Source organism: Roseovarius sp. PS-C2 (assembly GCF_018862045.1).
Lineage (GTDB): Bacteria > Pseudomonadota > Alphaproteobacteria > Rhodobacterales > Rhodobacteraceae > Roseovarius.
The window spans coordinates 226,730-281,574 of record NZ_JAHKSQ010000005.1; the positions used below are offsets into that span (position 1 = coordinate 226,730).

The following is a 54,845-nucleotide window of genomic DNA, read 5'->3' on the forward strand; positions in this document are numbered from 1 at the left end:
GGCGGTGAACGTGCCCAACTGCTGAGGGGCGCGTGCGCGTGTCGCATTCAGGCTGGACGCAGGGGGCGGGATGCCCCTAGGGTCAGGACCCATTAATCCTGCACCACCGGTTTCCCTGATTTTCCGCTGACAAGGCACAGCTCCGCAGGAATAGTGGTTCTATTTCAAGGAGATGTAACGCAGATCAGAGGAAAATCAGGGAAATCCTTCGGACGCGCGGAGCGCTGCAAAGCAGCGGCTTTGACCGCTTGGAATTGACTCCGCCAGTCCCGGCGCGTTCAAATCCTCTGCTTTATTGCCCTTCGCGCGCCGGTGGTGCAGGATTAATGGGTCCTGACCCTAAGCCTTGGGGGTCTTCAACGCCGGAGCCCCCCGATGAGCCAATCGAACGACCGTGTCCTTGCGGGCATTCTGTGCATGATCGCCTTTTCGGCCATCGCGCCGGTCATGGACGCCTTTGCCAAGGCGACGCCCGATTACATCCCGGTCATGGAAATCCTGGCCTTCCGATTCGGGCTTCAGGGGTTGTTCCTGTTGCCGCTGGCGCTGGGCCTGGGCATGGCGCAGCGGCCCGGTTGGCGCGAATGCGGCCTGCACCTGGCGCGTGCGGCGCTGATCGTGGTGGCGACGGGGCTGTTTTTCACCGCAATCCGCTACATGCCCATCGCCAATGCCATCGCCATCTTTTTCGTCGAGCCCTTTGTCCTGACCCTGCTGGGCGGGTTCCTGTTGGGCGAAGAGGTGGGCTGGCGGCGGATCGTGGCCTGCATGGTGGGGTTTGGCGGGGCCGTTCTGGTGATCCAGCCCAGTTTTCAGGATCTGGGGCCGGTGGCCCTGTTCCCGCTGGGCACGGCGCTGTGTTTCGCGCTCTACATGGTGATGACCCGCAAGATGGCACGCGTCACGCATCCGATCACCTTGCAGGGGTACACGGCGCTGGCCGCCTTGGCGATCATCGCGCCGCTTCTGGTGCTGTTCGACGGCACCGGCAATGCGCTGCTCGATCCGGCGATGCCGCATGGCTTTGCCGTCTGGACGCTGCTGGCGGTCGGCGTGATTTCCACCGTGTCGCACCTGTTCATCAGCTTTGCCGTGCGGCTGGCCCCGGCGGCCACCGTCGCGCCGCTGCAATATCTCGAGATCGTGGCGGCCACCGCCGTGGGGTATTGGGCCTTTGGCGATTTCCCCAACGCCCTGACATGGGTGGGGATCGCGATCATCGTCGGCTCGGGGCTCTATGTGTTTGCGCGCGAACGCCTGCAAAGCATCCGCCGCCGCCCCCTGCCGCCGGTTTAGCCGGTCATGCGTCGGGCCAGCCCGCCCGCGCCGCCAGCAACGCCGCCGCCGCCACCTCGAGCGCGGCTTCGGGCAGGATCACCAGCATCTTGGGTGCGGTCATCGACAGGCTGACCGGCCCGGTGACGTGGTTCGAGGTGCCCACGCGCCCGTCGGGCGCGAAGTTCAGCCCGGAAATCGGGTATTTCAGCCCGTCCGACAGCCCCTCGACCGCGCCCATCGGAAACAGCGACATCTCGCAGCCTTCGGGCAGGTCCAGCCGCAGCTCGGGCGGGGCAAGAAACACCAGCTCCTCGCGGCCCAGCAGGATGCAGCGCCGGTGCGGGTAGCGCACCAGCGAATTGTAGGCGGCCAGCTGGTGATCCAGCCGCGCGCCGGAAAACCCGATGCCGATCACCAGCGGCGCGGCGATGTTGCGCAGGCATTTGTCGAAATCGGTGCTGTCCTGTTCGGGGATGGGGTGCAGGGTGTCTTCCGGCAACTGCCCGCGCGCCCAGTCGCTGAGCGAATCGAAATCGCCGATCACGGCCTTGGGAATCAGGTCGTTAACCAGCGCTGCGTCCGCGCCACCGTCGGCAGCCACCACATTCGGGGCCAAAGCGCGGGCGCGATTCAGGGTCTGTGTGGTGATTTCTGCCCCGCCAATCAGGGTAATGGGCTCATTTTCGTGAACAATCATCTGACAACCCCGCGATTATCCCCTATTTTCGAAACAGATCACATTCTCACCATGAAATGATACGGTAAAGTTCCTAGAATCGGGCCGCTTTCGACGTGTCGCCGAGGGTAAACACGACTGTCGCAGGCAAAGTAAAGCGAGCATTCTTATGGTAAACGCAAGTAAAATTCTTACAGTTTCCTATGGCACCTTCTCGTGCACTCTCGAAGGATTTGACGATTCCTTCGACACGATGAAGGCGATTGCCGAGTATTTTCGCGATCTTGCCGCCGATGACCGGTATTTCGGGGCCGAACCCCCGACGCCGGACGCCGAGATGCTGGCCCGGATCGCCGAACGCGAGATCGCGCGCCGTGTCGAGGCCCACGAAGCCGAGGGCAATATCGTACTGCGCGCCGCCAATGCCGCCAATGCCGCTGCGCTGACCGGGGCCGAAGCCCCCGCACCGCAGCCTGCCGAAACACCGCAAGCCGAGGCGCAGACGCCCGAGCCCGAGGTCGAAGAACCCAAGGCAGAAGAACCGGCGGAAGAGCCTGTTGCCGAGGCCGGGGAGCCGGCTGAGCCGGTGCAGGAGCCTGTTGCCGAGGTCGAAGAGCCGGTCGAGGTCATGGAAGAGTCCGTTGCCGAGGTCGAGGAACAGATCGAAGCCGAAGAACCGGCAGAAACCGCCGAGGCGCCCATCGAAGCGGTCGAGACTCCCGCCGCCGAGGCCGAAGAGCCCGTTGAACCGGTTGAAGACCTGGCCGAAGCCCCGGAAGAACCCGCTGCCGAGGCCGAAGAACCCGTCGAAGCCGTGGAAGTGGCCCCTGCCGAGGCCGACGACGGATCCGACAGCGTCGCCGCCAAGCTGCGCCGTATCCGTTCTGTCGTGGCGCATACCGATCAGGGCTATACCGCCGCGGACTATACCGAAGACGAACACGCGCAGGATTTCGTCGATACCACCGCCGCCGAAATGGAAATGGCGCTGGAACAGGACGATATCGCGCAGGAACAGGCCCTGTCCGAAGACTCCGACGAGGACGATCTGGAGGCGCTGCTGTCGCGTTTCGACAGTGACGACAGCGAAGACGATACAGACGACGAAGAGCCCGTCGCCGAGGCCACCGCGCCGCAGGCGGATGAGGACGACACCGAAACGGCGGACGGCTCCGATCTGTTCGAGGATACGCTGGCGCAGCTTCTGTCCGATTCCATGCCCGAAACGGCCGATGCGCCCGAGGACATCGCCGAAGAGTCCGAGCCCGAAGAGGCCGAAGAGGCCACGGCCACGCCGCTGCGCCTTGCGCCCGAAGACGCCGTCGAAGACCGGGACGAAACCGCCGAGGACACCGCCGGAGCGGAGGCCGGACAACCGCTCCTGCGCGCCCGCGTCGTCAAGATGAAGCGCACCGAATTCGAGGCCGCGATCGCCGAGGGCTATATCGAAGAAGAGGAAGACGACGAAGGCGACGACAGCCTGAACGTCTTTGACGATGCCTCCTATGACGATAGCGGCGATATGGGCCTCTCGCCCGAGGACGAGGCCGAGTTGCAACGCGAACTGGCCGAGGTCGAGGCCGAGATGGGCTTCGAGGACGACGAAGACTACGACGACCTGGACGAGGATTTCAGCGCCGAAGCGGAAACCGAAGAGGCCGCGACCCCCGAACAACCCGAGCCCGAAGCCGAGGAAGAGCCCGCCCCGCGCGGCCTGCGCAAGCTGCAACGCGCCGAACGCGAAGGCGGCGACGTCAACCGCATGTTCGACAAGACCGATACGCATCTTGAAGAACCCGAATCGAACCGCCGCCGCAGCGTGATCCAGCACCTGCGCGCCGCCGTCGCCGCCACCCGCGCCGAGAAAAAGGCCGGTGCCGAAATGGACCGCGACGTGGACGATACGCCCTATCGCTCGGACCTCGCCGAAGTGGTGCGCCCGCGCCGCCCGCGCACCTCGGGCGCTGGCCGTTCGGCACGCCCGACCGAATTGCGCCCCGCGCCGCTCAAACTGGTGGCCGAACAACGCGTCGATGATCTGGCCCCGCGCGAAGCGGTCCACCCGCGCCGTGTTTCGACGACCGATCTGGTGGACGACGAAACGCCGGATGACTCGCTGGATGGCGGCTTTGCCGAGTTCGCCGATCAGATGGGCGCCAGTGGCCTGCCTGAACTGCTGGAAGCCGCCGCCGCCTACCTGTCGGATGTCGAAGGCCGCCCGCAGTTTTCGCGCCCGATGCTGATGGGCAAGCTGAAAGAGGTCAAACAGGACACGTTCTCGCGCGAGGACGGCCTGCGCAGCTTCGGCCAGCTTCTGCGCGACGGCAAACTGCAAAAGCTCAAGGGCGGGCGGTTTACCATCACCGACGAAACCGATTACCGCGGCGAGGCCCGCAACGTCGGTTAAGCCCTGAAATCATTCAGAAAAACGCCCGGTCGGCCCGATGCCGCACCGGGCGTTTTCATGGTGTGTGAGGGCCCGTCACAACGCGGCGGGCAGCCAGAGTGTCTTGATCTCGGTCGCCGCCTCCAGAAATGCGCGGCCCTCGCCCTGCGGCCCCGGCCAGTCGCGCGCCGCGCCGTGGTTGACCCATGTGCGTTTCAGGCTGGCGGCGCTGTCGCGTTCGATGGCCCCGGACAGGTCGGACGAGGAAAAGCTCCACACCGCGTCGATATCCATATGTCCGGCCAGCGTGGGGGCCAGATCCTCGTGGCATCCGCTCAGCAGGTTCACCACCCCCGCAGGCACGTCCGAGGTTTCCAGCACCTGCACGAATTCCAGCGCCGCCAGCGGGAAGGGCTCGGAGGCGATCAGGACCGCCCGGTTGCCCATCGCCATGATCGGCCCCAACACCGAGACCAGCCCCAGCAACGGTGCCTCGTCCGGGCACAGCGCGCCGATCACGCCCACCGGCTGGCGCAGGGTCAGCGTCAGGCCCGGCGCGGGGGTGTCCACGCTGCGCCCGTCCATCTTGTCGGCCCAGGCGGCGCAGGTGAACAGCCGGTCAATCGCCGCTTCCACCTCTTTCGCACCGCCGCGCGTGCCGGTCATGTGATTGATAAGGCTTGCAAACCCATCCGTTCGCGCCGACAGGTTCTCGGCCATGTAATACAGGATCTGCGCCCTCTGGTGGCCAGTGCTGCGGCCCCATGCACCGGCCCCGCGCGCGGCTTCCACCGCGTTGCGGATATCCTTGCGCGCGGCCATCGGGGCCTGCCCCAGCAGTTTGCCAGTCTTGCCGTATACGTTACGGCTGTACCCGCCATCGGGCCGCACCTGTTTGCCCCCGATATAGAGCTTCGCCGTCCGGTCGATATCACCCGCCACCGGATCGCCATTGCCTGCAAAGGGCGCGATCCGCGTCAGCGGTCTGGATTTGCCCGCAGGCCGGGTATAGGCTGCCAGCCCCTCCCACCCGCCTTCGCGGCCAAAGCCGCTTTCGCGTAGCCCGCCAAAGGGCGCGGCCGCGTCCAGCATGTTCGTCCCGTTGACCCAGACGACCCCCGCCGCCAGTTGCGGCGCAACCACCAGCGCGCGGCTGATATCCTCGCTCCAGACCGAGGCCGCCAGCCCATAGCGCGTGTCATTGGCCAGCGCGACCGCCTCGGCAGGCGTGCGGAAGGTGGTGGACACCAGAACCGGGCCGAAAATCTCGTCCTGCATCAGCGGATCGGCCGGGGACAGCCCGGCGATCAGCGTCGGTGGACAAAACGCGCCAGTTTCGGGCAGGGGCGTGTCGGGGGTGAAGCGCGCACCGCCTGCCCCCTCCACCAGCGCCGCCACCCTGTCGCGCGCCGCCAGGTCGATCATCGCGCCGATATCGGTGTTCTTGTCCAGCGGGTCGCCCACCCGCAGCCGCACCATCCGCGCGCGCAGCTTTTTCAGGAACGTATCGGCAATGCTTTCCTGCAACAACAGGCGCGACCCCGCACAGCAGACCTGCCCCTGATTGACCCAGATCGCATCGACCACGCCCTCGACCGCCGAGTCCGGATCGGCATCGTCGAACACGATGAACGGCGATTTGCCCCCCAGTTCCAGCGTCAGCGCCTTGCCGCTGCCCGCCGTCAGTTCGCGGATGCGCCGCCCGACGGCGGCGGACCCGGTAAAGGCGATCTTGTCGATGCCCGCATGAGTCACGATCATCTCGCCCACCGTCCCGTCGCCGGTCACGATATTGACCACCCCCTTGGGCAATCCGGCCTGTCGGCAGATATCGGTGAACAACAGCGCGGTCAGCGAGGTCTGCTCCGCCGGTTTCAGGACCACCGTATTGCCCGCCGCCAGTGCCGGAGCCAGTTTCCACGCCAGCATCAACAGCGGGAAATTCCACGGGACGATCTGCCCGCACACGCCATGCGGCTCGGTGCCGGGGCATTCGCTGTCGATCAGCTGCGCCAGCCCCGCATGATGGTAGAAATGCCGCTGCGCCAGCGGGATGTCGATATCGCGTGCCTCGCGGATCGGCTTGCCGTTGTCCAGCACCTCCAGCACGGCGAACAGCCGGGCGTGTTTCTGGATCATCCGCGCCAGCGCATAGAGGTGCCGCGCCCGCCCCTTGCCGCCCAGCCTGTGCCACTTGCCCTGTGCCTTGCGCGCGGCGTCCACGGCGGCATCCACATCGCCCGCATCGGCCTGCGTCAGCGTGGCCAGAACCTCGCCCGTGGCGGGGTTGTGCGACATGAATCCGTTGCCCGGCGCGGTGAACGCACCGTCAATGAAATGCCCGAACCGGTCGCCCTGATCGACCAGCCAGGCCAGCGCCTCGGCGGCGCTTTCGCGGGCAGGGCCATAGCCCGTCATCTGATCGCTATGCTGCTCGGTCATGTCGTCTTCCCGGTCCAAATTCTCAAAATCCGGCGGTCCCGTCCGGGCGCATCATCCGATCCCGTGGCGCCACGCGGCGGAATACCGGCCCGTCACGTGATGCTCCAGCTGCCGCTCGATATCGCCCAGCAACGAGGACGCCCCGAAGCGGAACAGATCGGGCGAGACCCACCGCGCGCCCAGTTCCTCCTGCACCATGATCAGCCATGTCAGGGCGTCCTTCGCGCGTGAAATCCCGCCCGCCGGTTTCATGCCCACGCGCAGGCCGGTGCGCGAGTGGTAGTCCCGGATCATCCGCAGCATCACCAGCCCCACGGGCAGCGTGGCGTTCACGGGTTCCTTGCCGGTCGAAGTCTTGATGAAATCCGCCCCCGCCATCATCGCCACCAGAGAGGCGCGCGCGACATTGCGCAGATCGCCCAGTTCCCCGGTGGCCAGGATCGCCTTCATATGCGCCGGGCCACAGGCCGCGCGAAAGGCGCACAACTCGTCATAAAGTACCTCCCATTTCCCTTCCAGCACATGCCGGCGCGAGATCACGATGTCGATCTCCTGCGCCCCGGCGGCGACGCTTTCCTCGATCTCCGCCAGCCGCAGCCGGAACGGCGACAACCCCGCCGGAAACCCGGTGGACACCGCCGCCACCGGAATCCCCGACCCTTCCAGCGCCTCCAGCGCGGGGGCGATCATCTCGTGATAGACACAGACCGCGCCCACCCGCAGCCCCGGCTGGCCCAGTGCCTTCAGCAAGTCGGCGCGCACAGGCTGGCGGGCCTTGGCGCATAGCCGCCGCACCCGCGCCGCCGTGTCGTCGCCCGACAGGGTGGTCAGGTCGATGCATTCCACCGCCTTGCACAGCCACGCCGCCTGTTGCGCGCCCTTCAGGCTGCGCCGGGCGGGCAGGGTGGCGGTGCGGCGCAGAACGGCAGCGGTGTTGACGCGCACCGCCCGCAGCCAGCCAAGGTCCAGCGGCAGCCCCTCGTTGCGCGGCTCCATCGCTTGCGGCAGGTGGCTGACGTGATCCTGTCCAAGGGTTTGCATCGGGCATGTCCGCGCTGGGGGGTGAAAACCGGAAAATCAGAGTCGCACGCCACCCGCGCCTTGGCAAGCGGGCGGTGCGATCTCATCTGCAATTGAGAATAGTTCGCATTTGCATTGACTCGACCACCACCCTGCCGCATAGTGCCCGCCATGATGACGACATCTGCCACACATATCTCCCGCCGCCGCCTTCTGGCCCTGAGCGCCGGATCGCTGTCTTTCGCCGCGCAGCCCCTGCGGGCGCAGGGCGCGCCCCTCAACGTGGTCGCCACCACCGGCATGATCGCCGACGCCGCCCGTGTCATCGGCGGTCATCGCGTCACCGTGCAATCCCTCATGGGCCCCGGCGTCGATCCCCATTCCTACCGCCAGACGCGCAGCGACATCGTGGCGCTGACCCGCGCCGATCTGGTCCTCTGGCATGGCCTCTATCTCGAGGCGCAGATGCAGGACCTCCTGCACAAGCTGGCCGAACGTGGCCCCGTCACCGCCGTGGGTGAATCCGTGCCGCGCGCCGATCTGATCGCGCATGAAGATTACGAGACCAAGTTCGACCCCCATGTGTGGATGGTGCCCGACCTGTGGGCGCATGTGCTGCACGCCGTGCGCGACGCGCTCACCGCCGCCGCGCCCCATGATGCCGCTCTGTTCGCCGCCAATGCCGAAACCTATCTGCACCGGATCGACCGCCTCGCCGTTTATGCGCGCGATGTTCTGGCCACCGTCCCGCCCGCGTCGCGGGTGCTGCTGACGGCGCATGACGCCTTCAACTATTTCGGGCGGGCCTACGGGTTCGAGGTGGTTGGCATTCAGGGCATTTCCACCGAATCCGAGGCCGGGCTGAACCGTATCCGCACGCTGGTCGATATGCTGGTCACCCGCGATATCCGCGCCGTGTTCGTCGAAACCTCGGTCTCGGATCGCAACATGCGCGCCCTTGTCGAAGGGGCTGCCGCGCGGGGCCATGAGGTGCGTATCGGGGGCGAGTTGTTTTCTGACGCGATGGGTGAGCCGGGCACCTACGAAGGCACCTATCCCGGCATGATCGACCATAACGTCACCACCATCGCCGCCGCCCTTGGCGGGCAGGTGCCCGCGCGCGGCATGGATGGCAGGCTGCGCACGGGGCTGTGACATGATGCTGGACGCGACATTGAGCGGGGATCGCCCGATTATGGATGCCCCGGCCGCTCTGGCCGACAGCCCCTTGGCGATCCGCGGGCTGACCGTGGCCTATGGTGGCAAACCGGCGGTGACCTCGGTGGATACCACATTCCGCGCGGGACGGATGAGCGCGATCATCGGCCCCAACGGCGCAGGCAAATCGACCCTGCTCAAGGCGGCGCTGGGCATCTTGCGGCCCGTGTCCGGCGCGGTCACATGCTGGGGCAAACCGCTGGCGCGGCAACGCGCCCGCATCGCCTATGTCCCGCAACGCGCCAGTGTCGATTGGGATTTCCCGACACGCGCGCTGGACGTGGTGCTTATGGGGCTCTACCGCGAACTCGGCCTGCTGCGCCGCGTCCGCCCCGCCCACCGCGAAACCGCAATGGCCTGCCTGTCGCGCGTCGGGATGCAGGATTTCGCCGACCGCCAGATCGGCCAGCTTTCGGGCGGCCAGCAACAGCGCGTGTTCCTCGCCCGCGCGCTGGCGCAGGGGGCAGACCTCTACCTGCTGGACGAACCCTTTGCCGGGGTGGATGCCGCCACCGAAAAGGCGATCATCGGCGTGCTCAAATCGCTGAAATCCGAAGGCCGCACGGTGATTGCCGTGCATCACGACCTGTCCACCGTGGCCGAGTATTTCGACCGCGTGTTCCTGATGAACACCCGCGCCATCGCCGAAGGCCCGGTCGCCACCGCCTTTACCGCCGACACGCTGCATGCCGCCTATGACGGGCGGCTGGCCAGCACGCTGCCGGGGTTGGCGAACGGCACATCCCATGCTGAGTGACGCGCTCACCCTGCAACTGGGCTACAACGCGGCGCTGGTCGCTGTCGGGGCGGGGCTCTTGGGCATGGCCGCCGGGGCGGTGGGCACCTTCCTGTTCCTCGGCAAGCGCGCGCTGGTCAGCGACGCGGTCAGCCATGCCACCCTGCCGGGAATCGCGCTGGCCTTCATGGTCATGGTGGCGTTCGGCGGCGACGGGCGCGCCCTGCCGGGGCTGTTGCTGGGCGCGGCGCTGTCGGCGGGGCTGGGCCTGCTTTGCGTCAGTTGGCTGAGCGCCCGCACCCGGCTGGGCGAAGACGCCGCCATCGGCGCGGTCCTGTCGGTGTTCTTCGGGGCGGGGGTGGTGCTTCTGACGGTGATCCAGACACTGGGATCGGGCCGTCAGGCCGGGCTGGAAACCTTCCTGCTGGGGGCGACGGCGGGCATGTTGCGCGCCGATGCCCTTGTGATTGCCATCGGCGGCGCGCTGGTGCTGGCGCTGGCGCTGCTGCTGCGCCGCCCGATGCTGATGGTGGCCTTCGATCCCGGCTATGCCACCGCGCAGGGCATGAATGTGGCGCGGATCGAACTGGCCATGATGGGGCTGGCGCTTGCGATCACCGTCGTCGGGCTCAAGATCGTCGGGCTGATCCTGATCGTCGCGCTGCTGATCGTCCCGCCCGTGGCCGCGCGGTTCTGGTCCGACCGATCGGGCGTTGTCATCGCCCTGGCGGGGGGCATCGGCGGAATCTCGGGCTATGGCGGCGCGGCGATTTCCGCCACCGCGCCGGAACTGCCGACAGGGCCGATCATCGTCCTGCTGGCCACCGCCATATTCGCCCTGTCGCTGCTGGCGGCGCCGCGCCGGGGTGTGCTGGCCATCGCCCTGCGCCGCCGGAGGGTGCGGGCATGATGGGGGCCGAATTCGTCGCGCTTTCGCTGCCGCCCATGCTGATCGGGACGCTGGCGGCCATCGCCTGTGCGCTGCCGGGGAATTTCCTGCTGCTGCGCCGTCAGGCCCTGATCGGCGATGCGATCAGCCATGTGGTCCTGCCCGGCATCGTCACCGCCTTCCTGCTGACCGGAGCCGTGGCCACATGGCCGATGATGCTGGGCGCAGGCGGCGCGGCGCTGGTGGCGGTGCTGCTGATCGAGGCCGTCCGCCGCCTCGGCGGGATCGAGCCGGGCGCGGCCATGGGCGTGGTCTTCACTTCGATGTTCGCCGCCGGGGTGCTGCTGCTGGAGCTCAGCGACACCTCCAGCGTCCACCTCGACGTGCAGCACGCGCTCTATGGCAATCTGGAAAGCCTGATCTGGCTGGACGGCACGGGCTGGGCGGCCCTGAGCGACCCGCAGGCGCTGCGCGGCCTGCCGCCGGAACTGCCGCGTATGGCGGCGGTGCTGGCGCTGGTGGCGACGCTGACGGCGATCCTGTGGCGGCCGCTGAAACTGTCCACTTTCGACGAAGGTTTCGCCCGAACCCTCGGCCTGCCGGTGCGGGGGATCAGCCTGATCCTCGTGGTCATGGCCGCCATCGCCGCCGTCGCGGCGTTTGACGCGGTGGGCTCGATCATCGTGATCGCCATGTTCATCTGCCCGCCCGCCGCCGCGCGGCTGATGACGAACCGGCTGGGGCGCCAGATCTGGTGGAGCGTCGGCTTTGCCACGCTGTCGGCGCTTCTGGGTTATGTTCTGGCGGGCTACGGGCCGCTCTGGTTGGGCGGCCAGCACGCGGTCAGCGCGGCGGGGATGATCGCCACCGTGTCGGGGGTGCTGCTGGCGCTGGCGGCGCTGTTCGGCCCCTGCCGGACCCGCAGTTAGAAAAAGGAGCGCCTTCGGCGCGCAGGTCTGGTTATGTGAGGGGCGCTGCCCCTCACGCTCCCCGGGATATTTATGAGCAGGAGAAAGATCAGTCCGCCAGACCGAACGCCGAGGCCAGCGCGGCCAGACCGGCGGGCAGAAGGCCATCGGCGGCAAGAGTGCCAACCGGCACGCCCTGGGCCGCAAGCGCCGTTTCAAGCCCCGAGGCGGTGCCGTCGGGCGAGATCAGGATCACCTCCTGCCCCAGCCAATAGGGCCGTGTCGCGGCCAGTTCGGCCCCGATCAGGTGGCCGGTGATCGCGGCGCGGTTGCCGCTGACCTCGGCGGCGCGCAGATGCGCGGCCAGACGTTCGGGGCGGCTGAGGCTGTCGGCCAGCGCCTGTTCGTCCGGCGGCGTCGCGCCCTCCAGCGCAGCGGCCAGTCGCGGGGTCAGGGTGCTTTGGCAGCTTACCACCTCGTTGGCGCTGAGGTGAATCCAGTGGCGCACATCGCCCTGCGCGGCGCAGATCACACCATCCCAGTTCGGACGATCCGCCAGGGCCCCGGCAATCCAGATACGCACCCAGGCGCCGATCACATCGGGCGGGGAGTCCTGCGTGAGGGCGGGCAGGCGGGCGCCGCCCGTGGGCAGCACGGTGGTTGGGATGCTGTCGGGGGCGCCATCGCCGATATGGATGGTGCGGCTGGCGTCGAAATCCAGATGTGTCAGCGCGGCGGCCTCATCGGCGCCTCGGGCGCTGCGGATCAGGGTTGCGCCCTGCATGGCATGGGCCACCACACCGCCGCCATCGCGGCCAAGGGCGATCCAGCCTGTCATCGGGTTCAGCCCCGGTCCAGCTGCCGGACGAGCCCCGACATATCGTACCCCGCAGCGCGCGCCGTCGAAACGATCTCCTCGCCGGTCAGCCTGCCGTAGCTGGCGATGCTCCACAGCATGGTGCAGCGCGTGCCCGAACGGCAATAGGCCAGCATCGGCTTGGGCATGTCCTCCAGCGCGGCGGCAAAATCCTGCGCGGCCTGCGGTGTGACCATGCCGGACACGATCGGCACGCAGCGCACCTCGATCCCTTCGGCGCGGGCGGCCTCGGCCACGGCGTCGAATTCGGGCTGTCCGTAATCCTCGCCATCCGGGCGGTTGCACATGATCGAACGGAACCCGGCGGCCTTGATTTCGGCGATGTCGGCAAGGGTAATCTGCGGGCTGACCGCGTAATCCTCGGTGATCCTGCGAATGTCCATGGCGCGCCTCCTTGGGGTCTGGGCCGACATATGCGCCGAAACCAGGGGCGATTTCAATGGCCGGAACGGCCGGGCAGGCCGATACGCCCCTTGCATGGGGCGGGGGGCCGTCCGGTTGGGCGGGGATTTGGGCGCGTCCTGCGAATGCCTTCTTATTCAGCCGTTCAGCCTGAAAAACGATCATTTAGCAGGCAAATGAACTGACCAATGAAGAAAATGGGGAAAACTGGCCGAGCGGCTCATGCTATGATGCGTCATTCTGCCGCGCATAAAAAACAATGCGGCAGCCAACAGAACGAGGGAGTTCATTGATGTCTGGAAAATTCGTCGTCGGATATGACGGCAGCGAGGCCGCGCATCGCGCGCTGGATTTCGCGATCGAGCGCGCTGTGGCGCAGGGCGGTGCGGTTCTGATCGCGCATGTGCTGGAATGGTCGCCCTATTCCTTTTTGACGCCCACCGAACTGGAAGAGCGCCACAAGCGCCGCCGCGAAGAGCTGGAGCGCGCCGAAACCGCCCTGATGGCCCCGGTCGTCAAAGAGGCGTCGGGCAAGGGCGCCGAAATCGAAAGCGTCATCCGCTATGGCAGGATCGCCGAGGTCCTGTGCGAGATCGCCAAGGAAAACGGGGCAGGCCAGATCTTTATCGGGCGCAACGGCCATTCGGCCTGGGGCGCGCGTGTGTTCGGATCGGTCGCCAGCGCGCTTGTGCAGACGGCCCCGGTGCCCTGCACCATCGTGCCATAAAACCAATATCAGCAGGGAAACATTCCATGTATCGTACATTTATACGGGCGGCGGCAGCCGCAGCCGGGCTCAGCCTGATCGGCGCGGCCCCGGCATTGGCCCAATCCATCGACGAAAAGGTGAATCAGCTTTTCGCATCCTCCACCGGCTGGTTCGTCAATTTCATCTTCAGCCCCTTTCCCGGCACGTCCTTTCCGTGGATCGTGGCCTGGCTGGTGATCGCGGCGACGGTCTTTACGCTGTATTTCGTCTTTATCCAGTTCCGCGCCTTCGGGCATGCGATTTCGCTGGTCAAGGGCGACTACTCCGATCCCAACGACGCCGGTGAGGTCAGCCACTTCCAGGCGCTCGCCACCGCCCTGTCGGGCACGGTGGGCCTTGGCAATATCGCGGGCGTCGCGGTGGCCATCGGCATCGGCGGTCCGGGGGCCACGTTCTGGATGATCCTTGCGGGTCTGATGGGCATGGCGTCCAAGTTCACCGAATGTACGCTGGGCGTGAAATACCGCAACGAATACGAGGACGGCACCGTTTCGGGCGGTCCGATGTATTACCTGACCAAGGGCTTTGCCGAACGCGGCCTGCCCGGCGGCAAGATCCTTGCGGTGATGTTCTCGATCTTCTGTATCCTCGGCGCGCTGGGCGGCGGCAACATGTTCCAGGCCAATCAGGCGCACCAGCAGATTACCGGGATCGTCGGGGAATATCCCGGCTGGATCACCGGCGTGATCTTTGCGCTGGTGGTGTTCGCGGTGATCGTCGGCGGGTTGAAATCCATCGCCAGCGTGACCGAAAAGGTCGTGCCTTTCATGGGCGTGATGTATGTGCTGGCCGCGCTGGTCATCATCCTGATGAACGCCGACATGATCGGCTGGGCCTTCGGACAGATCTTTGCCGGGGCGTTCACCGGGCTGGGCGTTGCCGGGGGCATGGTCGGGGCGCTGATCCAGGGCTTCAAGCGGGCCGCGTTTTCGAACGAGGCGGGCGTCGGCTCGGCGGCCATCGCCCACTCGGCGGTGCGCACCAAGGAGCCGATCACCGAAGGCTTCGTATCGCTTCTGGAGCCCTTTATCGACACCGTCGTGATCTGCACCATGACCGCGCTGGTCATCATCATCTCGGGGCAGCTTGTGAGCGATCCTGAAACCGGCCTCTACCTCGTGACCGACAGCGGCATGATCCAGACGGCGGACGGTTCTTCGGGCGTCAGCCTGACGTCTGCGGCCTTTGCCTCGGCGTTCGGATGGTTCCCCTTCGTGCTGGCGCTGGCGGTGGTCCTGTTCGCCTTCTCGACGATGATCAGCTGGTCCTATTACGGGCTCAAGGCCTGGACCTACCTGTTCGGCGAAGGCAAGGGCAAGGAAATCACCTTCAAGGTCATCTTCTGCATCTTCGTGGTGATCGGCGCGGCGGCCAATCTCGGCCCGGTGATCGACTTCTCGGATGCGGCGATCTTTGCGATGGCGGTGGTCAACGTGTTCGGGCTCTACTTCCTCATGCCCATCGTCAAGAAAGAGTTGTACAGCTATCTCGCGCGCCTGAAATCGGGCGAGATCCGCAAGTTCCACTAAACCGCGATCCCCGGATCGCTCAAAGGGGGCCGGTGCCATGCGCGCCGGCCCTTTCGCATGCGCGGCGCAAATTCGCGTAATGCTGCACCGCGTATTGATCGACAGGAAACAGGCATTACCCTTTCCGGTACAGAGTTAATGCAGTTGGAGGAGACGATTCCATGGACGACAAGAATGCCTATCAGGAAAAGATGAACGCCAAGCTGGACGAGTGGAAGGCCGATATCGACAAGCTGCAAGCCAAGGCCAGGCAGGCCCAGGCCGACGCGCAGATCGAATACAAGGACCAGATCGACGAGCTGAAAAAGCGCCGCGACAAGATGGAAAAGGAACTGGAGCAGATGCAGGCGGCCAGCGCCGAGGCGTGGAAGGATTTCAAGGACGGTGCAGACAAGGCATGGGATGCCATGGCCGACGCGATGAAAAACGCCTGGAACCGCTTCGGCTGATCCCGAAACGCAACATGCGCGCCCCGTCACAGGGCGCGCATGTCAGATTGCAAACACGGATCAGGCCGCAGCAAACCCCTTGTCCAGCGCACCGACGATCCGGTCGACCTCGGCCTCGGTGATGGTCAGGGGCGGCGACATCAGGATGTTATGCGCCCCCAGACGCACCATCGCGCCGTTCTCATAGGCCGTCTGGTGGATGCGCTTCATCGTTTCGCCATCCATCGGCGTCTTGGCGTCGCGGTCGCTGACGATCTCGATGCCGGTCATCAACCCGTGCCCGCCGCGCACATCGCCGATGATGTCGTATTTTTCGGCCAGCTTGCACACCCCGTCATAAAGCTGCGTGCCCCGTGCCGCCGCGTTGGTCTTGGTGTCCAGCCGCAGGGTTTCCGACAGGCAGGCCACAACCGCCGCCGCCCCCACCGGATGCGCCGAATAGGTGTAGCCATGCCAGATCGCCCCGTCCGCGCCCGCGTTTTCGAACACGTCGGCCACCTTTTCACCGATCATGACCGCGCCCACCGGGAAATACCCGCTGGTGATGCCCTTGGCGCAGGTCATCATGTCGGGCTTGACGCCCCAGTGCCGCGCGCCCGACCAGTCTCCGGTGCGCCCGAACCCGGTGATCACCTCGTCCGAGATCATCAGGATGCCGTATTTGTCGCAAATCTCGCGCATCAGCTTCATGAAGCTGGCATCGGGCACGATCACCCCACCGGCACCCTGGATCGGCTCCATGATGAAGGCCGCGATGGTGCTGGGGTCCTGGAATTCGATCTCGTCCACCGCTGCCGCGGCGATCTTCTGCGCCAGCAACTCGGGGTCGATGGCGTCGAACGGGTTGCGATAGCAATAGGGGCCGGGCAGGTGGAAACAGCCCGGCAACAGCGGCTCGTATCCGATGCGGAAGCGGTTGTTGCCGTTCACGCTGGCGCCGCCGAAATGGGTGCCGTGATAGCCCTTTTTCAGGCTCAGGAACTTGGTGCGGGTCGGCTCGCCGCGCAGGCGGTGATACTGCCGCGACAGGCGCAGCGCGGTTTCCACACTGTCCGATCCGCCGCTGGTAAAGAAACTGCGCACCATGCCGTCCTCGGCAAAGAACTCCTGCACCGCATAAGACGCCTCGATTGCGGGCGGGTTGCTGGTGCCGGCGAAGGACGAATAATAGGGCAGCTCCCACAGCTGGTCTGAAATCGCCTGCTTCACCACATCGTTGGAATAGCCAAGGTTCACGCACCACAGCCCGCCTACCGCGTCGACACTGCGATGCCCGTCGATGTCGATGATCTCGGTGCCCTCGGCCCCCTTGATGATTTTGGGCGCGTTTTCGCGCGCCTCGCCGGGATGGCCCATCGGGTGCCAAAGGTGCTTGGCGTTCATCTCGCGCAGGAAATTGTCGTCTTTCATCGTGCAGCTCCGTTCGATCCATGAGTCGGATATTTGATCAAACTCTTGCACCCGCGCGACGCCCTGTCCAGAGGGCGTAACGCCCGCCCCGTCCGGCGTGACGGAAACTTCAAAAGTTTCCGTCACGATTTCCTTTCAGGAAATCGGCCACCATCGCGATCGGGGCCTTGCGCCAAACCCGTCCTGCGCGCTGATCCGCTCAGAACGGACGCTCGGGCTCTGTCACTTCGTCCAGCTTACCAGAACGTCGAACCCCTTGGGTGTCGGCATCTCTTCCAGAAACTCGGCGAATTCCCCCCAGATCGCCTTGACGTTTTCGGCGTTGGTGTTCGAGATTTCTTCGCTTTCCACAAGCGCGATGACATATCCTGCGCCCTGGTCGTCCATGACATTGATGAAATGGTTCATTCCCGACAGCCCGAGGATGCGATCCTTGAGCTCTTCCATCTTTGCAGTGGCCCCATCCCGGGAACCGGGCTTCATTTTGTAATGCGTAACCCGTGCGTACATCTGTCCACCCCCCTTTTTTGATAAAGGAAGACCATAGCACAAAACGCTCATGAACGCGCCGTTCTTGTTTTGGCGGGGCCGAAAGAGCCCTTGACGTTGCCCCGGTCACAAGGTCCGCAACCGGCACAAACCGGCGCCCCCTCACCCCGTCAGAATGCTGCTTACTTTCAGCGCGCGCTGGGTGTTGCCTTCGACCTTCAACTTGCCCGACATGAAGGCCATCACCGGGTTCTGCTCGCCCGACAGGATATTGCGGAACACCGCGTCGCTGGCGATCAGCACCACGTCGGCAGCATCGTCGCCTGCCCGTGCGCCGGTCTCGTCCAGCATGACCGACCCTTCGCCGGTGATCACCAGCTTGGCGATGCCCTTGATCGTGCCGCGGGCCTTGGGGGTCAACTCGTCGATATAGGATTGGATGACGTCGCTCATGCCGGCCTCGTGTTGTGGAAATGTCCTGCGGTCAGCTTGGCGAAATCCCGGCGCGGGGCAATCGGAACCCTGCGTCACAGGGGCCGTTGCGTCCATCATGGACGCAAATTCGCAGGGACCCCCTGATTTTCGTACAAAACGCGCGTACGCATCGTACAAAACGTACGAAACTCACCACCGGCTCAGCGCGTCTTCGTCCTCGTCCTTGGCCGCCACCCAACCGGCCGAGTCGCCGCTGACTTCCTTTTTCCAGAATGGCGCGCGGGATTTCAGGAAATCCATAAGGAATTCAGCACCCTGAAAGGCATCCGCCCGATGCGGGGCGGCAGTGGCGACCATCATGATCACCTCGTCCGGCTGCAGCCGCCCATAGCGATGAATGACCAGAATATCACCAAGATTCCAACGGTTTAGCGCCTCGGCGGCGATGGTTTCGATCGCCTTTTCGGTCATGCCGGGGTAATGTTCGATCTCCATGACGTCCAGATCGCCATTGTTAAGGTCGCGCACGATACCCGTGAACGTCACCAGCGCCCCCATCCCCGATTGTTTCGCGGCAAAGGCATTGGCCTCGGCACCCAGATCGAACGGCGCCTCCTGAACCCGGATATCCACGCTTAACCCCCTGTCATCGGGGGAAAAAACGCAACCTCACGCACACCGCTCAAGGGCGCGTCGAAATCGGCCAGTTCCTGATCCACGGCCACCCGCAGCGCGTCCAGATCGGCAAAGGCGGCGGCGTAGCGCTCTTCCTTTTCGCGCAGTTCGTTAACCAGTTCGCGCACCGTTTCGGCGTTGGTTTCCACCCGGTCCTTCGGATGCCCAACCCGCTCCCGCACCCATGCGAAATACAGTACATCCATGTCTCAATCCTTCAGGTAAGGCATTGATTTCTTGAAGTAATCTATGCCCGTGATCAACGTGAGCGCGGCGGCGATCCACAGAATCCACAGCCCCGCATGGCCCAGCATCACCGTAATCCGCGCCATAGCCCCGATATAGTGCTCGGCCACGCCTTGTCCAAAAAGCACAGCAATTGCAATCATTTGCGCGGTCGTTTTCCACTTGGCCAGCTTCGTGACCTTCAGCGTCCCCGCCGTGTCCCCCAGAAATTCGCGCAACCCGCTTACAAACACCTCACGAAACAGAATCACCGTCGCCGGCAACACCAGCCAAGGCGACATGCTGGAATACCCAACGATCACCATCAGCGCGATCACCACCATCGCCTTGTCGGCAATCGGGTCCAGCATCGTGCCCAGTTTTGTCGTTTGTTTCCAAGCTCTTGCAAGGTATCCGTCAAACCAGTCGGTGATCGCTGCGCTGATGAACAACACCAGCGCGAACCAGTCGGCCCAGGGGCGGTGGAAGTACAGGAACATCACCGCCACGGCGGGCGCCGCCAAAAGCCGCAAGGCCGTCAGGATATTGGGCACGGTCCAGATCATGGCCCTGTTCTAGCCGCTGACCGCCCCGAGGGAAAGGACTCAAAACCGCTCAGAACGCACTCAGCCGCCGGGTGGTTTCCGGGTCCATGAATCCGGCCACGGTGGCGTCGGTTTCCAATTGCAGCGCGCGGTGCAGGTCGGGCAGGGCGGCGGCGTTCAACACCCGTTTCATGGCACGCACCGACAGCGGCGGCAGATCGGCCAGTCGCTGCGCGGTATCCTGTGCGGCGCTCATAAGATCTTGGTCCGGAACGGTTTTCCACGCCAGCCCGATACGGAGTAACTCGTCGGCGTCGTAGCGATCCCCGAAAAACAGCATCTCGCGCGCCTTGTTCAGCCCCACCAGAGCAGGCAATAGCGATGTGACCGCGCCGGTCACGAACAGGTTCAGCGAGACCTCGGGAAAGAACCCGCGCGCCGATTGTGCCCAGATCGGAAAGTCGCAGTTGATCGCCCATTCAAACCCGCCGCCCACGGCCCAGCCGTTGATCGCGCCGACAACCGGCTTGGCGCCAAGGGTGATGGCATGGGTCGCCCTCTGGATTGCCTGCACCAGATCGCGGGCCTCTTCCTCGGTCTCGGGGTGGACATGCTCGCGCCGGTCGTCGCCCGCGCAAAACGCCTTGCCTGCCCCGGTGAAAATCATCGCCCGTGTCGCCGTGTCGGCATTGGCCTCTTCAAACGCCTGCGCCACATCGTCGATCAACTGCCGGTTCATCGCGTTCAGGCTGCCGGGCCGGTTCAGGGTGATCGTGCGAACGCCGTTGTCGCCCAGTTCGCTCAGGACGGTGTCATAGGTGAAATCGGTCATCAGTATTCTCTTATCACGCGTTTGGTCTTGCCTTCGGTCAATTCGAAACTACCCGCAGGCAGCAGGGTCACGCGGGCAGTCGCGCCCAGCTTGGCCTTGATCGCGGCCGAAACACGCTCGGCCAGTCCGGTATCCGCGGCTTGCCCCTTGGCCAATTCCGCCTGCACCGGCAGGCTGTCATAGGGTGGGGGCGTATCCAGATGGATGCGGTAATCGCCTGACAACTCTTTGAATTCGTTCAGAACTGCGGCAACCATCGTGGGAAACAGGTTCAGACCGCGCACCACCACCATATCGTCCGAGCGCCCCACCACCCGGAACCGGAAGCCGGTGCAACCGCATGTGCAGGGTTCGGTTTCATCCACCGTGATGATATCGCCGGTGCGGAACCGCACCAGTGGCTGACACTCGCGCGCCAGATGGGTCAGCACCATTTCGCCCGTCTGGCCGGGCTCTAGCGGCAGGGGCGTGGCGGTGTCCGGGTCGATCAGTTCGACATGCAGCACATCGGCGGCCATGAAATGCAGCCGGGTGTCATGTTCGCATTGCGCCGCGAAATTGCAGAACACGTCGGACACGCCGTAATTGGCATTGCGCGGCTCCATCCCCCAGACATCGCGCAGCCGCTGGCGAAAGGCCGGATCGTCGAGCCCGGCCTCGCCGCCGAAGAGGCCCAGCTTCAGCCCCAGATCGCGTGGCGTGAGGCCCGGAAACTTCTGTTCGATCACACGTTCCAGAACCGCCGGATAGGACGGCGTGCAGGAGATTGCGGTGATCCCTACCTCCTGAATCGTGCGCACCAGCAATTCGGTCGATCCCACGCCAAAAGGCACCACCATCGCGCCGGTCGCCTGCAAGGTCATGTGATCGGTCAACCCGCCCATCCACATCTGGTAGTTCAGGCAATGCACCACAGTATGATCGGGCGTCAGCCCCGCCGAGGCCTGACAGCGCCCGCCGACCGTTTCGGTGATGACGCAATCACGGGCCGACAGCGCCAGGTTCATTGCCTGTCCGGTGGTGCCCGATGTCCGGTGCAGGCGCACCGCCTGCCGCACACCCGAGGCGAGGTAATTGCCATAGGGCGGATGCTCGGCCTGCGAAATGCGCAACTGCGCCTTGTCCGAAAGGGGCAGGTCCGGCAGGTCGCGCAAATCCTCGGGTGGGGTCTGACCCTGCCACAAGTCGCGGTAAAACTCCGAATTTTCCATCACATAGGCCCGTTGACGCGCCCATGCCTCTTGCCGGTGTGCGGCCAGATCGTCGGGGTCCATACGGTGCGCGTTGTCGATCAGGCTCATGGTTCCAGCCCCCTTTCCCAGATCAGGCTCAGTGTTTCGATCACCGCGTCGCGGCTGGCCGAAACCGCAACGACCCCCGGTTCGCGGGACAGGAACAGGCTGGACAGGTAGTGATCCACCATCCCGCCAAGCGCATAGGCCCTGCGCCACAACTCGTCCCCTGTGACGGCGCGGCCCTCTTGCTCCAGCCGCCGTTGCATGGCGCCAACGACGGTTTCCAGCCAGTCACGGTTCAGCCGGTGAAAGGCGGCGCGCGCCTCGGGGAAGGTATCGAGGTGATGCACGAGGCAACGCATAAGGCCCTGGTTCCGTTCGAACATCACCGCATAGGCACGGGTCGCAGCGCGGATGCGATCCTGAGGGGTGTCATGTCCGGCGGCCAGCATCCGGCCCTGCAAATGCGCCACGAAGCCCAGCAACAGTTCGGCCAGCAGCGCGTCACGATCCGGGAAATAGATGTAGAACGTGCCATGCGCGATGCCCGCGGCCTTGCAGATCGCACCGATGGTCACATCCTGCGGCGGGGTGTGGTCCAGCACGCCACAGGCGGCCATCATGATCTGCGCGCGGGTGCGTTCGCCCTTGGGCTTGTCCTGCGCCCGCTCGGCCAATAGCGCGGAATGCGTATCGGGCAGGGGGGTGGTGTCAGCGGTAGGTGCTGCGAGTGTCATGGCCAGCCTTGGATATAAATATGACGTCATGTTCATAAAAATTATATCCAAGTCAATATCTAATAATCGTCACCCTTTCTCGTGGAAGAAATCATAGATTTTCTGCGCCAGCCCCTCGGACACGCCCTCGACGGCCTTGAGATCGGCTAGGTTGGCGCGGCTCACGGCCTTGGCGCTGCCGAAATGGGTCAGCAAAGCGCGCTTGCGCGCCGCGCCCACGCCGGGCACCTCGTCCAGCGGGGTCGCGCCCACGGCCTTGGCCCGTTTGGCGCGGTGGGTGCCGATGGCGAACCTGTGCGCCTCGTCCCGCAGGCGCTGGATGAAATACAATACCGGGTCGTTGTGGCGCAGCGCCTTGGGCCGCTGGCCGGTGCGATGGAACTCTTCCTTGCCGTGGTCGCGGTCCACGCCCTTGGCGACACCCACCATCGGGATGTCGGTCACGCCCAAGTCGCGCATGATCTGCGCCACGGCGCTGACCTGCCCCGCTCCGCCGTCAATTAGCAGAAGATCGGGCCAATGCCCCTGTTCGCGGTCCGGGTCTTCCTTGAGCAACCGTTTGAAGCGCCGCGTCAGCACCTCTTTCATCATGCCGAAATCGTCACCGGGGGTCAGGTCGTCGCCCCTGATGTTGAACTTGCGATACTGGTTCTTCATGAACCCGTCCGGGCCGGCCACGATCATCGCGCCCACGGCATTGGTGCCCTGAATGTGGCTGTTGTCATAGACCTCGATCCGCTGCGGCGGGGCGGACAGGTCAAACGCCTCGGCCAGCCCTTTCAGCAGTTTCGCCTGCGTGGCGGTTTCCGACATCTTGCGCGCAAGGCTTTCGCGGGCATTGCGCAGTGCGGCATCCACCAGTTCGGCCTTCTCGCCGCGTTTGGGCACAAGCAACTCCACCTTGCGCCCCAGCTTGCCGGTCAGGGCCTTTGTCATCAGGTCGGCGTTTTCGATGCCATGCGACAGGATCAATTGCCGCGCGGGTTCCTTGCTGTCGTAGAACTGGCCGATGAAGGCCTCCAGCACCTCGGCCTCTTCCACATCGGCACCGACGCGGGGATAGAAATCGCGGTTACCCCAGTTCTGCCCGGCGCGGATGAAAAATACCTGCACACAGGCCTGCCCGTTTTCCAGATGCAGCGCCAGAATGTCGGCTTCGGTCACTGTGCGGGGGTTGATGCCCTGCGCCGTCTGCACCTGAGTCATCGCCTTGATCCGGTCCCGCAGCGCGGCTGCGCGTTCGAACTCCATCGCGTCCGAGGCCCTGGACATTTCGCCTTTCAGCTTGTTCTGAATCTCGGTCGAGCGACCGGACAGAAACCGCTCGGCATCCTTCACCGCGGCGTTGTACTCTTCCTTGCTGATATACCCCACGCAAGGCGCGGTGCAGCGCTTGATCTGGTATTGCAGGCAGGGGCGGGTGCGGCTTTCGAACTGCGTGTCGGTGCAATTGCGCAACTGGAACGCACGCTGCAACTGCGCCAGCGTCCGGTTCACCGCGCCCGCGCTGGCGAAGGGGCCATAGTAATGGCCTTTCTCCTTCTTCGCGCCGCGATGTTTCTTGATCATCGGAAAATCATGCGCGGTGACAAGGATATTGGGGAAACTCTTGTCGTCCCGCAGCAGCACGTTGTAGCGCGGCTTGAGCTGCTTGATCAGGTTTTGTTCCAGCAACAGCGCCTCGGTTTCCGTGCGCGTGGTCAGGAACATCATCGAGGCGGTTTCGCTGATCATCCGCGCAATCCGCGGCGTGTGCCCCGTGGGCCGGGCATAGCTGGATACGCGGGCCCGCAGATTTCGCGCCTTGCCCACATATAGCACCCGCGCCTGCGCATCGAGCATACGGTACACCCCCGGCGACGCATCCAGCGTTCGCAGGTAGGAATGGATCACCTTGTGCCCGGTTTTGGGGGTGCTGTCTGTGGGCTGCTCGGACATATACGTTAAGATATGATTCTCGGGGCTGGCTGCAATCTTATCGCGTTACAAGCAAGAGGAAACCTGTCCACGATTCTTGTGGATAACTTTGGGGGCAAGTTTCGGGGGCGGGAAAATTTCCCTTGTTTTAAGGGGGCTTCTTCGATCTGCACAAAATTTAGGCGGTATTTTAACTCCTTGAAAACAAACACGAAAAACATCAAGTGCCTGCAAAATGTTGAAAACAAAGGGCTTTTTGTAACGCTGAGGTAACGGTTCTGCGACAGGTGCACAAGTTGACGCGGGGATAATCACTCCACCCCCAGAACATCGGGTGTCTGCCAGCCCAGATGCTGCCCGCCATCCACGCACAAAAGCTGCCCCGTCACCGCTGGCGCATCCAGAAAATAGGCCAGTGCAGCGACAATATCCTCGGCATTCGCGCCCCTGTTCAGAACGGTGGACTGACGCTGCCGCTGAAAGTGGCCGTCGCTCTGGCGGTGGCCCTGCAAGGTCGGTCCCGGTCCGATGGCGTTTACGCGCACACGCGGCGCCAATGCCTGCGCGGCGGTGCGGGTAAAGGCCCACAACCCCATCTTGGCCAGAGTGTAGGTCATGAACTCGGGCGTCAGCTTGCGCACCCTCTGATCCACCATGTTCACCACCAGCCCATGCGCCAGTGTCTCGCCATTGTCGCACTGGCCCGGCTCGGGGATCTGTGCGGCCAGCGCCTGCGTCAGAACGAAAGGCGCGCGCAGGTTGCTTTCCATATGCCTGTCCCAGCTTTCGCGGGTGGCGGTGCCGATATTGTCGTATTCAAAGATCGAGGCGTTGTTGATCAGGCAGGTGATCGGCCCGCCCAAAGTGCGCGCCGCTTCGGGCAGCAACGCCTGCACCTGATCCTCCTGCAGCAGGTCGGCCTGCAGCGCCACAGCGCGCTGGCCCATGCCGCGGATATCTTCGGCCACCGCTTCGGCCTCGTCGGCGCTGGTGGCGTAATGCACGCCCACGTCATAGCCGCGCCGCGCCAGTTCCAGCGCCATCGCCCGCCCAAGACGCTTGCCCGCGCCGGTCACCAGTGCCCGTGTCATCGCCTCAGCCCCCGTTCATGACAGCACGACAAACACATAGATCAGATAGAGCCCGGTCAAGGCTACGCCCCAGATCCGGGTGATGTCCTGCCTGAAAAAGACGAACGGCACGATCAGCAGCGATGCCGCCAGCATCACCCACAGATCGAATTGCAGGAATTCGGGATCGACGGGGATCGGCCCGATCACGGCGGTGATCCCGATAATGGCCAGCAGGTTGAACATGTTCGACCCGATCACGTTGCCAAGCGCCACATCGGCCTGTTTGCGCAGCGCGGCCATCACCGTTGTCGCCAGTTCCGGCAGCGAGGTGCCAAGCGCCACCAGAGTCAGGCCGATCACGGTTTCGCTGATGCCATATTGCCGCGCGATGATCGACGCATTGTCGACCAGCAAATCGGCCCCCAAAGGCAGCCCGATCAGACCCAGAACCAGAAAGACGGCGATCTGCCACCAGGGCATGTCCGGGTCCGCGCCCTCGATATCCTCGTCCTCTTCTGCATCGGCAAGCGCCAGTGCGGCGGTTTCACGGCGATGACGCCCGGCCTCCAGAAACGCATCGGTCAGAACAAAGGCCAGCGCCGCCAGCAGGATCAGGCCCGAAACCAGTGTGAACTCGCCCAGAAAGGCCAACGCGATGAACAGGAGCGTCCCGATCAGCATGAAAACATAGGTCTTGCGGGTGTTGCAGCTACTGGTGTGCAGCACCGACAATATCGCCGGAAGCCCCAGAACCAGCAGGATATTCGCGGTGTTCGACCCCACCACATTGCCAAGCGCCAGCCCCGGCTTGTTGTCCAGCACGGCATTGACCGAGATCAGCAATTCGGGCGCCGAGGTGCCGAAGGCCACGATGGTCAGGCTGACGATCAGGGCCGGGATGCCCACTCGGAGGCTCAGGTTTACCGCGCCCTTGACCAATGCATCGCCGGCCAGCAGCAGGATGAGCAGGCCAAGGGCTGCAAGAATCCACGGCATCATTTGCGTTTGCCTTTCGTGCAGCTACAGGGGCCCTTGCCGATCCGGTATCGGCCGCATTTCGGGCATTTGGCCGAACTCAGCTTTTGCTGGCCGGGAAAGCGCAGCTTGCCGAACATGGCCATCACACCCATGAAAACGAGGAAGAGAACGACGATCTTTACGACCATGTCAAAGCCCGAACCGCGCGTAGGCGGCGCGCTCTTCGATGGTGGAGACCGCATCCTGCGCCAGGGTCATGCCGAACCTCTGAAACAATCCGCGCTTGCGGCCATACTGGGCAAAGCGCACCTTGTCGCCGTATAGCTCTTTCATCTTGGGCACCACATGGCCGATCCCGTCGGCCAGCCCCAGATCGACAGCGCGGCGGCCCAGCCAGAATTCCCCGGTGAACAACTCTGCGTCGCCCGACAGCTTGTCGCCCCGGCGCGATGTCACCTGCGTTTCGAACACGCCGTGCATCTGTTCCAGAATGCTTTTCAGGCGTTCGACGTCCTGCGGTTTTTCGGGCAGGAACGGATCGAGGAAGCTTTTCGATTTGCCCGAGGTGTGCACCCGCCGCTCCACACCCTGTCGCGACAACAGCACATGCGCCCCGAACCCCGCCGAGATCACGCCGATCGACCCCACGACCGACGCCTCGTCAATCCAGATGTCATCGGCCGCACTGGCCAGCCAATACCCGCCCGAGGCCGCGACATCCTCGACAAAGGCGTGAACGGGAATCTCCTGCTCTTCGGCCAGCCGCCGGATGCGCGCCGCGATCAGAGAAGATTGCACCGGCGATCCGCCGGGCGAGTTGATCAGCAGCGCAACCGCCTTGGGCTTGCCGCGCCGGAATGCCTTTTCGATGACCGGGGCCAGCGCCTCGTCATTCAGCTGTGAGCGGCTGCCGGTTCCGATGGCGCCTTTCAGGCGGATCACCGACACCAGGGGGCCGCGATTGAGAAAGGGAATACGCTCTTTCATGCGGTCCGATGTAGAATGCCGGTCGCCGACAAACAAGGCGGCAGGCCCCGCGCGGTTTACGGATCGCTCAAAAAGTCCCGACGCACGGGCAAATAAGTCACGCCCGCGCGGCCCCGTTTTATTCCTTGATCCGGTATCCGGTGCGGAAAATCAGCCAGATCAGCGCAAGGCAAATCCCGGTAAAGCCCGCAATCGCCAGCAGGCTCAGCCCCACAGGCACATCCGCCTGCCCGAAGAACGACCAGCGAAAGCCCGAGATCAGGTAGACCACCGGATTGAACAGCGTGATCGTCTGCCATATCGGCGGCAGCATCGAGATCGAATAGAACGAGCCCCCAAGGAACACCAGCGGTGTGATCACCAGCAGGGGGATGATCTGCAATTGCTGGAAACTCTGCGCCCAGATCCCGATGATGAACCCGAACAGCGAGAACGACAGGCAGGTCAGCACCAGAAAGGCCAGCATCGCCAGCGGGTGCTGAATATCCAGATCGACGAAAAATCCGGCGGTCAGCAGGATCACCACCCCGATCATCAGCGATTTCGTCGCCGCCGCCCCGACATAGCCCAGAACGATCTCGAGGAAGTTCACCGGCGCCGACAGCAATTCATAGACGGTGCCGATGAACTTGGGGAAATAGATGCCGAAACTGGCATTGCTGATCCCCTGCGTCATCACGCTCAGCATGATCAGCCCCGGCACGATGAACGCGCCATAGGTCACGCCCTCGACCTGGTCGATGCGGCTGCCGATGGCCGAGCCGAACACCACGAAATAAAGCGAGGTCGATATCACCGGCGACAGCAGGCTTTCCATCAAGGTGCGGAAGAAGCGCTTCATCTCGTAGATATAGATCGCCCGGATCGCATACAGGTTCATGCCGCGCCCTCCCTGACCAGCCCGACGAAAATTTCCTCAAGGCTGGATTGCCGCGTGTGGATGTCGCGCAGGTGCAGCCCGGCCTGTGCCAGCGCCTGCATCAGCCGGGTGATGCCCGTGCCGCTCTGGCCGCGCGTGTCATAGTGATAGGTCACCGACTGGCCGTCGTCCGACAGTTCCAGCTCGTATTCGCTCAACGCCTCCGGCACCGCCGTGATCGGCTCGGCCAGTTCGATCCGCAGGGATTTCCGCCCCAGCTGTTGCATCAGCGTGGCCTTGTCCTGCACCAGCAGGATTTCACCCTTGTTGATCACCGCGACGCGGTCGGCGATGGCCTCGGCCTCTTCGATGTAATGGGTGGTCAGGATGATGGTGACGCCCTGCGCCCGCAACTCTTCCACCACCTGCCACATGTCCCGGCGCAACTCCACATCGACGCCCGCCGTGGGCTCGTCCAGGAACAGCACCTGCGGCTCGTGGATCAGCGCCTTGGCGATCAGCACCCGGCGTTTCATCCCGCCCGACAATTCCTTGGTCTGGTTGTACCGCTTGTCCCACAGGGACAACTGCCGCAACGTGCGCTCGACCAGTGCGTCGTCCTGTTTCCTGCCGAACAAACCGCGTGAAAACCGGACCGTGTTGATGACCTTCTCGAACGGTTCCAGCGCCACCTCCTGCGGCACCAGCCCGATCATCGCCCGCGCCGCGCGATAGCCGCCGATGATGTCGTGCCCGCCCACGCTGGCGCTGCCGCCGGTGGGGGTGGTGATCCCGCACAGCGTTGAAATCAAGGTGGTTTTCCCCGCGCCGTTGGGCCCGAGCAGCGCCAGAATTTCGCCCTTGCGGATCGACAGATCGACGCCCTTGAGCGCCTCGAACCCGTCGTCATAGACCTTGCGCAGGCCCTTTACCTCTACGATGGATGACATGCGGTGCCCTCCCTGAATTGCTGCGCGTCAAGCTATGGGAATTCACCGGTCGCGCAAGGGCGTACCTGCGCAGGCCCGGTTGTGCGCTGATGCAAAAGTGATCGTTCCCACCACGGCATCAGACTGTTTCCCGGTAAAGCCAGCCGGGATATGGACAGGCTTTACCCTCGCCATGTTACCTTGCTTCCACAGCCGACAGGAACGCTTATAACCACCATGATCCGACGCCTTGCACCCCTTGCCGCCCTTCTTTTCCTGATGGGCTGCACCGAACCCGTCACTCGCGACTCGCACGCACGCATTCTGCTTCTGGGTGATTCGATGATGGCCATGCACAGTGCCAAGGGCATGGGCGTGTCCCACGCCATCGAACAGGAACTGCGCCAACCGGTGACCGACCGTTCGGTGGTGGGCGCGCGGTATCTCTTTGCCTTGCCCATATCGGGCAGCATGGGCCTGAACATCACCAAGCAATACCGCCCCGGCAAATGGGACTGGATCGTGCTGAACGGCGGCGGCAACGATATCTGGATGGGCTGTGGCTGCGGCCCCTGCGACGGGCGGATCAGCCGCCTGATCTCCAGGGACGGGCGGCGCGGGCGCATTCCCGGTTTCGTGTCGAAACTGCGCCAGACCGGCGCGCAGGTGGTGTTCGTCGGCTACCTGCGCACCCCCGGCGTGACCTCGCCCATCGAAGGCTGCGCCGATGATGGCGATGAAATGGACCGCCGTCTTGCCCGTCTCGCGGCGCTGGACCGGGGCGTTCATTTCGTGTCGCTGGCCGATCTGGTGCCGTATGGCGACCGGTCCTATCACGGGCTGGATCGGATTCACCCCTCGGCCAAGGGCAGCCGCGCCATTGGTGAGCGTATCTCGGACCTGATCCGCGAACGCTCGCGCCGCGGGCAGACCGTCAACTGATCAGCCGCTTCAGCCAGCCTTTCTTTTCCGCCTCCTCGGTGTCGTCGCCTTCCTTCGGGCCTTCGATCACCTCTTCGAGCCGGGTAAAGAACTTGTCGGCCATCTTCTTGGCGAACCCGTCGACGATCCGGCTGCCAAGCTGCGCCAGCTTACCGCCGACCTTGGCCTCGACATCGTAGATCAGCTTGGTGCCCTCGGGCACCTCTTCCAGACGGACATCCGCCCCGCCCTTGGCAAAACCCGCCGCGCCGCCCTTGCCCTCTCCGGTCAGGGTCAGGCTTTCGTGGTCCACCATGTTCGAAACGGTCACCGCGCCCTTGAACGTGGCTTTCACCGGGCCGACCTTTTGGGTCACGGTGGCCTCGAACCCGTCTTCGGGGTTGCCCGTCACCTCCTGCGCGCCCGGCACGCATTCTTTCAGCACATCGGGGTTCAGCAGCGCCGCCCAGACGGTTGCGCGGTCGGCTTCGATAATCCGCTCGTCGTTCATTTTCATGGGGCGTCCCCTCCTGTCGCGTGCATGTCCTGAGCCAGCCTAGCCCAAGCCGATGATCCGGCCAAGCCATTGCGCTCGCCCGGTCCGCGATCCCGGCCCCTGCCGGTTTCCTCCAATAATCCCGCGCCCGGCGCAGGATTCGCGCGCACCCCCTTGGATCGCCCCGCCCGAAGGTCTATCTTGCCGCTTCGCGCCCGGCGCAGCAGACAAGGCACAGGACAGGCATCATGGCCAAGCCCAAGGACAACCCAAACTACAAGGTGGTGGCGGAAAACCGCCGCGCCCGCTTCGATTATGCCATCGACGAGGATCTCGAATGCGGCATCGTCCTTGAAGGCTCCGAGGTGAAATCCCTGCGCGAAGGCGGAGCCAATATCGCCGAAAGCTATGCCTTGGTCGAGGATGGCGAGCTGTGGCTGGTGAACTCCTATATCGCGCCCTACGAGCAGGCCAAGACCTTTGCCCATGAAGAGAAACGCAAGCGCAAGCTGCTGGTCTCAAAGAAGGAAATGGCGCATCTCTGGAACGCGACACAGCGCAAGGGCATGACGCTGGTGCCGCTGGTTCTGTATTTCAACCATCGCGGCATGGCCAAGATGAAGATCGGTATCGCCAAGGGCAAGAAATCCCATGACAAGCGCGAAACCGAGGCCAAGCGAGACTGGAACCGCCAGAAACAACGGTTGCTCAAGGAACACGGGTAATCCGGCGGGGATACCGCCGCCCCAATTCCCCTTGGGCCACCGCCGCGCGCTTTGCTAGGCTTGGGGCGTGTCCAAAAACCTTGGGGGGTAGTCATGGAACTTCTGATCAGTCTGATCGCAGGCGCGCTGGGTGGCAATATTGCCGGGGGCCTGCTGAAGAACGTCAATCTCGGCGTGTTGGGCAATTCCATCGCCGGGATCGTCGGTGGCGGTCTGGGCGGGCAGCTTCTGTCGATGGCCGGCGCGGGCGGTATTGCCGAAGCCGCGGGCGGTATGGATGTCGGTGCTCTGATCGGGCAGGTGGCTTCGGGCGGGGTTGGCGGCGGCGTGGTGCTGGTGATAGTCGGCCTGATCAAGAACATGCTTGTGAAATAGCTCTCTGCGGGGTCTGGGCGCTTGCCCTTCATGGCCCTGCACGCTAGTGCTTGGACGTCCGAAACCGGGGGGCGCCGATGGCACATGACGATCCGAAAACGCTTGTTTCTACCGGCTGGCTGGCCGACCACCTGAAAGATCCCGATCTGCGGATTCTGGATGGCACATGGTTCATGCCTGCCGATGGGCGCGATGGCCGCGCCGAATATGACGCCGCCCATATTCTCGGCGCACGATTCTTCGACATCGACGACATCAGCGATCACCGTTCGGACCTGCCGCATATGGTCCCGCCGGTCGAAAAATTCATGTCCCGCCTGCGGGCGATGGGCGTGGGCGACGGGCATCAGGTGGTGGTCTACGATGCGCAGGGCCTGTTTTCCGCGGCCCGCGTGTGGTGGCTGTTCCGCCTGATGGGGCAGGACAATATCGCCGTTCTGGACGGTGGCCTGCCCAAATGGCAGGCCGAGGGCCGCCCGGTCGAAGACATGCCGCCCATCGTGCGGGATCGTCACATGACCGTCCGCCGCCAGAACCAGATGGTCAAGGATGTCACCCAGGTATCCGCCGCCTCCAAGCTGGGGGATTACGAAATTCTCGACGCCCGCTCGCCCGGACGGTTCCGCGGCGAAGAGCCCGAACCGCGCGAGGGCCTGCGCAGCGGCCATATCCCCGGTGCAAAGAACGTCTATTACGGCGATCTGCTGAACGGCGATGGCACGATGAAAGCCGCCGACGACCTGCGCGCCGTGTTTGCAAAGGCGGGTGTCGATATGGGTAAACCCGCGATCACCAGCTGCGGGTCGGGCGTGACGGCCGCCATCATCAACCTTGCGCTGGAACGGGTCGGGAAAACCGACCATGCACTTTATGACGGGTCATGGACCGAATGGGGGGCCTTCCCCACGGTGCCCGTCGCCACCGGAGAAGACTGATGTTCGAACATCTCAAGGAACAGCCCAAGGACAAGATCCTTGCCCTGATGCAAACCTATCGCGACGATCCGCGCGACACCAAGATCGACCTCGGCGTGGGTGTCTACAAGAACCCGCAGGGCGTGACGCCGATCATGCGCGCCGTGAAAGAGGCCGAGCGCCGCTGGTGGGACGAAGAGACCACCAAGGCCTATACCGGTCTTGCCGGCGATCCGGCCTTTGCCGACGCGATGATCGCGCTGGTTCTGGGCGATGCCGTGCCCCGCGATCAGGTGGCCGCCGTGGCCACGCCCGGCGGCACCGGCGCGGTGCGTCAGGCCTTTGAGCTGGTCAAAATAGCCAATCCGCAGGCGCGTGTGTTCGTGTCGAATCCGACATGGCCCAACCACCTGAGCATTCTCAAGCATCTGGGCATGGAAACCGTTGCCTACCGTTATTTCGACGAAACCTCGGGCGGGGTGGATTTCGAAGGCATGATCGAGGATCTGGGCCAGGTGCGCGCGGGCGATCTGGTGCTGCTGCACGGCTGCTGTCACAACCCCACCGGCGCCAACCTGAATATGGTGCAGTTCAAGGCCGTGATCGACCTGATGAACGACAAGGGCGCAACGTCGATGATCGACATTGCCTATCAGGGCTTCGGCGACGGGCTGGACGTCGACGCCGCGGCGACGCGCGCCGTTGCTGCGGGCTGCCCCGAAACCCTGATCGCGGCGAGTTGTTCCAAGAATTTCGGCATCTACCGTGAACGCACCGGCCTGCTGATGGCCGTGGCGCAGGACAAAGGCATGCACGCCGTCACCCAGGGCAACCTGGCCTATCTCAACCGGCAGAACTATTCCTTCCCGCCCGATCACGGCGCGCGGCTGGTGTCGATCGTGCTGGGCAATGACGACCTGCGCGCCGACTGGCAGGCCGAACTGGAAGAGGTCCGCACCGGCATGCTGGCGCTGCGCGAACAACTGGCCAGCGAATTGCAGCGGCTTTCCGGGTCGGATCGCTTCGGCTTTGTCGGCCAGCATCGCGGCATGTTCTCGCGGCTGGGGATCGCGCCGGAGCTGGTGGACCGCCTGCGCGATGAACACGCGATCTACATGGTGGGCGACAGCCGCATCAATATCGCCGGTCTGAACAAGGAAACCGTGCCAGTTCTGGCCAAGGCGATCATCGACGTCGGTGCCTGATTTGAACGAGGGCCAAGGCGTGTCGAACGCCTTGGCGCCATGCTGCCGTCACGCCCGGTAACGGGCCAGGAACATCTCGACCGCGCCATTGATCACCCGTTCGACTTCGGCCTCGGGGATATCCGTCGAGACGCCGCACAGGCAGCGTATGAACAGGTCGCTCTTGCACAGCTCTCCGAACTGGTTGGCGGCCAGGTCCATATCGTCGATCTTCAGGATGCCGCGTTCCACATAGGGGGTCAGCACCTGGGTCAGCCGGTCCCGCACCATCGCCGGGCCGGATTTGTAGAACCTGCAGCCCAGTTCCGGAAAACGATGCGATTCGGCTACGCAGATGCGAAACACCTGCTGCCCGAAATCCGACAGGAAAAAGTGCACGATACGTTCGGCGGCCTCGTGCAGAACGTCTTCGATGGGATCGTCCGGCCCGACCTCCTGCACGGCTTCGTCGGCCTGCCGGTTGCATTCCACCCGTGCGACTTCGGAAAACAGCAGCCGTTTGTCGGGGAAATAGCTGTAGAGCGTGGCCTTGGATACCCCGGCCACGCGAGCGATCTCGTCGACGCTGGCGCCTTCGAAGCCGTCGCGCATGAACACTTCGCGCGCGCCCTCCAGCACCTGATCGAACTTCCGGCCTTTTTTGATTTCCGTGGCCGTGGCCGTCATGCGCAGTCTCCCCAAAGCCAGATCAGTCTAGTCCCGGCCGTGGGGCGGCTGCAAGCATCTCGGCGAGTCAGGCCCACGCCCTCACTTGTCGATCCCGGCATTGCCCTTGGTCACGGGGGCAGGGGCGGGGGCCGGATCGGGATAGGTCAGGGTCGGGGTCAGGGTGCTCATGTCGATTCCTCCGGCAAGGGCGGGGGTGACAATCAGGGCAAGGGCAATGGCGGCGAGAACGGGTTTCATGGCAGTCTCCAATCTGAACCAATCAGTTTACTTTCATCATATCTAAACTATTCGGTTCAGTTTTCAAGTCAAAAATGAACTAAACGGTTTAGATGCATTCACGGCCTTGCGTTTTTGTTTTGAGGCGCTACCTTAGAACCATTCTAATTTCGGAGTATTAACGCATGATTCCCGGTGTCTCGTCCCGCCGCCGTTTCTCGGACTTGAACGAACAGGAAATTCTCGCGCTGGCGATCTCCTCGGAAGAAGACGATGCGCAGATCTATCGCAACTATGCCGAACGCCTGCGCGCCGACTACCCGGACACCGCCAGGGTGTTCGACGGCATGGCCGCCGAGGAAGACAGCCACCGCCGCGCCCTGATCGACCTGCATGACAGCCGCTTTGGCGGTGTGATCCCGCTCATTCGCCGCGAACACGTGGCCGGGTTCTATGCACGCCGTCCCGTCTGGCTGATGGAAAACCTCGGGATCGAGCGTATCCGCGCCGAGGCCGAGGCGATGGAGCGTGACGCCGAAGCCTTCTATCACAAGGCCGCGCAACGCACCGCCGATGCCGCCACCCGCAAACTTCTGGGCGATCTGGCCGCCGCCGAAGCGGGCCATCAGGACCGTGCCACCGAGCTGGAGGCCGAGCACCTCGATGACGACGCCCGCGCCGCCGAAGAGCGCACCGCGCACCGCCAGTTCCTGCTGACATGGGTGCAGCCCGGTCTGGCCGGGTTGATGGACGGCTCGGTTTCGACACTGGCGCCGATCTTCGCCACCGCCTTCGCCACACAGGACACCTGGACCACGTTCCTCGTGGGGCTTGCCGCCTCGGTCGGGGCCGGGATTTCCATGGGCTTTACCGAGGCCGCCAGCGACGATGGCGAGTTGTCGGGTCGTGGCAGCCCGGTAAAGCGCGGCTTTGCCTCGGGTATCATGACCACCGTCGGCGGGCTGGGCCACGCGATGCCCTATCTGATCCCCGATTTCTGGACCGCGACGGTAATCGCCATCGCCGTGGTGTTCGTCGAGCTTTGGGCGATTGCCTGGATTCAGAACCGCTATATGGAAACGCCGTTCTTCCGCGCGGCGTTTCAGGTGGTGCTGGGCGGCGCTCTGGTCTTTGCCGCCGGTGTCCTGATCGGCAGCGGATAGCGCAAGGGGGGCTGATTGCCCCCCGCAGGGCAGATTTGCGACCGGAAGAAAGCGACGGCATCGTGCTGTGCCAGATTGACCATCCGGTCCAACCTGTTACCAAGTGCGAATGCTGGACATCTTCCTTCAGACGCTGCCTTTCTTCCTGATCATCGGGCTGGGCTATGGCGCAGGGCGCACCGGGTTTTTTCCCGAAGCGGCGACCGCGTGGCTGACCAAGTTCGTCTTTTATTTCGCGCTGTCGGCCATGCTGTTCCGGTTTTCGGCCAATCTTTCGCTGGCCGAAATTCTGGACTGGCAGTTCGTCCTCGCCTACCTCAGCGCAACGGCATTCGTTTACGCCATCGCCACTGCCGTGGCGATGATCCGGCGGCTGAGCATCGAACAAGCGGCGATCGAGGCGCAATGCGCGGTGATCGGCAATGTCGGGTTTCTGGGCGTTCCGATGCTGACCCTGCTGATGGGCGAGGCGGCGATCGGGCCGGTCATGCTGGTGCTGGCGGTGGACCTGATCGTGTTCGGCTCGCTGGTGGTGATCCTGATCACCGGCTCGCGCGACGGGCGGATGTCGCTGGGCATCCTGCGCACCGTGGGGCTGGGCCTGCTGAAGAACCCGATGATCGTTTCGATCACGCTGGGCCTCGGCTGGTCAGCGCTGCGCCTGCCCATTCCCGACCCGATGAACCAGTTCGTCATCCTGCTGGGCGGGGCGGCCACGCCCGGCGCTCTGTTCGCCATCGGCGCGTCGCTGGCCTCGAAATCCGCCGAGCGGCCCGTGATCGCCGGGTGGCTGAGCACCTGCAAACTGATCCTGCATCCCGCATGCGTGGCACTGGCGGCACTGGTGCTGTTCACGGTCGAGCCCTACGCCGCCGCCGTGATGATCGCCGCCGCGGCGCTGCCTGTGGCGGGCAATGTCTATATCCTCGCGCATCACTACGGGGTGGCGCCGCACCGGGTATCGGCCTCGATCCTGATTTCGACCGCCTTCGCGGTGCTGACCGTGTCGCTGGTGATCGGCTGGGTGTCGGGTCTTTACTGACGAGTGACGCCTGCGGGCTTGCCTTTGCCCCCCGTGGCGTGGTCAGTGTCGGGCAACCGACATGCCAGATATGAGGACAGCCATGGAAACCGTATCGGAAAACGCCTGCTTTGGCGGTGTTCAGGGGGTCTATTCCCACAAATCGAAAGCCTGCGATTGCGACATGACCTTTGGCCTGTTCCTCCCGGCCGAGGCCAGGGACGGCCCGGTGCCGGTGCTGTGGTACCTGTCGGGCCTGACCTGCACCCATGAAAACGCCATGACCAAGGCCACAGCCCAGGGCTGGGCCGCCGAGCAGGGCATCGCGCTGGTGTTCCCCGACACCTCGCCGCGCGGTGAAGACGTGGCCAATGACGATGCCTATGATCTGGGGCAGGGCGCGGGGTTCTACGTGAACGCCACGCAAGACCCGTGGGCGGCGCATTACCGGATGTGGGATTACATCGCTGACGAACTGCCCCGCGTCCTGACCGCCAACTTTTTCATCGACGAAGAGCGTCAGGCCATCACCGGCCATTCGATGGGCGGGCACGGCGCGCTGACGCTGGCCATGTCGCTGCCGGGGCGGTTCACGAGCGTGTCGGCCTTTGCGCCCATTTCCAACCCCACGGCCAGCGACTGGGGCCGCAAGCAGTTCACGGCCTATCTGGGCGATGACGAGGCCGCATGGTCCGCCCATGACGCCAGCCTCCTGATGCGCGAGCAGGGCTTTGACGGGCCGGTGCTGGTGGATACCGGCACCAGCGATCAGTTCCTCGACCTGCTGCGCCCCGAGGCCCTTGCCGCCGCCTGCGCCGAACGTCGCCAGCAGGCCACCCTGCGGATGCAGCCGGGCTATGATCACAGCTATTTCTTCATCTCAACCTTCATGGAAGATCACGTTGCCTTCCATGCCGAGGCGCTTTACGCGAAATAACCCATGGCACATTACGATCTGATCATCATTGGCTCGGGTCCGGCGGGCCGGGCCGCCGCCATTCAGGCCGGCAAGCTCAAGCGCCGCGTATTGGTGGTGGATCGCAAGGATCGCTTCGGCGGGGTGTCGGTGCATACCGGCACGATCCCGTCGAAAACCCTGCGCGAAACGGTGCTGAACCTGTCGGGCTGGCGCGAGCGCAGCTTTTATGGCCGCTCCTATCGGGTCAAGGACGATATCGGCGCTCATGACCTCAAGGCACGCCTGCACATGACGCTGGATCACGAGGTGGACGTTCTGGAACACCAGTTCGCCCGGAACCATGTGGATACGCTCAATGGGCTGGCGCGTTTCGTCTCTCCGACCGAGATCGAAGTCGCGACCGAGGCGGGCGAGAAAACCAGGCTCACCGCCGACAAGTTCCTGATCGCGACGGGCACAAAAACCTATCGCCCCGATACCGTGCCCTTCAACGGCAAGACGGTGGTGGACAGCGACGAATTTCTCGAGCTGGCGCGCATCCCCCGCAGCCTGATCGTGGTCGGCGCGGGCGTGATCGGCGTGGAATACGCCACCATGTTTTCCGCGCTCGATGTGCGCGTCACCCTGATCGAGCCGCGCGAGACATTCCTCGATTTCATCGACCGCCGTCTGATCGAGGATTTCACCCACCAGATCCGCGAAAACGGTGTCGACCTGCGCCTTGGCAGCGCCATCGAGAAAACCGAGGACGCGGGCGAGCATGTCGAGGTCAGCCTTGCCAATGGCCGCCATGTACGCGCCGAGATGCTGTTGTTCGCCGCCGGGCGCATGGGCGCGACCGAGGCATTGAACCCCAAGGCCGCCGGGCTGGAAACCGATCATCGCGGCCGGTTGTCGGTGGATCGCAAAACCTACCAGACCGACCAGCCCCATATCTATGCCGCCGGGGATGTGATCGGCCATCCCTCGCTGGCCTCTACCTCGCTGCAACAGGGCCGCGTCGCGGCCTGCCATGCGCTCGATACGCCCACATTGCCCGAAAGCCCTTGGTTCCCTTACGGAATCTATTCGGTGCCTGAAATTTCCACCTGCGGCATGTCCGAAGAGGAAATGCAGGAACGCGGCATCCCTTACGAGGTCGGCGTCGCGCGGTTCCGCGAAACCTCGCGCGGGCATATCATGGGGCTGGAACACGGTATGCTGAAAATGCTGTTCAGCCTGAAAACCCGCCGTGTTCTGGGCGTGCAGATCGTGGGCGAGGGCGCGACCGAACTGATTCACATCGCGCAGGCGGTGCTGAACCTCAAGGGGACGGTGGATTACTTCGTAAAGAACACGTTCAACTATCCCACACTGGCCGAGGCGTATAAAATCGCCGGGCTGGACGCGTTCAACCGCATGCCCATCCCCGAGGAATACAAGGTCAAACGCGACGAGGGCAAAACCGGGAAGGCCAAGACGTGAGCATCTATGTCGATGCCGACGCCTGCCCGGTCAAGGCCGAGGTCGAAAAGGTGGGCACCCGGCACGGCTTGCGCATGTTCATCGTGTCGAACGGCGGTTTGCGCCCCTCACAGAACCCGCTGGTCGAAACGGTGATCGTCCCCGAGGGCCCGGACGTGGCCGATATGTGGATCGCCGACCGCGCCGGGCCGGGCGATGTGGTGATCACCGGGGATATCCCGCTGGCCGCCAGATGCGTCGAGTCCGGTGCACAGGTGCTGAAACACAACGGCGAGGCTCTGACCGCCGCCGATATCGGCAACGTGCTCGCCACGCGCGACCTGATGGCCGACCTGCGCGCCGCCGATCCCTTTCGTCAGGGTGGCGGCAAGGGCTTTACAAAGGCCGACCGCTCCCGTTTTCTGGACGCATTGGAGCGGGCCGTGCGCGCGGCGGCCCGGTAAACACCCCGAGGGGCATTCATGACAACCGCCACCACGTCGCGATCCAACCTGATGGGCGCGCTTTGCGCGCTTGTGGCGGTGATGTGCTTTTCGCTCAACGACGTGGGGATCAAGTTCCTGTCGGATCGCTATGCGCTGCATCAGGTGATCTTCATCCGCTCGACCATCGCGATGGCGCTGTTCCTGGGCATCCTCATGCCGCTGAACGGCGGCCTGCACGTGATCCGCACCCGGCGGTTGCGGATGCACCTGTTGCGCGGCTTCTGCGTGGTGTTCGCCAATATGTGCCTGTTCCTCGGGCTGGCGGCGATGCCGATTGCCGATGCGGTGGCGGTGTTCTTTGTCTCGCCGCTGGTGATCACGGTCTTTTCCGTGGTCTTCCTGCGCGAAACCGTGGGCGCGCGGCGCTGGGCGGCGATTGCCGTGGGCTTCATCGGCGTTCTGGTGATCGTGCGGCCCGGTACGGCGACCTTTCAGGCGGCCTCGCTCCTGCCCATCGCGGCGGCCACGCTTTATGCCGTGATGCACATCCTTGCGCGCAAGATCGGCGGCACCGAAACCGCGGCCACGATGGCGTTCTACATTCAGGCCACCTTTATCGTGGCCAGCCTGATTTTCGGGGCCGCGCTGGGGCATGGCGATTATGCCGGGTCCGACCACCCGTCGCTGGAATTCCTGTTGCGCGCATGGGGGCCTGTCGCGCCGGGCGACTGGCCGCTGTTCCTGATGCTCGGCACCACCGGGCTGATGGGCGGGTTTTTCATCTCGCAGGCCTATCGCCTGTCCGAAGCCGCCTTTGCCGCCCCGTTCGAATATGTCTCGATGCCAATGGCGATCATGTGGGGCGTCACCGTGTTCGGCACATGGCCCGGCCCCACCGCATGGGCGGGGATTTTGCTGATCGTCGGATCGGGGCTCTATCTGGTCTGGCGCGAAACCGCCAGGAACCGCACGATCACCGCCCAATCCCCCAACCGCAGGTGACTCCATGACCGTCAACGCCGTGATTTTCGACATCGGCAACGTCCTGATCGAATGGCAGCCCGAGCGCCGCTTTTCCGAAACCATCGGCCCCGACCGCGCCGCCGCGCTGTTTTCCGCTTTCGACGTGCATGCCATGATGAACCGGATCGACGCGGGGCACGATTTCGCCGCCACCATCGCCGAAACCGCACAGGCCCACCCGGACTGGCAGGCCGAAATCCTGCGCTTTCGCGACGGCTGGACCGAGATCGCCCAACCCGCCATTCCCCATTCCGTCCGCCTGCTGCGTGCGCTCGCGGCCAAGGGCATCCCCACCTTCGCGCTGACCAATTTCGGCGCGCAGAATTTCCCGCTCAGCGCCGCGCAGTTTCCCTTCCTCACGGAATTCGACCGCCACTACATTTCCGGCGAAATGGGCCTGATCAAACCCGACCCGGCGATTTACGCCGCCGTCGAGCAGGACTGCGCCCTGCCGCCCGAAACCCTGCTGTTCACCGACGACCGCGCCGACAACATCGCCGCCGCCCAATCGCGCGGCTGGAAAACACACCTGTTTGACGGCCCCGCCGGTTGGGCGCATTGTCTGGTGGAACACGGATTGCTGACAAAGGACGAGGCCGCATGACCATCACGATCATCCCCTTCGACGAAGGCGAAAAACACCTGACATGGACGGGCCTGTGCGACGCGTTCGAGGCCGGTCACAAACTGCCCAAGGCCGAGATTGCGGATAATTTCCTCTATCGCGACACCGACACCATGCTCAACCGCGCCGCATGGATCGACGGGATGGGGCTGGCGGTGAAAACCGCAACGATCTTTCCCGGCAACCCGAAACGCGGCAACCCGATGATCAACGGCGCGGTGAACCTCTATGACGATGGCGACGGTACACTGGCCGCGCTGGTGGATTTCCACCTTGTGACCAAGTGGAAAACCGCCGGCGACAGCGTTTTCGCCGCCCGCAAGCTGGCCCGCCCGGACAGCGAAAACATCCTGATCGTCGGTGCCGGCACCGTGGGACGCTCATTGTTTCAGGCCTATTCGGCGATCTTCCCCAAGGCCCGTTTCCGCGTCTGGAACCGCACCCGCGCCAATGCCGAGGCGATGCTGCGGGATTGCCCCGGCCTGCAAGTGGCCGACGATCTGGAAAGTGCCGTGCGCGAGGCCGATATCGTCACGTCGGCCACCATGTCCACCGAACCGCTCTTGCGCGGCGAATGGTTCCGCCCCGGTCAGCATATCGACGTGATCGGCGCCTACCGCCCCGACATGCGCGAAGTGGACGACGAAGGCATCAGGCGCGCGCGCATTTTCGTCGACAGCTACGACACCACGGTGGGCCATATCGGTGAAATCAAGATCCCGCTCGAGCAGGGCACCATCACCCGCGACGACCTGATCGCCGACCATTACGAACCCGAAAAGGTCCGCCGGGACAGCGACGATGAAATCACCCTGTTCAAGAATGGCGGCGGCGCGCATCTGGACCTGATGACCAGCCGCTACATCCTCGATGCGTGGCTGGCGGCGCAATGATCTGGTGGGCGCTTGCGGCGCTCGGCGTGGCTGTCATCGCCGCGCCCTTCATTCTTGAACTGCTCCGCCCCTCGGTCACCAGGGCCCGCCCCGATGCGCCGGGGCAACTGGCCGACCTGCCGCGCGGGGCCACCCATTACCAATGGGCCGGGCCGCAAGACGGCCCCATCGTCGTCTGCGTCCACGGGCTGACCACGCCCTCCTTCGTCTGGGGGCCGATTGCGCGGGGGCTGGCGAAACAGGGCTTTCGCGTGCTGACCTATGATCTTTACGGGCGCGGTCATTCCGCCCGCCCGCGCGGCACGCAGGACGCGGCATTCTTCGTTTCCCAACTGGAAGACCTGCTCGACGCCCTCGGGGTGGATCGGCCCGTCACCCTTCTGGGCTATTCGATGGGCGGGGCCATCGCCACCGCCTTTGCTGCCAAACACGCGCAACGCATCCGCCAGCTCGTTCTGCTCGCCCCTGCCGGGATGGGCCACGATCTGGGCCCGGTCGCGCGGCTTGTCGTCAATCACAACCGGCTGGGGCAATGGCTGTTCATGGCGTTCTATGCCCGCAGTTACCGCGCCGCACTGGAAACCGAACGCGGCATGGTCTCTTCCATCCCCGATGCGGTCGATCTGCAACTGGCCGAACTCGACACGCGCGGCTTTCGCCCTGCCGTCCTGTCCTCGTTGCGCAACGTGCTCGAGGAAGACATGCAGCCTGCCCACCGGGCGGTCGCTGCGGCGGGCCTGCCCGTTGTGGCGATCTGGGCACGGGCGGACGGGGTGATCCCGATTTCCGGCCTTGGCAAGCTGGCCGAATGGAACCGTGCCGCCCGTCAGGAAGTGATCGAGAATGCGGGCCATGCCCTGGCCTATACCCACGATTCCGAGGTGCTGTCGGTGCTGGAGGCGCAACTGATCCGTTGACCCCGCCGTTTACGGGCCCGGAGCCTCGATCCTGTCCCCCCGGCTGGTCGGGGCCGAGACAACCAGGAAAACAACCTCCTGATCGCTGTCATTGCGCGCTTGATGAGGAACGTCTTTCCCGATCTCAATGCCCTGTTGGGCATCAATCTCGAAGACATCTCCATCGGCTTCCATGGTCAGCCTGCCGGACAGAACGAAAAGAACTGCTTCGCGCGGCGATGATAATGCCGCACCTCCGCGGTTCCGGCGGGCATCCGCTCCTGTATGATCAGCAGATCCTCTCCCGAGGCCAGGATCCAGCCATCGCAGCGCGCGCCCCAGCCATAATGTTCGACAGTGTCCTTGCTGACGATCACGGTGCGCTCACTCATCCGGGCGAAACCACCGCCCTCACGCCGCCAGCGGCGGCAGGTCGCGCTTTTCCTTCACCGGCAGGTGCACCAGCGCCGAAAACGCGCCGACACCCACGCCGACCCACCAGACCATGGTGTAATCGCCGTAGACATCGTACATCCGCCCGCCCAGCCAGACACCCATGAAGCTGCCCACCTGGTGGCTGAAGAACACGATGCCATACAGCGTCCCCATATAGCGCAGCCCGTAAAGATGCGCGATCAGCCCACTGGTCAGCGGCACCGTCGCCAGCCACAGCGCCCCCATGCTGACCGAAAACAGCAGCACTGTCGCGGGCGTCATCGGCACCATGATGAACGCCGCCGCCACCACCGTGCGCGCGGCATAGACCCCGGCCAGCAGGTATTTCTTGGAATACCGCTTGCCCAGCCACCCGGCGGTCAGCGTCCCGGCGATATTGGCCATGCCGATCACCCCGATGGCCACCGCCCCAAGCGCCGAGGTCGTCGTTACCCCGACCGAATGCAGCACCCCGCCGGGCGAAATCGGGCCGCACATCTCGGTGATGAAGGCCGGGAAATGCGCGGTGATGAAGCCCAACTGATAGCCGCAACTGAAAAAGCCCAGGAAGATCAGCGTATAGGACGGATCGCGAAACGCCCGCCCCAGCAACGCGCCGATGCTTTCCTCCAGTTCCGCGCGGCTGGCGGCCTCGGGCGCGCGCATCATAGGCAGGAACGCCAGCGAGGCAAGGACCAGCCCGGCAAAGACCAGAAACACCATCTGCCAGCTCATCACGCCCAGCAACGCCTCGGCCACCGGCGGGCCGAACACCTGCCCGGCGGACCCGGCGGCGGTGGCAATGGCTAGGCTCATCGAGCGGTTCTCGTCCGAACTCGCCCGCCCCACCACGGCCAAGATCACGCCAAACCCCGTCCCGGCAATGCCGAAGCCCACAAGGATTTCGTAAACCTGATGCGCCTCGGGCGACACGGCGAACGAGGACAGCACCAGACCGGCGGCATAGGCCAGCGCCCCCAGCACGATCGCCTTGCGGTCGCCCATCCGCTCGGCCAGCGCCCCGAAAATCGGCTGCCCGATCCCCCAGGCGAGGTTCTGAATGGCAATTGCAAGGCTGAATTCGCTGCGCAGCCACCCGAATTCCTCGGCAATCGGGATCTGGAACACCCCGAACGACGCCCGGATGCCGAACGACACCAGCATGATCAGGCACCCCGCGATCAGCACGGGCGTGAAAAGGTTGGCTTTCGGGGTCATCGGGTCATCCTGTTCCTGCGCCGCGCCAGATTAGGCAAAACCCCGCCGCCGTCAATTCAGCCTTTGTGATGCCGTTCATCAACACGCGGCTTGCATCTTTTCTTGCGCGCTGCGCCGCGCTATGCGGGGTGGATGGACTTTTTGACCGATCTCTACGCCCAGAAGGTCGCCAATGGCGACCTGACCCCGGATTCCGCGCAAAAGGCGGCCCTGCCCGAATTCGACCGCATCCATGACGGGCTGGCCGACACAGCCAAAAAGGGCTGGTTCCGCCGCGCACCCGAACCGCCCAGGGGGCTGTACCTCTGGGGCGGGGTGGGGCGCGGCAAGTCGATGCTGATGGACTTGTTCGTGCAAACCGTCCCGGTTCCCGCCCGCCGCGTTCATTTCCACGCCTTCATGCAGGAAATCCACGCCGGTATGCACGCCGCCCGCGAACGCGGGGTCGAGGATGCCCTCGCCCCCGTCGCCAAATCGGTCTCGGACGATGTGCGCCTGCTGGCCTTCGACGAAATGCAGATCACCGACATCACCGACGCGATGATCGTGGGCCGCCTGTTCGAGGCCCTGTTCGAGGCGGGCGTCGTGGTGATCACCACCTCCAACCGACCGCCGGACGATCTCTACAAGGACGGGCTGAACCGGCAGCTCTTCCTGCCCTTCATCGACCTGCTCAAACAGCGCATGGTCGTGCACGAAATGGACAGCCCCACCGATTACCGGCAGGACCGCCTGTCCGGCAGCCGCACCTATTTCTCCCCCCTCGGCCCCGAAACCCGCACACAGATGGCCGCGCTTTGGGATGACCTGACCGATGGCCAGCCCGCGCATGTCCTCACCCTGCACGTCAACAAGCGCGAAGTCGAAATTCCCGCCTTCCACAACGGCGTGGCGCGCGCCAGCTTCTACGATCTCTGCGGCAAGCCGCTCGGTCCCGCCGATTACCTGGCACTGGCGGGGGCCGCGCGTGTGCTGGTGCTGGAAAACATCCCCCAACTCGGGCGCTCCAACTTCAACGAGGCCAAACGCTTCGTCACCCTGATCGACGCGCTCTACGAGGCCAAAGTACGCCTCATCTGCTCCGCCGCCGCCGAGCCGGAATACCTCTATCTCGAAGGCGAAGGCAGTTTCGAATTCGAACGCACCGCCAGCCGCCTGCGCGAAATGCAATCCGACGGCTGGGGACAGGACTGATCCTACTCTTCATCTTTCCCGAAATACTCCGGGGGGTGAGGGGCGTCTCGGAAACGATCCGGGGGATCGTTTCAGCCCCGAACGGGCGGAGCCCCGGACAGGCCCAACGGGCGACGGGGGCAGCGCCCCCAACCCACCCTACCGATAGGCCGAAGGCGGCTGCCCGAACAGCTGTGTGTAAACCCGCGAGAAATGCGAGGAACTGGCAAACCCCGTGGCCAGCGCGATTTCGGTCAGGCTCAGCGGCGAGTTGCGCAGCAGGTTCTGCGCCATGTCCAGCCGCAGGTCACGGTAATAACGCATCGCCGGACGGCCCAGCTTGTCACTGAATTGCCGGTTCAGTTGACGGGGCGACAGCCCCGCCACCTCGGCCAGACGCGCCAGCGGCAGGGGATCGCCCAGATTGGCCTCCATCGCCTCCACCGCATCCAGGATCGCGGGCGCGGTGGTGCCCACCCGCTCCACCAACCCGGCGCGCTGTGGCCCGACCGAAGGGCGCACCTCGGTATGCATGAACCAGTCGCTGACCAGCCGGGCGAACTGCGCGCCGTGATGCTGCATGATCAGCGCGTGCATCAGGTCCATCGGTGCGGTGCCGCCCGCACAGGTCACCCGGTCGCGGTCGATCACGTAAAGCGTCCGCTCGATCAGAAGATGCGGCAAGGCTTCGGTCAATGCGGCGGCATGTTCCCAGTGGACGGTCATGCGCCGCCCCTCCATCAGCCCCGCCTGCGCCAGAATGACCGGCCCGCCCGACACGCCTCCCAGCAGAACACCCCGCCGCGCCAGCCGTTGCAACCATCCGGTGATCGCCCGGTCCGCAAAGGCCGCCGGGTCGCCCCCCGCGACGACGAACAGGTAATCCAGCTGCGGATCGTCGCCCAGTTTCGCCTGCGGCGCCACCAGCCCCGCGCCGGAACTGGCCACCGGCGCCATGCTGCGGCCGATATTGACCATCTCGTACAACTCCCGCCCCGCCAGCAGGTTCGCCGCGCGCATCGGCTCGGTCAGCGCGGCATAGGACATCATGGCGAATCCCTCGATCGGCAAGATGCCGATCCGGCGGCTGTCTCGGGAATTTTTGGCGTGTTTGTCCATTTTTTGAACGTATCCGACCTTTTTATGAAAGTCCAAATCGGAAATGACGCTCAATCTGTCGGGAAGTTCAGAAATGGGACCGAACGCAAATGCGCTATTCTGCATTCCGGATCTTCCGCGAAGGTCTGACCGGCAACAAGGGCTGGAAACCCGTCTGGCGCGAGCCCGACCCAAAACCCGAATACGATATCGTCATCGTCGGCGGGGGCGGGCATGGCCTTGCCACGGCCTACTATCTGGCCAAGGAATTCGGCATGCGCAATATCGCCGTGCTGGAAAAGGGCTGGATCGGCTCGGGCAATATCGGGCGCAACACCACGATCATCCGCTCCAACTACCTGCTGCCGGGGAACGAGCCGTTCTATGAATTCTCGCTCAAGCTCTGGGAAGGGCTGGAACAGGATTTCAACTATAACGCCATGGTCAGCCAGCGCTCGATCCTGAACCTGATTCACACCGACGCACAGCGCGACGCTTTCGTGCGCCGGGGCAACGCGATGATCCTCGCCGGGGCCGATGCCGAGCTGGCCGATGCCGATCAGTTGCGCGCCGAACTGCCGTTCCTCGATTTCGACAATGCCCGTTTTCCCATCAAGGGCGGCCTCTATCAGCGGCGCGGCGGCACGGTGCGCCACGATGCCGTGGCCTGGGGCTATGCGCGCGGCGCGGATTCGCGCGGCGTCGATATCATCCAGAATTGCGAAGTCACCGGCTTTGACATCGAAAACGGTCGCTGCACCGGCGTGCAAACCTCTCGCGGCGCGATCCGCGCGCGCAAGGTGGCGGTCTGTGTCGCGGGTTCGTCCAGCCGGGTGATGGAAAAGGCCGGTATGCGCCTGCCCATCGAATCCCACGTCCTGCAGGCTTTCGTCACCGAAGGGCTCAAGCCGGTGATCCCCGGCGTCATCACCTTCGGCGCGGGTCATTTCTATGTCAGCCAGTCCGACAAGGGCGGTCTGGTCTTTGGCGGCGATCTGGACGGCTATAATTCCTACGCGCAGCGCGGCAACTTGCCGGTGGTCGAAGACGTGGCCGAGGGCGGCATGGCTATCATGCCGATGATCGGGCGCGCGCGGCTTCTGCGGTCCTGGGGTGGGATCATGGACATGTCGATGGACGGCTCGCCCTTCATCGACAAGACCGGGATCGACGGGCTCTATTTCAACGGCGGCTGGTGTTACGGCGGGTTCAAGGCCACGCCCGCCAGCGGCTTTTGCTATGCCTACCTGCTGGCCCGCGACGAACCGCACCCGACTGCCACGCAAATGCGCCTCGATCGGTTCATCTCGGGCAACCTGATCGACGAAAAAGGCATGGGCAACCAGCCCAACCTGCATTGAGGAGGGACGACAGATGATCATCAACCACCCCCTGCTTGGCCCCCGCGATGCTGCCGAATTCGTCTATCTGGGAGATGCCGCGCTGATCGACCGCCCCGACTGGCAGGCCGAAGACGCCATGCAGCAATTCCACGACTACGCCTACCTGCGCGACAACCCCGCCGGTCCCCATCGGGAGCTTTGGTATCACGAACAGGGCGACCGCTCATGGCTCGTGGTCACGCGCGACACCACCACTCACGAAATCACCGATGTGCAGATGGCCCGCGACGTGGCCCGCAGCCGGGGGCGCGACAAATGAGCCAGAAAAACCGCATCTCGGGCGGCCAGATCGACCGCACGAGGGAAATCGCCTTTACCTTCAACGGCAAGCGCATGGCGGGCCACCCCGGCGATACGCTCGCCTCGGCGCTTCTGGCCAACGGCCAGCGCCTCGTGGGCCGTTCGTTCAAGTATCACCGCCCGCGCGGTATCCTCACCGCCGGATCGGAAGAACCCAACGCGCTGGTGGAGTTGCGCTCCGGCGCGCAGCAAGAGCCGAACACGCGCGCCACCACGGTCGAACTGTTCGACGGCCTCGCCGCCAACAGCCAGAACCATCGCGGCCCGCTTGAATTCGACCTGATGGCGCTGACCGACCTGATGTCGCCCTTCCTGTCGGCGGGCTTCTATTACAAGACCTTCATGTGGCCCAAAGCCTTCTGGGAAAAACTGTACGAGCCTGTGATCCGCGCCTCGGCGGGGCTTGGCCGCCTGTCCATGCAGGACGATCCCGACAGCTATGACAAGGGCTTCATCCATTGCGACCTGCTGGTGATCGGCGCGGGGCCTGCGGGCCTGTCCGCCGCGCTGGCCGCCGGCCGTGCCGGGGCGCGCGTCGTGCTGGCGGACGAGGATTTCACCCTCGGCGGCCGCCTCAACGCCGAAACGCTGGCCGTCGATGACATGGCCGGGGCCGACTGGGCCGCGCAGGCCGTGGCCGAACTGGCCGCAATGGACAACGTCCGCCTGATGCCGCGTACCACGGTCTACGGCGCCTACGATCACGGCACCTATGGCGCGCTCGAACGCTGCACCGATCACCTGTCCGACGCGGGCGGTAAGCCCCGTCAGGTGCTGTGGCGCATCTATTCCAAACGCGCCGTTCTGGCCGCCGGGGCCACCGAACGGCCCATCGCATTCGGCAATAACGACCGTCCGGGCGTCATGCTGGCCGGGGCCGTGCGCGCCTATGCCAACCGCTTCGGCGTCACGCCGGGGCAGGAGGTGGCGGTGTTCACCAACAATGACGATGGTTGGCGCACCGCTGCCGATCTGCTGGCCCGTGGCGTCACCGTTCCCGCCGTGATCGACACCCGCGATGCCCCCGCGCCCATCGACCTGCCTGGCATCCGCCACATCCGCAACGCGGCGGTGATGGACAGCGTGGGCCGCAAGGGCCTGAAATCCATCACCCTGACAGACGGTCAGGTGATCCCGGTGGATACGCTCGCCGTGTCGGGCGGCTGGAATCCCAATGTCCACCTGACATGTCACCAGCGTGGCCGCCCCGAATGGCGCGACGATCTGAACGCCTTTGTCCCCGGCGCCAACCTGCCCGCAGGCATGGCCGTGGCCGGGGCCGCCAACGGCGCGCTTACCCTGGCCGCTGCACTGGCCGAAGGGCAGGCCACCGCCAATGCCCAGATCGAGGCCCTGGGGTTCACCCCCGCCAAGGCCGACTCCCCCCGCGCCGAGGACGAGCCGCACAAATCCTCGGCCTTCTGGCACGTCCGCGAAAGCCGCAAGCGCGCCTGGCTCGATCAGCAGAACGATGTCACCGTGAAGGACGTGAAACTGTCCTACCGCGAGGGCTTCCGCTCGGTTGAACACCTGAAACGCTATACCACGCTGGGTATGGCCACCGATCAGGGCAAGACGGCCAATATCCCGGCGCTGGCCATCATGGCCGAATGCACCGGCAAGACGATCCCGGAAACCGGCACCACCATTTTCCGCCCGCCCTATACGCCCATCCCGCTGGGCGCGCTGGCGGGCCGCTCGCGCGGCACCGATTTCCGCCCCTACCGCCTGACGCCCAGCCACAACTGGGCCACCGAAAACGGCGCGACCTTTGTCGAAGTCGGCAACTGGCTGCGCGCGCAATGGTTCGCCCGTCCGGGTGAAAAAGGCTGGCGCGACAGCGTCGACCGCGAGGTCGAGATGACCCGCAATTCGGTCGGCATCTGCGACGTGACCACCCTTGGCAAGATCGACATTCAGGGGCGCGATGCCGCCGAATTCCTCAACAAGGTCTATGCCAATGGCTTTGCCAAACTGCCCGTCGGCAAGGTCCGTTACGGCCTGATGCTGCGCGAAGACGGCATCGCCTATGACGATGGCACCACCGCGCGGATGTCGGAAAACCACTTCGTCATGACCACGACCACCGCCAATGCGGTGCTGGTGTTCCGTCGCCTTGAATTCGCCCGTCAATGCCTGTGGCCCAATATGGATGTCCACATGATTTCCACCACCGATGGCTGGGCGCAGTTCGCTGTCGCCGGCCCCAACGCGCGCAACCTGCTGCGCAAGGTGGTGGACGAAAGCCACGATATCTCGAACGAGGCGTTTCCCTTCATGGCCTGTGGCGAGGTCACGGTTTGCGGCGGCATGCCCGCGCGCCTGTTCCGCATCTCCTTCTCGGGGGAGCTGGCCTATGAAATCGCCGTGCCCGCCCGCTATGGCAACTCCATGATGGACGTGCTGATCGAGTCGGGCCGCGAATTTAACGCCACCCCCTACGGCACCGAGGCCCTTGGTGTCATGCGGATCGAAAAGGGCCACGCCGCCGGTCCCGAACTCAACGGCCAGACCACGGCGCATAACCTTGGTATGGGTCGCATGGTCAGCCAGAAAAAGGAGTGCATCGGCAACGTCCTGTCGCAACGCCCGGACATGATCCGCGACGATGCGGTGAAACTGGTCGGTTTCCGGCCCGTCAACCGGGCCGAGCCCCTGACCGCCGGGTCGCATTTCGTCAATCGCGGCGAAACCGCCAGCACCGAAACCGATCAGGGCTGGATGACCTCTGTCGCGTATTCGCCCAGCCTTGGCCATTCCGTCGGTCTTGGCTTCATTAAACGCGGCGATGAACGCATGGGCGAAATCGTCCGCGCCGTGAACCCGCTCAAAGGTGGCGAAACCGAAGTCGAAATCGTTTCCGCCCACTTCATTGACCCGGAAGGAGAGCGCCTCCGTGCCTGAGTATACGCTGATATCCACCCCGCCGCTGGCCGGGTATGACAAGACCGTCGGCGCGACACGCCTGCACGCCCCGGCGGATCTGGCGATCGTGTCCATCGCCCTGCCGCTTGGGGCCGAGGACGCCGCGCTCAAGGCCGTGAAATCCGCCTATGGCGCGGCCCTGCCCGAACCGGGCCGCTCGATCCTGACCAAAGAGGGCGCGCGCCTTGTCCGCCTTGGCGCCGATCAGGCTTTCGTGATCTTCACGCATGCCACGCCCGATGCCGAACGTGCCGTCGCCACCCGCCTCAAGGGAACGGCCTATACCACCGACCAGACGGATGTCTGGACCGCGCTGGAAATCACCGGCCCCGACAGCCGCACCGTTCTGGAACGCATCTGTCCGGTCGACCTGCACCGCGATGCCTTTGCCGAAGGCGATGCCGCCCGCACCGTGATGGAACATCTGGGCGCGCTGATCGTCCGCACCGGCGACGATGCGTTCCTGCTGCTGTCGGCCAGTTCCTCGGCCAACTCCTTCCTGCACGCCGTCGAAACCTCGATCAAGAACACCTCCTGACCCATACGCAATCCGCCAAGCCAGAGAGAGACAACACGCCATGTATCATGAAAACCTGGATACCGCCCGATCCGACGTTTCCTGCGCGATGCATGCCCGCCGGAGCCTGTCTGGCGATTTCGTGTTCCTCAGCCAGGACGACAGTCTCGCCTTTGCCGCCGAGGCCTGTATCGACGTGCTGCGTTCGGCCAATGCGCTTCTGGGGCATGACAGCTATCGCTGGACCCACCTGCGCGCCGATGACAACGATTGCGCGCGCGCCCCGGTCTGTTCGCCGGGCCAGACGCTGGTGCTGGTCGGCGGCACCGAACGCCCCTGGCAGCCCGATCGCGCCATGCTCGGCGCCCTGCGCGACTGCATCCGCAACGCCGCGCGGGTCTGCGTGGTGGGCTCGGCGGTGTTCGTGCCCCTCGCCGCCGGGGTGCTGGGGGCCAAGCGCCTGTCGGTGCATCCCAATTTCCGCCCCGGCGTGGGCGAACTGGCCCGCTCGCTGGACCTTGCCGAAACCGCCACCTGCCACCAGAACGCCGTCAGCAGCGCCATCAGCCCCGCCGCCGCAATGCGCATGATGGTCGAACTGGTGGGCTGCCGCGACGGCGAATTCACCCGCGCGGCCCTGTCGCGCTATCTCGGCCTGTCCGATCCCGAGCCCGAACCGGGCAGCGGCGAACACTGGCGCTACCGGCGCATGGCGCAGGGCGACGACGTGATCTCGGACGCGCTGCAGATCATGCTCGACCATCTCGAGGACACCCTGACCGTCGGCCAGATCGCCGACATCCTCGACGTGTCGCCGCGCAAGCTGGAACGCGGCTTTCGCGACCTGCTGCGCCAGACCCCGCTCAAGGTCTACCGCGACCTGCGCCTTGATCGCGCTCACAGCCTGCTGTCGCAAACCTCGATGCCGCTTGGCGAACTCGCTATGGCCTGCGGGTTCTCGAACGTCACTCTGATGAAGAAATGGTTCGTCCAGAAATACCGCGAAACCCCCGACGCAATCCGCCGCCACGCGTTTGCGGGGCAGGCCGCCTGACCGGACAGGGGCGCCAACGCGCCCTTGCCACCCTGCCGCCCCTTTGCTTTAACCACCCGGAACGCAATTTCCCCCGGAGGCCGGCATGGTCGACATCGCAACCCGCGTCTACAACCACCGCTGGAAGATGGACCCGATCGTCCGCTCCCTGATCGACACGGATTTCTACAAGCTGCTGATGTGCCAGTCGGTCTTTCGCAACAGGCCCGACACGCAGGTCACCTTCAGCCTGATCAACCGCACCAAATCCATCCGCCTCGCCGACCTGATCGACGAAGGCGAGCTGCGCGAACAGCTCGATCACATCCGCTCGCTCTCGCTCACCCGCGGGGAATCCACCTGGCTGCGCGGCAATACCTTCTATGGCAAGCGCCAGATGTTCACGCCCGAATTCATGGAGTGGTTCGAAAACCTCCGCCTGCCACCTTACCACCTGGAAAAACGCGACGGCCAGTACGAACTGACCTTCGAGGGCGCATGGCCCGAGGTCATGCTCTGGGAAATCCCCGCGCTCGCCGTGCTGATGGAACTGCGCTCGCGCGCGGTGCTCCACGACATGAAGAAATTCGAACTGCAGGTGCTCTATGCCCGCGCCATGACGAAACTCTGGGAAAAGGTCGAGCGCCTGCGCCCCTTCGACGGGCTGCGCATCGCCGATTTCGGCACACGGCGGCGGCATTCCTTCATGTGGCAGGACTGGTGCGTGCGCGCCATGTGCGAAGGTCTGGGCGAGAAATTCGTCGGTACCTCCAACTGCCTGATCGCCAAGAACCGCGATCTCGAAGCCATCGGCACCAACGCCCATGAATTGCCGATGGTCTACGCCGCGCTGGCCGAAACCGACGCCGAACTGGCCGAGGCCCCCTACAAGGTGCTGGCCGACTGGCACGAAGAGCATTCGGGCAACCTGCGTATCATCCTGCCCGACACCTACGGCACCGAAGGGTTCCTGCAAAACGCCCCTGACTGGCTGGCCGGCTGGACCGGCATCCGCATCGATTCCGGCGACCCGGTCACCGGCGCCGAAATCGCGATCCGCTGGTGGCAGGACCGCGGCGAAGACCCGCGCGACAAGCTGATCATCTTCTCCGACGGCCTCGACGAGGACAAGATCATCGACCTGCATCAGCAATTCCACGGCCGCGTCAAACTCAGCTTCGGCTGGGGCACGCTGCTCACCAACGACTTCCGCGGCCTGACAAACGGCGACGCCCTCGCCCCGTTCTCACTGGTCTGCAAGGCGGTGGCGGCAAACGGAAAACCCACGGTGAAACTCTCCGACAACCCGCGCAAGGCCATGGGCCCGGAGGACGAGATCGCCCGGTATAAACGCGTGTTCGGAGTGGGGGAGCAGGAGGCGATGGAGGTGGTGGTTTAGGATATATTAATCAGCCTGGCGGTATGTATTGCCTTCGGCGCGAAATACGAAGTTGGCTCTCAGCCAAGCTTTTTCTTCATCCGTTGCGTTAAGTTGAGCTAGCGAACGACGTTGAACTGAATTGGTCAGTGTTATCTCTCTCATATCAAGCCCTTGCCGGGTCATTTCCTCCAGTACTTCGGTGAACCTGCGCATTTCTCCCTGCAAGTCCCGTTTGCAATGTCCGGGGCTGTTCTTGTGCATTGTCAGCAGCGATAACATCATATGTTTGCAAAACAGCATTGCGAGTTTCTTTCTAGAATAGCTCGCAAGGTGGGGAGCCTTTCTGTACTCGTGCCGCCACAAATCACTTTTTGCCATCTTTTCGGGTACAATATTGATCTGACCCGTCCCTTGAGTGCCATCACCCCGAAATACCTCAAGCGCAGGTGATGAACTTCTTCGAGCCCAAGCATCAATTAACTCAGCTCCCAAAGAAAATGAGGGTTC

Annotated in this window: 59 protein-coding genes and 1 pseudogene (2 of these 60 running past the window's edge); 31 read left to right on the plus strand and 29 right to left on the minus strand. The window is 64.2% G+C overall.

Annotation, left to right across the window (positions count from 1 at the left end):
* Both KPG71_RS11355 and KPG71_RS11360 read left to right on the plus strand, forming a co-directional pair.
* Positions 1–25, plus strand: the end of a protein-coding gene (locus tag KPG71_RS11355) for an L-serine ammonia-lyase (protein ID WP_216338183.1). 1,349 nt of this gene lie to the left of the window's left edge; the window shows 25 of its 1,374 coding nt (coding positions 1,350–1,374); its start codon lies off the left edge, out of view; the stop codon is at positions 23–25.
* Positions 26–375: 350 nt separating this feature from the next.
* A complete protein-coding gene (locus KPG71_RS11360; RefSeq protein ID WP_216338184.1) occupies positions 376–1,296 on the plus strand; it encodes a DMT family transporter in 921 nt (306 codons plus the stop codon).
* A 4-nt stretch (positions 1,297–1,300) separates the two neighbouring features.
* Here the strand turns inward: KPG71_RS11360 and KPG71_RS11365 are convergent, their stop codons facing one another.
* The gene (locus KPG71_RS11365) at positions 1,301–1,975 is read right to left on the minus strand and encodes a thiamine diphosphokinase (protein ID WP_216338185.1); all 675 of its coding nucleotides are present in this window, start codon (positions 1,973–1,975) and stop codon (positions 1,301–1,303) included.
* 148 nt (positions 1,976–2,123) lie between these two features.
* On the opposite strand from KPG71_RS11365, the gene KPG71_RS11370 reads away from it, so the two are divergent.
* Entirely contained in the window at positions 2,124–4,361 is a 2,238-nt protein-coding gene (locus tag KPG71_RS11370) for a hypothetical protein (RefSeq protein ID WP_253196205.1), read from the plus strand.
* A 75-nt stretch (positions 4,362–4,436) separates the two neighbouring features.
* On the opposite strand, the gene KPG71_RS11375 is transcribed toward KPG71_RS11370, so the two are convergent.
* Together KPG71_RS11375 and deoC are read right to left on the minus strand one after the other, a co-directional pair.
* Entirely contained in the window at positions 4,437–6,782 is a 2,346-nt protein-coding gene (locus KPG71_RS11375) for an aldehyde dehydrogenase family protein (RefSeq protein ID WP_216338186.1), read from the minus strand.
* Positions 6,783–6,833: 51 nt separating this feature from the next.
* Positions 6,834–7,823 (minus strand): deoxyribose-phosphate aldolase, encoded by a 990-nt coding sequence (deoC, locus tag KPG71_RS11380; protein WP_216338187.1) that lies wholly within the window; start codon positions 7,821–7,823, stop codon positions 6,834–6,836.
* Between the two features lie 153 nt (positions 7,824–7,976).
* Between deoC and KPG71_RS11385 the strand changes: the two genes are divergently transcribed.
* From KPG71_RS11385 to KPG71_RS11400, 4 genes and pseudogenes are all read left to right on the plus strand, one after another.
* Positions 7,977–8,957, plus strand: coding sequence for a zinc ABC transporter substrate-binding protein (locus KPG71_RS11385; RefSeq protein WP_216338354.1), 981 nt, complete (start codon positions 7,977–7,979; stop codon positions 8,955–8,957).
* A 4-nt stretch (positions 8,958–8,961) separates the two neighbouring features.
* Positions 8,962–9,777, plus strand: a complete 816-nt coding sequence (locus tag KPG71_RS11390; protein ID WP_216338355.1) for a metal ABC transporter ATP-binding protein — start codon at positions 8,962–8,964, stop codon at positions 9,775–9,777.
* Positions 9,767–10,657, plus strand: a pseudogene (locus tag KPG71_RS11395) (metal ABC transporter permease); the annotation flags it as partial. The gene KPG71_RS11390 and the pseudogene KPG71_RS11395, both read left to right, overlap by 11 nt.
* A gap of 8 nt (positions 10,658–10,665) precedes the next feature.
* Positions 10,666–11,574, plus strand: coding sequence for a metal ABC transporter permease (locus tag KPG71_RS11400; protein ID WP_216338356.1), 909 nt, complete (start codon positions 10,666–10,668; stop codon positions 11,572–11,574).
* Between the two features lie 88 nt (positions 11,575–11,662).
* Here KPG71_RS11400 and KPG71_RS11405 read toward each other — a convergent pair whose 3' ends face one another.
* On the minus strand, positions 11,663–12,391 hold the full coding sequence (locus KPG71_RS11405; RefSeq protein WP_216338189.1) for a 2-dehydro-3-deoxygalactonokinase: 729 nt from the start codon (positions 12,389–12,391) through the stop codon (positions 11,663–11,665).
* 5 nt (positions 12,392–12,396) lie between these two features.
* Positions 12,397–12,813: a TIGR01244 family sulfur transferase gene (locus tag KPG71_RS11410; RefSeq protein ID WP_216338190.1), complete on the minus strand. Its 417-nt coding sequence runs from the start codon at positions 12,811–12,813 to the stop codon at positions 12,397–12,399.
* Positions 12,814–13,124: 311 nt separating this feature from the next.
* Between KPG71_RS11410 and KPG71_RS11415 the strand changes: the two genes are divergently transcribed.
* From KPG71_RS11415 to KPG71_RS11425, 3 genes are all read left to right on the plus strand, one after another.
* Entirely contained in the window at positions 13,125–13,559 is a 435-nt protein-coding gene (locus KPG71_RS11415) for a universal stress protein (RefSeq protein WP_216338191.1), read from the plus strand.
* A 26-nt stretch (positions 13,560–13,585) separates the two neighbouring features.
* The gene (locus KPG71_RS11420; protein ID WP_216338192.1) at positions 13,586–15,130 is read left to right on the plus strand and encodes a sodium:alanine symporter family protein; all 1,545 of its coding nucleotides are present in this window, start codon (positions 13,586–13,588) and stop codon (positions 15,128–15,130) included.
* Positions 15,131–15,291: 161 nt separating this feature from the next.
* Positions 15,292–15,579, plus strand: a complete 288-nt coding sequence (locus tag KPG71_RS11425; RefSeq protein ID WP_216338193.1) for a hypothetical protein — start codon at positions 15,292–15,294, stop codon at positions 15,577–15,579.
* Between the two features lie 60 nt (positions 15,580–15,639).
* On the opposite strand, the gene KPG71_RS11430 is transcribed toward KPG71_RS11425, so the two are convergent.
* The 16 genes from KPG71_RS11430 to KPG71_RS11505 form a co-directional block, all read right to left on the minus strand.
* Entirely contained in the window at positions 15,640–16,989 is a 1,350-nt protein-coding gene (locus KPG71_RS11430) for an aminotransferase class III-fold pyridoxal phosphate-dependent enzyme (RefSeq protein ID WP_216338194.1), read from the minus strand.
* A gap of 222 nt (positions 16,990–17,211) precedes the next feature.
* Entirely contained in the window at positions 17,212–17,436 is a 225-nt protein-coding gene (locus KPG71_RS11435) for a hypothetical protein (protein ID WP_253196206.1), read from the minus strand.
* 204 nt (positions 17,437–17,640) lie between these two features.
* Positions 17,641–17,931, minus strand: coding sequence for an SCP2 sterol-binding domain-containing protein (locus KPG71_RS11440; RefSeq protein WP_216338196.1), 291 nt, complete (start codon positions 17,929–17,931; stop codon positions 17,641–17,643).
* Positions 17,932–18,102: 171 nt separating this feature from the next.
* The gene (locus tag KPG71_RS11445) at positions 18,103–18,546 is read right to left on the minus strand and encodes a molybdenum cofactor biosynthesis protein MoaE (protein WP_216338197.1); all 444 of its coding nucleotides are present in this window, start codon (positions 18,544–18,546) and stop codon (positions 18,103–18,105) included.
* Between the two features lie 2 nt (positions 18,547–18,548).
* Positions 18,549–18,794 (minus strand): molybdopterin converting factor subunit 1, encoded by a 246-nt coding sequence (gene moaD, locus KPG71_RS11450; RefSeq protein WP_216338198.1) that lies wholly within the window; start codon positions 18,792–18,794, stop codon positions 18,549–18,551.
* Between the two features lie 3 nt (positions 18,795–18,797).
* Entirely contained in the window at positions 18,798–19,379 is a 582-nt protein-coding gene (pgsA, locus tag KPG71_RS11455) for a CDP-diacylglycerol--glycerol-3-phosphate 3-phosphatidyltransferase (protein ID WP_216338199.1), read from the minus strand.
* A gap of 49 nt (positions 19,380–19,428) precedes the next feature.
* Positions 19,429–20,190, minus strand: a complete 762-nt coding sequence (locus KPG71_RS11460; protein ID WP_216338200.1) for an enoyl-CoA hydratase/isomerase family protein — start codon at positions 20,188–20,190, stop codon at positions 19,429–19,431.
* Entirely contained in the window at positions 20,190–21,491 is a 1,302-nt protein-coding gene (locus tag KPG71_RS11465; RefSeq protein WP_216338201.1) for a phenylacetate--CoA ligase family protein, read from the minus strand. The genes KPG71_RS11460 and KPG71_RS11465 overlap by 1 nt, the downstream gene beginning before the upstream one ends.
* The gene (locus tag KPG71_RS11470; RefSeq protein WP_216338202.1) at positions 21,488–22,162 is read right to left on the minus strand and encodes a TetR/AcrR family transcriptional regulator; all 675 of its coding nucleotides are present in this window, start codon (positions 22,160–22,162) and stop codon (positions 21,488–21,490) included. Before KPG71_RS11470 ends, KPG71_RS11465 begins: the two co-directional genes overlap by 4 nt.
* Positions 22,163–22,231: 69 nt before the next feature.
* Complete coding sequence (gene uvrC, locus KPG71_RS11475) at positions 22,232–24,100, minus strand: excinuclease ABC subunit UvrC (RefSeq protein WP_216338203.1); 1,869 nt, start codon at positions 24,098–24,100, stop codon at positions 22,232–22,234.
* Between the two features lie 290 nt (positions 24,101–24,390).
* On the minus strand, positions 24,391–25,170 hold the full coding sequence (locus KPG71_RS11480; RefSeq protein WP_216338204.1) for an SDR family oxidoreductase: 780 nt from the start codon (positions 25,168–25,170) through the stop codon (positions 24,391–24,393).
* Positions 25,171–25,185: 15 nt separating this feature from the next.
* Positions 25,186–26,151, minus strand: a complete 966-nt coding sequence (locus tag KPG71_RS11485; protein WP_216338205.1) for a calcium/sodium antiporter — start codon at positions 26,149–26,151, stop codon at positions 25,186–25,188.
* Positions 26,148–26,318, minus strand: coding sequence for a hypothetical protein (locus KPG71_RS11490; protein ID WP_188745028.1), 171 nt, complete (start codon positions 26,316–26,318; stop codon positions 26,148–26,150). The genes KPG71_RS11485 and KPG71_RS11490 overlap by 4 nt, the downstream gene beginning before the upstream one ends.
* A 1-nt stretch (position 26,319) precedes the next feature.
* A complete protein-coding gene (locus KPG71_RS11495) occupies positions 26,320–27,117 on the minus strand; it encodes a S49 family peptidase (RefSeq protein ID WP_216338206.1) in 798 nt (265 codons plus the stop codon).
* 118 nt (positions 27,118–27,235) lie between these two features.
* Positions 27,236–27,997: an ABC transporter permease gene (locus tag KPG71_RS11500; RefSeq protein ID WP_216338207.1), complete on the minus strand. Its 762-nt coding sequence runs from the start codon at positions 27,995–27,997 to the stop codon at positions 27,236–27,238.
* On the minus strand, positions 27,994–28,926 hold the full coding sequence (locus KPG71_RS11505) for an ABC transporter ATP-binding protein (protein WP_216338208.1): 933 nt from the start codon (positions 28,924–28,926) through the stop codon (positions 27,994–27,996). Before KPG71_RS11505 ends, KPG71_RS11500 begins: the two co-directional genes overlap by 4 nt.
* 216 nt (positions 28,927–29,142) lie before the next feature.
* Here KPG71_RS11505 and KPG71_RS11510 point away from each other — a divergent pair, with 216 nt between their 5' ends.
* Positions 29,143–29,847 (plus strand): SGNH/GDSL hydrolase family protein, encoded by a 705-nt coding sequence (locus KPG71_RS11510; RefSeq protein ID WP_216338209.1) that lies wholly within the window; start codon positions 29,143–29,145, stop codon positions 29,845–29,847.
* Here KPG71_RS11510 and KPG71_RS11515 read toward each other — a convergent pair.
* Positions 29,840–30,343: a CoxG family protein gene (locus tag KPG71_RS11515; protein ID WP_216338210.1), complete on the minus strand. Its 504-nt coding sequence runs from the start codon at positions 30,341–30,343 to the stop codon at positions 29,840–29,842. The genes KPG71_RS11510 and KPG71_RS11515 overlap by 8 nt on opposite strands.
* A 227-nt stretch (positions 30,344–30,570) precedes the next feature.
* Between KPG71_RS11515 and smpB the strand changes: the two genes are divergently transcribed.
* The 4 genes from smpB to KPG71_RS11535 all read left to right on the plus strand — a co-directional run bounded on the left by smpB (position 30,571) and on the right by KPG71_RS11535 (position 33,541).
* Complete coding sequence (gene smpB, locus KPG71_RS11520; protein ID WP_216338211.1) at positions 30,571–31,047, plus strand: SsrA-binding protein SmpB; 477 nt, start codon at positions 30,571–30,573, stop codon at positions 31,045–31,047.
* A gap of 93 nt (positions 31,048–31,140) precedes the next feature.
* Positions 31,141–31,422, plus strand: a complete 282-nt coding sequence (locus KPG71_RS11525) for a hypothetical protein (RefSeq protein ID WP_216338212.1) — start codon at positions 31,141–31,143, stop codon at positions 31,420–31,422.
* Positions 31,423–31,499: 77 nt separating this feature from the next.
* Positions 31,500–32,357, plus strand: coding sequence for a 3-mercaptopyruvate sulfurtransferase (gene sseA / locus KPG71_RS11530; protein WP_216338213.1), 858 nt, complete (start codon positions 31,500–31,502; stop codon positions 32,355–32,357).
* Positions 32,357–33,541, plus strand: a complete 1,185-nt coding sequence (locus KPG71_RS11535; protein WP_216338214.1) for an amino acid aminotransferase — start codon at positions 32,357–32,359, stop codon at positions 33,539–33,541. The genes sseA and KPG71_RS11535 overlap by 1 nt, the downstream gene beginning before the upstream one ends.
* A 48-nt stretch (positions 33,542–33,589) precedes the next feature.
* On the opposite strand, the gene KPG71_RS11540 is transcribed toward KPG71_RS11535, so the two are convergent.
* Positions 33,590–34,207, minus strand: coding sequence for a TetR/AcrR family transcriptional regulator (locus tag KPG71_RS11540; RefSeq protein ID WP_216338215.1), 618 nt, complete (start codon positions 34,205–34,207; stop codon positions 33,590–33,592).
* An 81-nt stretch (positions 34,208–34,288) separates the two neighbouring features.
* Positions 34,289–34,447 (minus strand): hypothetical protein, encoded by a 159-nt coding sequence (locus tag KPG71_RS11545; RefSeq protein WP_216338216.1) that lies wholly within the window; start codon positions 34,445–34,447, stop codon positions 34,289–34,291.
* A 164-nt stretch (positions 34,448–34,611) separates the two neighbouring features.
* Between KPG71_RS11545 and mbfA the strand changes: the two genes are divergently transcribed.
* The 9 genes from mbfA to KPG71_RS11590 all read left to right on the plus strand — a co-directional run bounded on the left by mbfA (position 34,612) and on the right by KPG71_RS11590 (position 42,876).
* Complete coding sequence (gene mbfA, locus KPG71_RS11550) at positions 34,612–35,589, plus strand: iron exporter MbfA (RefSeq protein ID WP_216338217.1); 978 nt, start codon at positions 34,612–34,614, stop codon at positions 35,587–35,589.
* A 109-nt stretch (positions 35,590–35,698) separates the two neighbouring features.
* Positions 35,699–36,631 (plus strand): AEC family transporter, encoded by a 933-nt coding sequence (locus KPG71_RS11555; protein ID WP_216338218.1) that lies wholly within the window; start codon positions 35,699–35,701, stop codon positions 36,629–36,631.
* An 82-nt stretch (positions 36,632–36,713) separates the two neighbouring features.
* Positions 36,714–37,547 carry an S-formylglutathione hydrolase gene (gene fghA / locus KPG71_RS11560; protein ID WP_216338357.1) on the plus strand — a complete coding sequence of 278 codons (834 nt, stop codon included), beginning with the start codon at positions 36,714–36,716 and terminating at the stop codon, positions 37,545–37,547.
* 3 nt (positions 37,548–37,550) lie between these two features.
* Entirely contained in the window at positions 37,551–38,993 is a 1,443-nt protein-coding gene (gene sthA / locus KPG71_RS11565) for a Si-specific NAD(P)(+) transhydrogenase (RefSeq protein ID WP_216338219.1), read from the plus strand.
* Positions 38,990–39,436: a YaiI/YqxD family protein gene (locus tag KPG71_RS11570; RefSeq protein ID WP_216338220.1), complete on the plus strand. Its 447-nt coding sequence runs from the start codon at positions 38,990–38,992 to the stop codon at positions 39,434–39,436. Before sthA ends, KPG71_RS11570 begins: the two co-directional genes overlap by 4 nt.
* 18 nt (positions 39,437–39,454) lie before the next feature.
* A complete protein-coding gene (locus KPG71_RS11575) occupies positions 39,455–40,420 on the plus strand; it encodes a DMT family transporter (RefSeq protein ID WP_216338221.1) in 966 nt (321 codons plus the stop codon).
* A gap of 4 nt (positions 40,421–40,424) precedes the next feature.
* Complete coding sequence (locus KPG71_RS11580) at positions 40,425–41,045, plus strand: HAD family phosphatase (RefSeq protein WP_216338222.1); 621 nt, start codon at positions 40,425–40,427, stop codon at positions 41,043–41,045.
* On the plus strand, positions 41,042–41,959 hold the full coding sequence (locus KPG71_RS11585) for an ornithine cyclodeaminase family protein (RefSeq protein WP_216338223.1): 918 nt from the start codon (positions 41,042–41,044) through the stop codon (positions 41,957–41,959). The genes KPG71_RS11580 and KPG71_RS11585 overlap by 4 nt, the downstream gene beginning before the upstream one ends.
* Entirely contained in the window at positions 41,941–42,876 is a 936-nt protein-coding gene (locus KPG71_RS11590) for an alpha/beta fold hydrolase (protein ID WP_367397348.1), read from the plus strand. The genes KPG71_RS11585 and KPG71_RS11590 overlap by 19 nt, the downstream gene beginning before the upstream one ends.
* A gap of 9 nt (positions 42,877–42,885) precedes the next feature.
* Here KPG71_RS11590 and KPG71_RS19835 read toward each other — a convergent pair whose 3' ends face one another.
* From KPG71_RS19835 to KPG71_RS11605, 3 genes are read right to left on the minus strand one after another with little or no spacing between them, the layout of a single operon-like run.
* The gene (locus KPG71_RS19835) at positions 42,886–43,050 is read right to left on the minus strand and encodes a hypothetical protein (protein WP_216338359.1); all 165 of its coding nucleotides are present in this window, start codon (positions 43,048–43,050) and stop codon (positions 42,886–42,888) included.
* Positions 43,051–43,052: 2 nt separating this feature from the next.
* Positions 43,053–43,247, minus strand: coding sequence for a hypothetical protein (locus KPG71_RS11600; protein ID WP_216338224.1), 195 nt, complete (start codon positions 43,245–43,247; stop codon positions 43,053–43,055).
* Between the two features lie 19 nt (positions 43,248–43,266).
* Positions 43,267–44,508, minus strand: a complete 1,242-nt coding sequence (locus tag KPG71_RS11605; protein WP_216338225.1) for an MFS transporter — start codon at positions 44,506–44,508, stop codon at positions 43,267–43,269.
* 132 nt (positions 44,509–44,640) lie between these two features.
* On the opposite strand from KPG71_RS11605, the gene zapE reads away from it, so the two are divergent.
* The gene (gene zapE, locus KPG71_RS11610; RefSeq protein WP_216338226.1) at positions 44,641–45,702 is read left to right on the plus strand and encodes a cell division protein ZapE; all 1,062 of its coding nucleotides are present in this window, start codon (positions 44,641–44,643) and stop codon (positions 45,700–45,702) included.
* A 138-nt stretch (positions 45,703–45,840) separates the two neighbouring features.
* Here the strand turns inward: zapE and KPG71_RS11615 are convergent, their stop codons facing one another.
* On the minus strand, positions 45,841–46,800 hold the full coding sequence (locus KPG71_RS11615) for a GlxA family transcriptional regulator (RefSeq protein ID WP_253196207.1): 960 nt from the start codon (positions 46,798–46,800) through the stop codon (positions 45,841–45,843).
* 89 nt (positions 46,801–46,889) lie between these two features.
* Here KPG71_RS11615 and KPG71_RS11620 point away from each other — a divergent pair, with 89 nt between their 5' ends.
* The 6 genes from KPG71_RS11620 to pncB all read left to right on the plus strand — a co-directional run bounded on the left by KPG71_RS11620 (position 46,890) and on the right by pncB (position 54,356).
* The gene (locus KPG71_RS11620; protein WP_216338227.1) at positions 46,890–48,140 is read left to right on the plus strand and encodes a sarcosine oxidase subunit beta family protein; all 1,251 of its coding nucleotides are present in this window, start codon (positions 46,890–46,892) and stop codon (positions 48,138–48,140) included.
* A gap of 13 nt (positions 48,141–48,153) precedes the next feature.
* Positions 48,154–48,441, plus strand: coding sequence for a sarcosine oxidase subunit delta (locus KPG71_RS11625; RefSeq protein WP_216338228.1), 288 nt, complete (start codon positions 48,154–48,156; stop codon positions 48,439–48,441).
* Positions 48,438–51,386 carry a sarcosine oxidase subunit alpha family protein gene (locus KPG71_RS11630; protein WP_216338229.1) on the plus strand — a complete coding sequence of 983 codons (2,949 nt, stop codon included), beginning with the start codon at positions 48,438–48,440 and terminating at the stop codon, positions 51,384–51,386. The genes KPG71_RS11625 and KPG71_RS11630 overlap by 4 nt, the downstream gene beginning before the upstream one ends.
* Entirely contained in the window at positions 51,379–51,945 is a 567-nt protein-coding gene (locus KPG71_RS11635) for a sarcosine oxidase subunit gamma (protein WP_216338230.1), read from the plus strand. Before KPG71_RS11630 ends, KPG71_RS11635 begins: the two co-directional genes overlap by 8 nt.
* A 40-nt stretch (positions 51,946–51,985) precedes the next feature.
* Positions 51,986–52,978 carry a helix-turn-helix domain-containing protein gene (locus tag KPG71_RS11640; RefSeq protein ID WP_216338231.1) on the plus strand — a complete coding sequence of 331 codons (993 nt, stop codon included), beginning with the start codon at positions 51,986–51,988 and terminating at the stop codon, positions 52,976–52,978.
* A gap of 85 nt (positions 52,979–53,063) precedes the next feature.
* On the plus strand, positions 53,064–54,356 hold the full coding sequence (gene pncB, locus KPG71_RS11645) for a nicotinate phosphoribosyltransferase (RefSeq protein WP_216338232.1): 1,293 nt from the start codon (positions 53,064–53,066) through the stop codon (positions 54,354–54,356).
* Between the two features lie 6 nt (positions 54,357–54,362).
* Here pncB and KPG71_RS11650 read toward each other — a convergent pair whose 3' ends face one another.
* Positions 54,363–54,845 carry the final stretch of a hypothetical protein gene (locus tag KPG71_RS11650; RefSeq protein ID WP_216338233.1) on the minus strand. Its footprint extends 573 nt past the window's final position, so the window shows 483 of its 1,056 coding nt (coding positions 574–1,056); its start codon lies beyond the right edge, outside the window; its stop codon occupies positions 54,363–54,365.

What these genes read in the sequence shown, in the direction of transcription:
- KPG71_RS11495 (WP_216338206.1), bottom strand. Translation starts at nt 27,117, where the DNA reads ATGAAAGAGCGTATTCCCTTTCTCAATCGCGGCCCCCTGGTGTCGGTG.
- KPG71_RS11370 (WP_253196205.1), top strand. Translation starts at nt 2,124, where the DNA reads ATGGTAAACGCAAGTAAAATTCTTACAGTTTCCTATGGCACCTTCTCG.
- KPG71_RS11460 (WP_216338200.1), bottom strand. Translation starts at nt 20,190, where the DNA reads ATGACCGATTTCACCTATGACACCGTCCTGAGCGAACTGGGCGACAAC.
- KPG71_RS11440 (WP_216338196.1), bottom strand. Translation starts at nt 17,931, where the DNA reads ATGAGCGACGTCATCCAATCCTATATCGACGAGTTGACCCCCAAGGCC.
- KPG71_RS11405 (WP_216338189.1), bottom strand. Translation starts at nt 12,391, where the DNA reads ATGACAGGCTGGATCGCCCTTGGCCGCGATGGCGGCGGTGTGGTGGCC.
- mbfA (WP_216338217.1), top strand. Translation starts at nt 34,612, where the DNA reads ATGATTCCCGGTGTCTCGTCCCGCCGCCGTTTCTCGGACTTGAACGAA.
- uvrC (WP_216338203.1), bottom strand. Translation starts at nt 24,100, where the DNA reads ATGTCCGAGCAGCCCACAGACAGCACCCCCAAAACCGGGCACAAGGTG.
- pncB (WP_216338232.1), top strand. Translation starts at nt 53,064, where the DNA reads ATGGTCGACATCGCAACCCGCGTCTACAACCACCGCTGGAAGATGGAC.
- KPG71_RS11505 (WP_216338208.1), bottom strand. Translation starts at nt 28,926, where the DNA reads ATGTCATCCATCGTAGAGGTAAAGGGCCTGCGCAAGGTCTATGACGAC.
- KPG71_RS11625 (WP_216338228.1), top strand. Translation starts at nt 48,154, where the DNA reads ATGATCATCAACCACCCCCTGCTTGGCCCCCGCGATGCTGCCGAATTC.
- KPG71_RS11575 (WP_216338221.1), top strand. Translation starts at nt 39,455, where the DNA reads ATGACAACCGCCACCACGTCGCGATCCAACCTGATGGGCGCGCTTTGC.
- KPG71_RS11415 (WP_216338191.1), top strand. Translation starts at nt 13,125, where the DNA reads ATGTCTGGAAAATTCGTCGTCGGATATGACGGCAGCGAGGCCGCGCAT.
- KPG71_RS19835 (WP_216338359.1), bottom strand. Translation starts at nt 43,050, where the DNA reads ATGGAAGCCGATGGAGATGTCTTCGAGATTGATGCCCAACAGGGCATT.
- sseA (WP_216338213.1), top strand. Translation starts at nt 31,500, where the DNA reads ATGGCACATGACGATCCGAAAACGCTTGTTTCTACCGGCTGGCTGGCC.
- KPG71_RS11485 (WP_216338205.1), bottom strand. Translation starts at nt 26,151, where the DNA reads ATGATGCCGTGGATTCTTGCAGCCCTTGGCCTGCTCATCCTGCTGCTG.
- deoC (WP_216338187.1), bottom strand. Translation starts at nt 7,823, where the DNA reads ATGCAAACCCTTGGACAGGATCACGTCAGCCACCTGCCGCAAGCGATG.
- KPG71_RS11555 (WP_216338218.1), top strand. Translation starts at nt 35,699, where the DNA reads ATGCTGGACATCTTCCTTCAGACGCTGCCTTTCTTCCTGATCATCGGG.
- KPG71_RS11510 (WP_216338209.1), top strand. Translation starts at nt 29,143, where the DNA reads ATGATCCGACGCCTTGCACCCCTTGCCGCCCTTCTTTTCCTGATGGGC.
- KPG71_RS11500 (WP_216338207.1), bottom strand. Translation starts at nt 27,997, where the DNA reads ATGAACCTGTATGCGATCCGGGCGATCTATATCTACGAGATGAAGCGC.
- KPG71_RS11385 (WP_216338354.1), top strand. Translation starts at nt 7,977, where the DNA reads ATGACGACATCTGCCACACATATCTCCCGCCGCCGCCTTCTGGCCCTG.
- KPG71_RS11470 (WP_216338202.1), bottom strand. Translation starts at nt 22,162, where the DNA reads ATGACACTCGCAGCACCTACCGCTGACACCACCCCCCTGCCCGATACG.
- KPG71_RS11360 (WP_216338184.1), top strand. Translation starts at nt 376, where the DNA reads ATGAGCCAATCGAACGACCGTGTCCTTGCGGGCATTCTGTGCATGATC.
- smpB (WP_216338211.1), top strand. Translation starts at nt 30,571, where the DNA reads ATGGCCAAGCCCAAGGACAACCCAAACTACAAGGTGGTGGCGGAAAAC.
- pgsA (WP_216338199.1), bottom strand. Translation starts at nt 19,379, where the DNA reads ATGATCTGGACCGTGCCCAATATCCTGACGGCCTTGCGGCTTTTGGCG.
- KPG71_RS11640 (WP_216338231.1), top strand. Translation starts at nt 51,986, where the DNA reads ATGTATCATGAAAACCTGGATACCGCCCGATCCGACGTTTCCTGCGCG.
- KPG71_RS11420 (WP_216338192.1), top strand. Translation starts at nt 13,586, where the DNA reads ATGTATCGTACATTTATACGGGCGGCGGCAGCCGCAGCCGGGCTCAGC.
- KPG71_RS11535 (WP_216338214.1), top strand. Translation starts at nt 32,357, where the DNA reads ATGTTCGAACATCTCAAGGAACAGCCCAAGGACAAGATCCTTGCCCTG.
- KPG71_RS11435 (WP_253196206.1), bottom strand. Translation starts at nt 17,436, where the DNA reads ATGGAAGAGCTCAAGGATCGCATCCTCGGGCTGTCGGGAATGAACCAT.
- zapE (WP_216338226.1), top strand. Translation starts at nt 44,641, where the DNA reads ATGGACTTTTTGACCGATCTCTACGCCCAGAAGGTCGCCAATGGCGAC.
- KPG71_RS11425 (WP_216338193.1), top strand. Translation starts at nt 15,292, where the DNA reads ATGGACGACAAGAATGCCTATCAGGAAAAGATGAACGCCAAGCTGGAC.
- KPG71_RS11615 (WP_253196207.1), bottom strand. Translation starts at nt 46,800, where the DNA reads ATGGACAAACACGCCAAAAATTCCCGAGACAGCCGCCGGATCGGCATC.
- KPG71_RS11465 (WP_216338201.1), bottom strand. Translation starts at nt 21,491, where the DNA reads ATGAGCCTGATCGACAACGCGCACCGTATGGACCCCGACGATCTGGCC.
- KPG71_RS11630 (WP_216338229.1), top strand. Translation starts at nt 48,438, where the DNA reads ATGAGCCAGAAAAACCGCATCTCGGGCGGCCAGATCGACCGCACGAGG.
- KPG71_RS11480 (WP_216338204.1), bottom strand. Translation starts at nt 25,170, where the DNA reads ATGACACGGGCACTGGTGACCGGCGCGGGCAAGCGTCTTGGGCGGGCG.
- KPG71_RS11490 (WP_188745028.1), bottom strand. Translation starts at nt 26,318, where the DNA reads ATGGTCGTAAAGATCGTCGTTCTCTTCCTCGTTTTCATGGGTGTGATG.
- KPG71_RS11540 (WP_216338215.1), bottom strand. Translation starts at nt 34,207, where the DNA reads ATGACGGCCACGGCCACGGAAATCAAAAAAGGCCGGAAGTTCGATCAG.
- sthA (WP_216338219.1), top strand. Translation starts at nt 37,551, where the DNA reads ATGGCACATTACGATCTGATCATCATTGGCTCGGGTCCGGCGGGCCGG.
- KPG71_RS11375 (WP_216338186.1), bottom strand. Translation starts at nt 6,782, where the DNA reads ATGACCGAGCAGCATAGCGATCAGATGACGGGCTATGGCCCTGCCCGC.
- KPG71_RS11580 (WP_216338222.1), top strand. Translation starts at nt 40,425, where the DNA reads ATGACCGTCAACGCCGTGATTTTCGACATCGGCAACGTCCTGATCGAA.
- KPG71_RS11365 (WP_216338185.1), bottom strand. Translation starts at nt 1,975, where the DNA reads ATGATTGTTCACGAAAATGAGCCCATTACCCTGATTGGCGGGGCAGAA.
- KPG71_RS11620 (WP_216338227.1), top strand. Translation starts at nt 46,890, where the DNA reads ATGCGCTATTCTGCATTCCGGATCTTCCGCGAAGGTCTGACCGGCAAC.
- KPG71_RS11600 (WP_216338224.1), bottom strand. Translation starts at nt 43,247, where the DNA reads ATGAGTGAGCGCACCGTGATCGTCAGCAAGGACACTGTCGAACATTAT.
- KPG71_RS11430 (WP_216338194.1), bottom strand. Translation starts at nt 16,989, where the DNA reads ATGAAAGACGACAATTTCCTGCGCGAGATGAACGCCAAGCACCTTTGG.
- KPG71_RS11605 (WP_216338225.1), bottom strand. Translation starts at nt 44,508, where the DNA reads ATGACCCCGAAAGCCAACCTTTTCACGCCCGTGCTGATCGCGGGGTGC.
- KPG71_RS11400 (WP_216338356.1), top strand. Translation starts at nt 10,666, where the DNA reads ATGGGGGCCGAATTCGTCGCGCTTTCGCTGCCGCCCATGCTGATCGGG.
- KPG71_RS11410 (WP_216338190.1), bottom strand. Translation starts at nt 12,813, where the DNA reads ATGGACATTCGCAGGATCACCGAGGATTACGCGGTCAGCCCGCAGATT.
- KPG71_RS11585 (WP_216338223.1), top strand. Translation starts at nt 41,042, where the DNA reads ATGACCATCACGATCATCCCCTTCGACGAAGGCGAAAAACACCTGACA.
- fghA (WP_216338357.1), top strand. Translation starts at nt 36,714, where the DNA reads ATGGAAACCGTATCGGAAAACGCCTGCTTTGGCGGTGTTCAGGGGGTC.
- KPG71_RS11515 (WP_216338210.1), bottom strand. Translation starts at nt 30,343, where the DNA reads ATGAAAATGAACGACGAGCGGATTATCGAAGCCGACCGCGCAACCGTC.
- KPG71_RS11390 (WP_216338355.1), top strand. Translation starts at nt 8,962, where the DNA reads ATGCTGGACGCGACATTGAGCGGGGATCGCCCGATTATGGATGCCCCG.
- moaD (WP_216338198.1), bottom strand. Translation starts at nt 18,794, where the DNA reads ATGGATGTACTGTATTTCGCATGGGTGCGGGAGCGGGTTGGGCATCCG.
- KPG71_RS11525 (WP_216338212.1), top strand. Translation starts at nt 31,141, where the DNA reads ATGGAACTTCTGATCAGTCTGATCGCAGGCGCGCTGGGTGGCAATATT.
- KPG71_RS11545 (WP_216338216.1), bottom strand. Translation starts at nt 34,447, where the DNA reads ATGAAACCCGTTCTCGCCGCCATTGCCCTTGCCCTGATTGTCACCCCC.